General features: G+C 74.0%; 47 protein-coding genes (2 of these 47 running past the window's edge). 17 read left to right on the top strand and 30 right to left on the bottom strand.

Annotated elements, in window-relative coordinates; genetic code table 11:
- The 5 genes from ABZ836_RS21530 to ABZ836_RS21510 all read right to left on the bottom strand — a co-directional run.
- Positions 1–112, bottom strand: partial view of a WXG100 family type VII secretion target gene (locus ABZ836_RS21530; protein WP_356136317.1) — the start only. The gene continues 191 nt to the left of window position 1, outside the view; the window shows 112 of its 303 coding nt (coding positions 1–112); the start codon lies at positions 110–112; the stop codon falls past the left edge of the window.
- Positions 113–184: 72 nt separating this feature from the next.
- Positions 185–523, bottom strand: coding sequence for a WXG100 family type VII secretion target (locus ABZ836_RS21525; protein ID WP_356136315.1), 339 nt, complete (start codon positions 521–523; stop codon positions 185–187).
- Between the two features lie 82 nt (positions 524–605).
- Positions 606–1,868 carry a S8 family serine peptidase gene (locus ABZ836_RS21520; RefSeq protein ID WP_361144441.1) on the bottom strand — a complete coding sequence of 421 codons (1,263 nt, stop codon included), beginning with the start codon at positions 1,866–1,868 and terminating at the stop codon, positions 606–608.
- A gap of 96 nt (positions 1,869–1,964) precedes the next feature.
- A complete protein-coding gene (locus ABZ836_RS21515) occupies positions 1,965–3,800 on the bottom strand; it encodes a hypothetical protein (RefSeq protein ID WP_361144438.1) in 1,836 nt (611 codons plus the stop codon).
- Positions 3,800–4,246 carry a hypothetical protein gene (locus tag ABZ836_RS21510; RefSeq protein ID WP_356136309.1) on the bottom strand — a complete coding sequence of 149 codons (447 nt, stop codon included), beginning with the start codon at positions 4,244–4,246 and terminating at the stop codon, positions 3,800–3,802. Before ABZ836_RS21510 ends, ABZ836_RS21515 begins: the two co-directional genes overlap by 1 nt.
- A 439-nt stretch (positions 4,247–4,685) precedes the next feature.
- Between ABZ836_RS21510 and ABZ836_RS21505 the strand changes: the two genes are divergently transcribed.
- The 3 genes from ABZ836_RS21505 to ABZ836_RS21495 are packed head-to-tail and all read left to right on the top strand — an operon-like array spanning position 4,686 to position 7,657.
- Positions 4,686–5,045, top strand: a complete 360-nt coding sequence (locus tag ABZ836_RS21505; RefSeq protein WP_356136307.1) for a hypothetical protein — start codon at positions 4,686–4,688, stop codon at positions 5,043–5,045.
- A 36-nt stretch (positions 5,046–5,081) separates the two neighbouring features.
- Positions 5,082–7,124, top strand: coding sequence for a DUF6571 family protein (locus ABZ836_RS21500; protein ID WP_361144435.1), 2,043 nt, complete (start codon positions 5,082–5,084; stop codon positions 7,122–7,124).
- The gene (locus tag ABZ836_RS21495) at positions 7,124–7,657 is read left to right on the top strand and encodes a hypothetical protein (RefSeq protein WP_361144432.1); all 534 of its coding nucleotides are present in this window, start codon (positions 7,124–7,126) and stop codon (positions 7,655–7,657) included. The genes ABZ836_RS21500 and ABZ836_RS21495 overlap by 1 nt, the downstream gene beginning before the upstream one ends.
- Here the strand turns inward: ABZ836_RS21495 and mycP are convergent.
- The gene (gene mycP, locus ABZ836_RS21490; RefSeq protein ID WP_361144475.1) at positions 7,629–8,816 is read right to left on the bottom strand and encodes a type VII secretion-associated serine protease mycosin; all 1,188 of its coding nucleotides are present in this window, start codon (positions 8,814–8,816) and stop codon (positions 7,629–7,631) included. The two genes, ABZ836_RS21495 and mycP, sit on opposite strands and share 29 nt — an antisense overlap.
- A 142-nt stretch (positions 8,817–8,958) precedes the next feature.
- Positions 8,959–10,482, bottom strand: a complete 1,524-nt coding sequence (gene eccB, locus ABZ836_RS21485) for a type VII secretion protein EccB (RefSeq protein WP_356136301.1) — start codon at positions 10,480–10,482, stop codon at positions 8,959–8,961.
- A 210-nt stretch (positions 10,483–10,692) separates the two neighbouring features.
- Here eccB and eccE point away from each other — a divergent pair, with 210 nt between their 5' ends.
- From eccE to ABZ836_RS21470, 3 genes are all read left to right on the top strand, one after another.
- Positions 10,693–12,051: a type VII secretion protein EccE gene (eccE, locus tag ABZ836_RS21480; RefSeq protein WP_361144429.1), complete on the top strand. Its 1,359-nt coding sequence runs from the start codon at positions 10,693–10,695 to the stop codon at positions 12,049–12,051.
- The gene (locus ABZ836_RS21475; protein WP_356136297.1) at positions 12,048–12,749 is read left to right on the top strand and encodes a hypothetical protein; all 702 of its coding nucleotides are present in this window, start codon (positions 12,048–12,050) and stop codon (positions 12,747–12,749) included. The genes eccE and ABZ836_RS21475 overlap by 4 nt, the downstream gene beginning before the upstream one ends.
- A 123-nt stretch (positions 12,750–12,872) precedes the next feature.
- On the top strand, positions 12,873–15,869 hold the full coding sequence (locus ABZ836_RS21470) for an SCO5717 family growth-regulating ATPase (RefSeq protein WP_361144426.1): 2,997 nt from the start codon (positions 12,873–12,875) through the stop codon (positions 15,867–15,869).
- Between the two features lie 154 nt (positions 15,870–16,023).
- Here the strand turns inward: ABZ836_RS21470 and ABZ836_RS21465 are convergent, their stop codons facing one another.
- The 9 genes from ABZ836_RS21465 to rimP form a co-directional block, all read right to left on the bottom strand.
- A complete protein-coding gene (locus tag ABZ836_RS21465; RefSeq protein WP_356136293.1) occupies positions 16,024–16,968 on the bottom strand; it encodes a bifunctional riboflavin kinase/FAD synthetase in 945 nt (314 codons plus the stop codon).
- Between the two features lie 199 nt (positions 16,969–17,167).
- Complete coding sequence (locus ABZ836_RS21460; RefSeq protein WP_361144423.1) at positions 17,168–20,488, bottom strand: trypsin-like peptidase domain-containing protein; 3,321 nt, start codon at positions 20,486–20,488, stop codon at positions 17,168–17,170.
- Between the two features lie 781 nt (positions 20,489–21,269).
- Positions 21,270–22,175 (bottom strand): tRNA pseudouridine(55) synthase TruB, encoded by a 906-nt coding sequence (truB, locus tag ABZ836_RS21455; protein WP_361144420.1) that lies wholly within the window; start codon positions 22,173–22,175, stop codon positions 21,270–21,272.
- Complete coding sequence (rbfA, locus tag ABZ836_RS21450; protein ID WP_356136287.1) at positions 22,172–22,642, bottom strand: 30S ribosome-binding factor RbfA; 471 nt, start codon at positions 22,640–22,642, stop codon at positions 22,172–22,174. The genes truB and rbfA overlap by 4 nt, the downstream gene beginning before the upstream one ends.
- A 43-nt stretch (positions 22,643–22,685) precedes the next feature.
- Positions 22,686–22,979 (bottom strand): DUF503 domain-containing protein, encoded by a 294-nt coding sequence (locus ABZ836_RS21445; protein WP_356136285.1) that lies wholly within the window; start codon positions 22,977–22,979, stop codon positions 22,686–22,688.
- A 233-nt stretch (positions 22,980–23,212) separates the two neighbouring features.
- The gene (gene infB / locus ABZ836_RS21440) at positions 23,213–26,257 is read right to left on the bottom strand and encodes a translation initiation factor IF-2 (protein WP_361144417.1); all 3,045 of its coding nucleotides are present in this window, start codon (positions 26,255–26,257) and stop codon (positions 23,213–23,215) included.
- Between the two features lie 149 nt (positions 26,258–26,406).
- Positions 26,407–26,715, bottom strand: coding sequence for a YlxR family protein (locus tag ABZ836_RS21435; protein ID WP_356136281.1), 309 nt, complete (start codon positions 26,713–26,715; stop codon positions 26,407–26,409).
- Positions 26,716–26,860: 145 nt separating this feature from the next.
- Positions 26,861–27,853 carry a transcription termination factor NusA gene (nusA, locus tag ABZ836_RS21430; protein WP_361144414.1) on the bottom strand — a complete coding sequence of 331 codons (993 nt, stop codon included), beginning with the start codon at positions 27,851–27,853 and terminating at the stop codon, positions 26,861–26,863.
- Between the two features lie 2 nt (positions 27,854–27,855).
- Positions 27,856–28,353 carry a ribosome maturation factor RimP gene (rimP, locus tag ABZ836_RS21425; RefSeq protein ID WP_356136277.1) on the bottom strand — a complete coding sequence of 166 codons (498 nt, stop codon included), beginning with the start codon at positions 28,351–28,353 and terminating at the stop codon, positions 27,856–27,858.
- Positions 28,354–28,651: 298 nt separating this feature from the next.
- Here rimP and ABZ836_RS21420 point away from each other — a divergent pair, with 298 nt between their 5' ends.
- Genes ABZ836_RS21420 through ABZ836_RS21410 form a run of 3 tightly spaced genes read left to right on the top strand, consistent with a single transcriptional unit; the run spans position 28,652 to position 30,592 of the window.
- Entirely contained in the window at positions 28,652–29,221 is a 570-nt protein-coding gene (locus tag ABZ836_RS21420; RefSeq protein ID WP_361144411.1) for a hypothetical protein, read from the top strand.
- Positions 29,222–29,239: 18 nt separating this feature from the next.
- Positions 29,240–29,653, top strand: a complete 414-nt coding sequence (locus ABZ836_RS21415) for a ferritin-like domain-containing protein (RefSeq protein WP_356136273.1) — start codon at positions 29,240–29,242, stop codon at positions 29,651–29,653.
- A 33-nt stretch (positions 29,654–29,686) separates the two neighbouring features.
- Positions 29,687–30,592, top strand: a complete 906-nt coding sequence (locus ABZ836_RS21410; RefSeq protein ID WP_356136271.1) for an aminoglycoside phosphotransferase family protein — start codon at positions 29,687–29,689, stop codon at positions 30,590–30,592.
- 126 nt (positions 30,593–30,718) lie between these two features.
- Here the strand turns inward: ABZ836_RS21410 and ABZ836_RS21405 are convergent, their stop codons facing one another.
- The 7 genes from ABZ836_RS21405 to ABZ836_RS21375 form a co-directional block, all read right to left on the bottom strand.
- The gene (locus ABZ836_RS21405; RefSeq protein ID WP_361144407.1) at positions 30,719–32,413 is read right to left on the bottom strand and encodes a proline--tRNA ligase; all 1,695 of its coding nucleotides are present in this window, start codon (positions 32,411–32,413) and stop codon (positions 30,719–30,721) included.
- Between the two features lie 103 nt (positions 32,414–32,516).
- On the bottom strand, positions 32,517–33,065 hold the full coding sequence (locus ABZ836_RS21400; RefSeq protein WP_361144404.1) for a GNAT family N-acetyltransferase: 549 nt from the start codon (positions 33,063–33,065) through the stop codon (positions 32,517–32,519).
- A 263-nt stretch (positions 33,066–33,328) separates the two neighbouring features.
- Positions 33,329–34,177 carry a GNAT family N-acetyltransferase gene (locus ABZ836_RS21395; RefSeq protein WP_361144401.1) on the bottom strand — a complete coding sequence of 283 codons (849 nt, stop codon included), beginning with the start codon at positions 34,175–34,177 and terminating at the stop codon, positions 33,329–33,331.
- A gap of 128 nt (positions 34,178–34,305) precedes the next feature.
- Positions 34,306–35,463, bottom strand: a complete 1,158-nt coding sequence (gene ispG / locus ABZ836_RS21390) for a flavodoxin-dependent (E)-4-hydroxy-3-methylbut-2-enyl-diphosphate synthase (RefSeq protein ID WP_356136263.1) — start codon at positions 35,461–35,463, stop codon at positions 34,306–34,308.
- Positions 35,464–35,637: 174 nt separating this feature from the next.
- Complete coding sequence (locus tag ABZ836_RS21385) at positions 35,638–36,933, bottom strand: site-2 protease family protein (protein ID WP_356136333.1); 1,296 nt, start codon at positions 36,931–36,933, stop codon at positions 35,638–35,640.
- Positions 36,934–36,944: 11 nt separating this feature from the next.
- Positions 36,945–38,186 carry a 1-deoxy-D-xylulose-5-phosphate reductoisomerase gene (gene dxr / locus ABZ836_RS21380; protein WP_356136261.1) on the bottom strand — a complete coding sequence of 414 codons (1,242 nt, stop codon included), beginning with the start codon at positions 38,184–38,186 and terminating at the stop codon, positions 36,945–36,947.
- Between the two features lie 90 nt (positions 38,187–38,276).
- On the bottom strand, positions 38,277–39,719 hold the full coding sequence (locus tag ABZ836_RS21375; RefSeq protein ID WP_361144397.1) for an aldehyde dehydrogenase family protein: 1,443 nt from the start codon (positions 39,717–39,719) through the stop codon (positions 38,277–38,279).
- A gap of 241 nt (positions 39,720–39,960) precedes the next feature.
- Between ABZ836_RS21375 and ABZ836_RS21370 the strand changes: the two genes are divergently transcribed.
- From ABZ836_RS21370 to ABZ836_RS21355, 4 genes are all read left to right on the top strand, one after another.
- Positions 39,961–42,015: an ATP-binding protein gene (locus ABZ836_RS21370; protein WP_356136331.1), complete on the top strand. Its 2,055-nt coding sequence runs from the start codon at positions 39,961–39,963 to the stop codon at positions 42,013–42,015.
- A 133-nt stretch (positions 42,016–42,148) separates the two neighbouring features.
- Positions 42,149–43,846: a PucR family transcriptional regulator gene (locus ABZ836_RS21365; RefSeq protein WP_361144394.1), complete on the top strand. Its 1,698-nt coding sequence runs from the start codon at positions 42,149–42,151 to the stop codon at positions 43,844–43,846.
- A 260-nt stretch (positions 43,847–44,106) separates the two neighbouring features.
- Positions 44,107–45,447 carry a 4-aminobutyrate--2-oxoglutarate transaminase gene (gene gabT / locus ABZ836_RS21360; RefSeq protein ID WP_361144391.1) on the top strand — a complete coding sequence of 447 codons (1,341 nt, stop codon included), beginning with the start codon at positions 44,107–44,109 and terminating at the stop codon, positions 45,445–45,447.
- Positions 45,448–45,835: 388 nt separating this feature from the next.
- A complete protein-coding gene (locus ABZ836_RS21355) occupies positions 45,836–46,510 on the top strand; it encodes a phosphatase PAP2 family protein (protein ID WP_361144388.1) in 675 nt (224 codons plus the stop codon).
- Here ABZ836_RS21355 and ABZ836_RS21350 read toward each other — a convergent pair.
- From ABZ836_RS21350 to ABZ836_RS21325, 6 genes are all read right to left on the bottom strand, one after another.
- Positions 46,497–46,952, bottom strand: coding sequence for a hypothetical protein (locus tag ABZ836_RS21350; protein ID WP_361144385.1), 456 nt, complete (start codon positions 46,950–46,952; stop codon positions 46,497–46,499). The genes ABZ836_RS21355 and ABZ836_RS21350 overlap by 14 nt on opposite strands.
- Before the next feature lie 132 nt (positions 46,953–47,084).
- Complete coding sequence (locus ABZ836_RS21345) at positions 47,085–48,503, bottom strand: FAD-dependent oxidoreductase (RefSeq protein ID WP_356136249.1); 1,419 nt, start codon at positions 48,501–48,503, stop codon at positions 47,085–47,087.
- A 30-nt stretch (positions 48,504–48,533) separates the two neighbouring features.
- Complete coding sequence (locus ABZ836_RS21340; protein ID WP_356136247.1) at positions 48,534–49,334, bottom strand: ABC transporter permease; 801 nt, start codon at positions 49,332–49,334, stop codon at positions 48,534–48,536.
- Positions 49,334–50,281: an ABC transporter permease gene (locus ABZ836_RS21335; protein ID WP_361144381.1), complete on the bottom strand. Its 948-nt coding sequence runs from the start codon at positions 50,279–50,281 to the stop codon at positions 49,334–49,336. The genes ABZ836_RS21340 and ABZ836_RS21335 overlap by 1 nt, the downstream gene beginning before the upstream one ends.
- Positions 50,278–51,474, bottom strand: a complete 1,197-nt coding sequence (locus tag ABZ836_RS21330; protein ID WP_361144472.1) for an ABC transporter ATP-binding protein — start codon at positions 51,472–51,474, stop codon at positions 50,278–50,280. The genes ABZ836_RS21335 and ABZ836_RS21330 overlap by 4 nt, the downstream gene beginning before the upstream one ends.
- Before the next feature lie 5 nt (positions 51,475–51,479).
- Entirely contained in the window at positions 51,480–52,694 is a 1,215-nt protein-coding gene (locus ABZ836_RS21325; RefSeq protein ID WP_361144378.1) for a spermidine/putrescine ABC transporter substrate-binding protein, read from the bottom strand.
- A 298-nt stretch (positions 52,695–52,992) separates the two neighbouring features.
- On the opposite strand from ABZ836_RS21325, the gene ABZ836_RS21320 reads away from it, so the two are divergent.
- Complete coding sequence (locus ABZ836_RS21320; RefSeq protein ID WP_356136242.1) at positions 52,993–53,553, top strand: NADAR family protein; 561 nt, start codon at positions 52,993–52,995, stop codon at positions 53,551–53,553.
- Positions 53,554–53,691: 138 nt separating this feature from the next.
- Here the strand turns inward: ABZ836_RS21320 and ABZ836_RS21315 are convergent, their stop codons facing one another.
- Positions 53,692–54,171: a DUF4190 domain-containing protein gene (locus tag ABZ836_RS21315; RefSeq protein ID WP_356136240.1), complete on the bottom strand. Its 480-nt coding sequence runs from the start codon at positions 54,169–54,171 to the stop codon at positions 53,692–53,694.
- 122 nt (positions 54,172–54,293) lie between these two features.
- On the opposite strand from ABZ836_RS21315, the gene ABZ836_RS21310 reads away from it, so the two are divergent.
- The 3 genes from ABZ836_RS21310 to ABZ836_RS21300 form a co-directional block, all read left to right on the top strand.
- On the top strand, positions 54,294–55,370 hold the full coding sequence (locus ABZ836_RS21310) for an adenosine deaminase (protein WP_356136238.1): 1,077 nt from the start codon (positions 54,294–54,296) through the stop codon (positions 55,368–55,370).
- Positions 55,355–56,062: a glycerophosphodiester phosphodiesterase gene (locus ABZ836_RS21305; RefSeq protein WP_361144373.1), complete on the top strand. Its 708-nt coding sequence runs from the start codon at positions 55,355–55,357 to the stop codon at positions 56,060–56,062. Before ABZ836_RS21310 ends, ABZ836_RS21305 begins: the two co-directional genes overlap by 16 nt.
- Before the next feature lie 153 nt (positions 56,063–56,215).
- Positions 56,216–56,816 carry the 5' portion of a serine hydrolase domain-containing protein gene (locus tag ABZ836_RS21300; RefSeq protein WP_361144370.1) on the top strand. 584 nt of this gene lie beyond the right edge of the window, so the window shows 601 of its 1,185 coding nt (coding positions 1–601); it begins with the start codon at positions 56,216–56,218; its stop codon lies beyond the right edge, outside the window.

Genomic DNA, 56,816 nt, shown 5'->3' with positions numbered 1-56,816 from the left:
ACTTCAGGGCCTGGAGGTCGGTGTCCAGCTTCTTCGCCTGGTTGCCCAGCTCGGTGGTCAGCGCGTCGAGACCGCCGTACTTGACGGCAAGCTCGTCCTGGCTCATGGACATGATGTTCCTCGTCTCTGCTCGTCCTCGTCAGGTGGTTGCGGTGCCGATCTCGTGAGTCGGCGCCGGGTCGGCTCAGTAGCCGTTGAGCGCGGAGGTCTTGCCGCCGTACTGCACGTCGATCGAGTCGATCGTGGCCCGCACCTCGTCCTCGAGGTTGTCCTTGTCCTTGCGGGTCATGTTGATGTTCTCGAGGAACTTGACGAGCAGCTGGCCGATGTCACGCATGTGCTCGTTGATCTCGACCTGCTTGCGGTTGAAGGCGTTGGCGCCGATACCGCGCCAGTGGCCCTCGAGCTGGTCGATGGTGCCCTGCAGCCGGGTCATCTGACCCTTGATCGACTCGAAGCGGTCGACGATGTTCTTCTCGAGCGCGATGACCTCGCTGTCCCGGAGAAGCTGTCCCTCTGACATGACCTGTGATCCCTTCGTCAACGGTCGTGATGTGCCGGTCGGTTGGTCGGTTGGGCTCCGGTGCGGCTCACGGCCGCGCGGATCAGGCGGAGCGTCGCTTCCGCAGGACGACGACGGTGACGCCGCCGATCACCACCACGGCGGCGATCGCACCGGCGATCGGCCACACGAGGCTGCTGCCGTCGCCGGCCTCGGCGGCGGCGGTCTCACCCTCCCCGCCGGCGGCGGGCTTGCCCGCGTCCGCCGGGGCCTCGCCCTCGGCCTCGGCCCCGGAGGAGGCTCCGGCCGAGGTGCTGGGGATGGGCTCGGGGGTGGGCTTGAAGTCGGAGCTGGCCTTGAAGGCGGACTCGTGCTCCTTGATCAGCGGGTCGGCATCGGGGGCACCGGGGTCGAAGCCCGGCTCGGCCAGCACCACTCGGGGGCGGATCAGCCCGTACCCGAGGTAGTTGCTCGGCTGCTCCCGGGGCCAGTCACGGCCGGCGGTCTCCAGCAGGGCGTTCAGTACCTGGTTGTTGGTCCAGTCGGGGTGGGCGGACCAGACGAGGGCGGCCGAGGCGGAGGCGACGGCGGTGGCAGAACTTGTGCCCTCCACAGTGCAGTACCGGGTGAAGTTGCGGTCACACCATGCGGGCAGGTCGAGCCCCGGCGCGGCGAGGTCGACGTCAGCACCGTGCTCGGAGAACTTGCCCACGGTGCCAGTCTTGTCCGCCGCGGACACGCCTACGACGTACGGATAACCGGCTGGATATCCGATGTGCTTGCCACCGAAGGTGTCCTTTTCGGCTTCGTTGCCCACACCGGCGAACAGCAACTTGCCCTTGGAGTAGGCGTAGGCAACGGCCTCTGCCTCCTCGGCGATGATGTAAGGGCTTGTGAACGACATACTGATGATCTTCGCGTCGCTGTCAGCCGCCGCCCTGATCGCCTCAGCGATGCTGGGCGCCTTCTTCCTGTCGGCCTTGTCCTCAAGGCCCTTCAGGTCGATGCGAATGGGCACGATCTTGGCGTCGGGTGCCAGCCCCTTGATGCCACCGCCCGCACCGGTCCCTGCGATGGTTTCCGCCATCGACGTGCCGTGTCCGGTGTAGTCCACGGTGGCCTTGTATGCCGCCGCTCCGGAGATGTCGCCTTCCACGACCTGGCCTTCGAGTGCAGACGTGTCGGCGTTGACCCCTGTGTCGATGACGGCGACGGTCACACCCTCGCCGGTGCTGACCTTCCACATCTGCTCGGCCTTCATGGCATCGAGGTGCCAGGCGTCCAGAGCCTCCGCCGCAGAAGCGGACGGGACCACGCTTACTGACACCATGGCGAACGCGCCAAGCGCCGCTCCGACGACAGCCACCCGCCCGCGCATGCTCCGTCCGATCCCCCTGGGCGCCCGCCCACCGGGTCTGCTGATGACCGACACCATGTCCTTCGCCTGTCCTCGTTCCGTCCGTCAGCCGTTGTTGGGCGGCGTCTCGCGCCGTTCACCATCGGATGCACGCTTTTTGCTGCGACTCCGCCGGGATCCTGTCGGCTTCAGGGCCCCGACCACTCCGCCAGGAGGCGCCTTGGGACTCTGACCCTGCTGCCCGGAGGACCTGCCGGCGCCCGTTGCCCCCACGACCGGTGTCGCCGGGGCCCCGACGACGCCCCTGCGCCCTGGCTGCTCGCCCGCACCACGAACGGCGCCGGTCTCACCGCCGATGACGGTGCCGCGTGGTACGCGGGTGCCGTTCGGCCCGTTGGGCGCGGTGGCGGCGGGACGCCCACCGACCACTCCCCCGGCCGCCGTGGCACCGCTCTGGACGGGGCGAACCCCCTGACGTCCGGACCCGCTGCCGCCGGCACCCGTGCCGTGCGACGCGGGCATGCCTCCGATCACGGGACCGGCGCCACGCCCACCGGTCTGTCGTCCGGTGACCGCCTGACCCGGCCCCATCGGCCCTACGGAACCGCGCGTCCCTGCACCGGTGCGTCCGGCAGCCGTGGGCTGGCCCGTCGGTCCCATGGGACCCGTCACCCCTCGGGCGCCCGCACCCGCTGCGCGACCGGTGGTCGTCGGCTGTCCCGTCGGGCCCATGGGGCTCATGGGCCCCCTGGCACCGGTGGCCCCCGGCGCGCCCGTGCGACCGTGCGCGGGCACCTGCTGGCCCATCGGACCCATCGGGCCGCGCCCGCCCGCCTGACCGACGGGGCCGGTGCCGCTCGTCGTGCCCCGCGGAGCCTGACCCTGTGCGGTGATCGGGGTCTGTCGCGCGTTGACGCCTCCGGTCGTGCCCCCGGCGGGGCGGCCACCGAGGTTGGTCATGACGGGCGGGACGGGCGTAACCGTTGCCGCAGGGCCGGTGGTGGTGGGCGTGGGCGCCGCCGTCACGGGCCGAGTGGTTTCCTGAGGAGGCGGTGCCGTGGCCACGCTGTCGATCTGCATCGACCCGTTGGAGCTCGGAACGATCTCCGGAGCCGTCCCCGCCGAAGTGCCGTCGACACGTCCGGCGACGGCAGTCGTACCAGCACCTCCGGCTTGCGGAGCGACGACGGGGTCACTCCCGTAGCCTGCAGACCCACCACCCCCCGTTACCGGGGTGACCGGGGCGCCCCTTTCGCTCGGCGGCGGCACAGCCACATTCGGCATCGGCTCGAACGTCGGAGGCTCCTGCGCAGCGAGAGTCTCCTCGGACACCGCGTAGAAGGAGGAGAGGCGGATCATCTGGTTGATCGCCTCCTGCCGGTGCTGCTCCGCCTTCAGCGCGGCGGCATACTCCTCGTTGCTCTCCACCCGCTTGGCCGGAGGGATGTCGGAGACGGACTTCGGGTCGTCCCGCGTGTCACGCGGCGGCATCGACTTGCGGACCGAGGCGAGGCCGGAGCCGGCCAGGGTGATCTGCTCGCCGACCGCCTTCGAGTAGGTCGCGAGGGCCTCCGCCTTGGTGACGAGGTTCTTGCTCCAGGTGCGGAAGGCGTCGCCCGAATCGCCCTCCCAGTCGACGGCGTCGATGTCGCCACCGAGCAACTGAGCGGCGGCGTTGATCGCCTCTCCCGCCTTCAGCAGCGACGTGCCGACCTCTTCGACCTGCTCGGGCTTGGTGGGTTCCACCATGTCGATCATGTCGTTGAGGCGGTGGCCCTCGAAGCTGGTACGGCCGAAGAAGCGGGTGCCGCCACCGGGCAGGAACCCGTCGAAGGCCTGCTCGATCGCGTTGACGATGTTGATGACATCGGCGTTCTCCTGGACCTGCTGGAGCTCGTCCGAGATCAGCGCGTCGTAGTTCTTGTCGTCGTTGCTCCCCATCAGAACCCGCCTTCGTACTGCCGCTTGGCGTTGCGCGCCTGCTCCTGCTCGCGCTCCTGCTCAAGCCGAAGATCCGCCTTGATCTCGTAGAACCGCCGCCGCGTCTCTTCCTCGAGGTTGTCGAAGCCGACGTCCGCTCCGTGCACGGCGATCTGGAGCGCCTCTATCTGCAGACCGAGCGTCCGCGACAGGGAGCTCACGCGCTCGTGGGCCCGGGCGTACTGGGAATAGAGGCCGACCGCCTCGCCGAAGGCCCCGCCGCCGGCCAGCGCGTCGCGCGTCAGGGTCAGGCTGGCCACCTGCTGCGCGTTGGCAGGCGACCCGTTCAGGTCGGCGAGCACCGCGTCGACACGCTTCTTGAACGAGCTGAGCGCCTCAACGCCTCGCCTGAGGTCGGCGGTACGCGGCACACCCACGCCCGCGCCGTCGTCCAGTGGCAGCGCCATCGTGTCATCTCCCCGTTGTCGTCGCCCGCTTCAGTGGCCCTGGCCCGACCCGTGAAGCGTTCATGTCGCAACAAGACCACTGTAGTCACTTCCCGTGACACTCCCAACTGCCTTGTGCAACGGCCTTGATACAGCTTGCGATCACCGTGGAGGCGTCAGGCGCTTCCACCGGCAGTGGGGGCTCTACGTCTACACCACCCGCCTCACGCGCGCACCGGAGGCCCGGTGCTCCGGGGCCGCACGGCGTCGTCACGCGCAACACCTGGGGGTGAAGCTCCAGTTCAGCGCGTTGATCACGAAGGGGCCTGGTTCGTGGGGGCGAGGCCGTCGCGCAGCGGGCCCGTGGCCCGAGCGCGTGCGCGCGCCCCTCTCCCGCACTGCTACCTTCCGTCACTGATTGATCACTTGAAGTGCGCATGAGTTGACGGAGGACACATCGGTGTCGTTGGAGGAGTCGGCCGGGACACAGCCGGATCTCGTGTCGTCCCCGGTCCGGAAGAGGGCCGCGGCCCGGGCGCTGGAGCTGCGGCTGGAGCCGGGTACCCGCAAGGCCGGCCGGGCCGCCGAGACGGCCACGGGGCGAGCGGTGAAGGCGCTCGCCGCGGAGGACGGGGACGGCTGGGTGAGCGGCAAGGCGCTGCGCGAGGCCCAGGAGGCGTGGAACGGCCAGGTCGACGCGTTGATGCACCGGCTGGGCGCGGAGCGGACCGCCCTCGGTGGTTCGGCACGCCTCTACACCGGCACGGACCTCGCGGTCGAGCAGGGGCTGCGCCGGCCCTCGCCGCTGGACTCGTTCTAGGAGAGGGGGACCGCGGTGCCGACGTACCACGAGGTCATGAACGCGGAGCTTTCCGCGCTGATGGACGCCGCCGAGCAATGGCGCGACATGGCGGGTGAGTTCGCCACGCAGGAGGGCGACTACCTGAGCGAGGTGCACGCGGTCGCGGCGGGCGCCGGGCAGCCGGGGAGCTGGACGGGGGTGGCGGCCCAGGAGGCGGGGTCCGCGTTCGACGTGACGCTTGCGGAGTACCGGGCGGCGCGGAAGGAGGCCCTGGCCGTCTGCTCGTTGCTCCAGGACGCGTACGCGCAGTTCGCCGGCCTCCGCAAGCGTCTCGAGACGGTGCGGGCGGAGGCGGTGGCGGCGGGGCTGCGGATCTCCGGGCGGGGCGTCGTCACGGTGGACACGGAGGCGCGGCCGCCCGCGCCCGGGGAGACCTGCGGGTCGGCCGAGGAGTGGCAGCGGCGGATCGACGCCGCGGTACGTGCGGTCGACGACGCCGACGCGGGGGTCGCCCTCGCGCTGCGGGCCGCGACGCGGGACGGGCGCCGCGACGACGGCACGGCCGGCGGGTTCAACGCGGAGGCACTGCACGACGTCGAGGGGTACGAGGCGCGGGCCGGCGGCGAGTTGGCGAGGCGGATGGCCGACGGGGCGACGCTGGGCGCGGCGGAGGTCGACGAGTTGCGCCGGTTGTTCCGGGACAACCAGCACGACGCGAACTTCAGCCGGATGTTCCTGAGCGGGCTCGGGGCGGAGGGGCTCCTCACGATCGGCAGCCGGGCGAACGACCTGGTCCACACGGTCGGCGGCGAGCAGGCGCGCGGGATGGCGGACATCGCGTCGGGACTGTCGCGGACGTTGGCGTCGGCGACACGGGACACGGGGTCACCGTGGTACGAGGGGTGGCGGGCCGAGATGCGGGAGGCGGGCATCCGCCAGTACGGCTCGCAGTTCGCGGCGGACCACATGGCCGCGGAGCGCGGCTACCAGTCGCTGGTGACCCTGATGGGGCAGGGCGGGGAGTTCGGTTCCCCGTACCTCGCGGATCTGGGGGACGACCTGATCGCGGCGGAGCGGAAGGATCCCGACCTGTGGGACATGGTCGGCCCGGTGGACGGGAAGGACGGCTGGTTCGCCAACGACCCGGTGGACGGGGTGCTGGGACTGATGAGCCGGGACCCCGAGGGGGCGGCGGCCTATCTGCAGCACGAGGAGCGGATGAAGTACCTCGCCGCGGAGCGTGACTGGAGGAGCACCCTGCTGGAAAGCTCAGGTGGACCACTCCCGGACCACGACACGGACCACATCGACAGAGACGGGTACGCCGGCTTCGCTGCGGCATTGGAGGCGGCCACAACGGGCGTGACGCCTGGCGAGGAGGCTGCTTCATTCGTGGAGCACACGGAGGCGAACGACAGGGCGTTCCAATTCGCGGTCAAACACTTGGCGACCAGCGAAGACGACTTCCCTCACCAATTGCGTGAACCCATGGGGCGCATCCTGGCGAACCACGGGGCAACGGTGCACGAGGTCGCCAGCGCATTCGGGCCCCATTCGACGCCGATCGCCCAGGACGCCTTGTTCGAAGTCGCTAAGCAGACCTCACGCGATGCCCATGGATATGCGGCGCTCAACGTCGGAATGAACACCCCCATCGTGACAGCGCTGCACGAGGTGACGCACGAGTCTCCCGAGGGGTCACTCATCCTTTCGGGTCGCACCATCGGGTTCTTGGAGGAGGCCCGCAATCAGGCGCTGACCATGGACAGCGCGGTGCCCGACGAACCTGACTGGGTGCAATACGCGAAGATGATCGCCGGGCATCTCCCGATCGTGTCGGGCGAGGCTCAGCTTGCCGTGGAGAACTCGACCGAGAGCTGGGTCGAGGACGAAAAGAAGCGGTACCACAATCAGGTGTCGGGCCGGTACGCAGACGAATACCTCGATCGCTCCAGGCAACTCAGCGCGTTCGCCGACACGTGGTGGCGTGTGCACGGTTCGGGAGGCGCCACTCCCCCGGACGTCTATTCGAGCATCACCACAGCCACGGACGGTGGTCGCAACCATTGCAAGGGGTTCACGGGGGTGCCGCGGTGATGCGCCGCACCCTCCCGGTTGCCGCGCTTGTCCTGCTTGCACCTCTCGTCGGCTCATGCGGATGGCACGAGAGCGTCGACCGCCCCCAATCGCTCTGCGGCACTCCGGTCGGTGCCGAACTGTCCGGCCTCCTTCCCGGACCACGCAAGATCTCCGAGCGGACCAGCGCCGGCTTCCGGGAACCCGGGGCGTCGTGGTGCATCGTGTCGGCCGGTGACGAGAAGACGCTGTCGCTCTGGTTCGCTCGCGGCGGAGCGGCCCCCGACCTGATGGAGCTCGCCAGGAACAGCGGTGTCGTCGGACTGGTCGCCCCCCGGCCCGTCCAGGGAATCGGCCAGCAGGCCGCTGTTGGACGTGACGGGGCCCTGGCAACGACAAGGTGCCGGGACGCTGCCGGGGGAACGCACTTCACCCTGGGGATCAAGTTCCACCGTGGTGCCGCGACAACAGCGAACCGCGAACGCGACGTGGAGCGCTTCATGCGGGCCTACATGCCCGCCACCGTCAAGTCGCTGAACTGTCTGCCGCGGTGATCCCCCGCCGTCGGCGGCGGGCGTCGCGGAGGGCGATGGCGGTGCCGGTGAGGGCGGCGGTCGTGGCGGCGGCGGCGAGGGCGACGTAGGTGCCGAGGCGGGCGTCGCGTTCGTCGGGGGCCTCGCCGAGGGTGATCGGCGCGGGCGACGGCGGCTCCGCGCCGGCGAGGCCGCCGTCGGGTTCCGGGGAACGGGTGGGCCGGTCGTCCTCGGTGAGCGCCCGCACCGGGTCGACGACGCCCCACCCGACGAGCCGGTCGTGCCCCGCGACCGTCCGTTCCGCCGTCGCCTGGATCTGCGCGACGACCTCCTCCTGCGTCCAGTCGGGGTGCTTGGCCCGCAGCAGCGCGGCCACGCCGGCGACGTACGGCGCGGAGAAGCTGGTGCCGTTGTCGGCGCAGTGTCCCCCGCCGGGGACGGTGGAGACCATGTCCACGCCCGGCGCGGCGACGTCCACGAAGTCGCCGGACTGGGAGAACGGAGCGCGCTCGCCGTTGCGGTCGGAGGCGGCGACCGCGAGGACGCCCTCGTAGGCGGCGGGGTAGGAGTTCTTGCTGGCGCCGCCCATCCCCTCGTTGCCCGCGGAGGCGACCACCACGATGTCCGCCCGGAGCGCGCGCTCGACGGCCGCCTTGAGCTGCGGCGTGGAGTCGACGGGGGAACCGGTGTCCTGGGAGATGTTGATGACCTCGGCGCCCGCCTGGCGGGCGTGGTCGATGGCCTTCACCATCTCGTCGACCTTGCCGTGGCCCTGGGCGTCGTTGTGCTTGATCGGGATGATCGTCGCCGCGGGGGCGAGTCCGGCGAAGCCCGTCTTGTCGGAGCGGCGGGCGGCGATGATGCCGGCCACCTTGGTGCCGTGGCCGACCTGGTCGTCGGTGCCCTTGGCGCTGCCCCGGTCCAGGGGCTTGCCGTCCGCCTTGGCGGGCAGGAAGTTGGCGCCGCTGCCCGCGTCGACGGCGTCGCGGAGCTGGGGGTGCTTGATGTCCACGCCGGTGTCGATCACCGCGACCCGGACGCCCTTGCCGGTGGACTGCTCCCACAGTTCGTCGAGGAGCACCCGCTGCAGCGCCCAGGGGCGCCCGGAGTAGTTCTGGGCGGGGAACGTGCACTGGCCTGTGGCGTCGTCCGCGACGGCCGGGGTGGCGGCCCCGGTCAGGCCGACGACCGGGAGTGCGATCGCCACCGTGGCCAGCGCCGCGGCCGGCCTGCGCCTGGGGGTCACTGCCCCTCCCTTTCTTCCTTCGCCGGCATCCGGCGTGCGTCCGGCATCCGGCGTGTGTCCGTCACGGTCGGGTCCGTCACGATCCCTGCGGCTGCCGGGCGTCGGCGGTCGACAGGCGGGGCCCGGTGGGCAGGTAGACGGACCACTCGGCCGGGACCGGGGTGGGCCTGATGTCCTCGTAGCCGAGGAGCTTCCGCGCCTCCAGCTCGGCCTGCTGGTCCTCCTGGGAACGGCCGATCTCGGCGTCCTCGCCGGTGCTGTCGCCGTTGGACTGCAGCACGTAGCGCAGGCCCGTGTCGGTGACCAGGAAGATGGGGCCGACCTCGGTCGCGCTGCCCTTGTACTGCTGGTACACCTGCCCGGAGCCGGGGGTGACGTAGGCGCTGGTGGAGCCGGTGGCGAGGACGGCGGGGAACGTGTCGCCCGCCCAGGTCCGCAGCTGGGTGCGTCCGGAGTCGCGGTCGACGCCCATCAGGGTGTTGCAGACGGTGTCCCGCGCCTTGCCCACGCCCGAGGGGTCGTTGACGCCGACCGGGGTGGCGGCGGGCCACGTCCGGTCGTCGGCGAAGGCGCCTTCCGGCTGCAGCGCGCCGGGGCTGACCGCGAGGGCCTTGCCGTCCTGGCCGACGGACACCAGCGCGCTGTTGGCGAGCAGCAGGGTGGCCACGAAGTCGGAGACCGGGGTGACGCGCCCCGGCAGCACCACGTAGTGGCGGTCGCGGTCGCCGTCGCGCGCCTTGAGCACCATGCCGACGCGGTTGGCCGTGTCGTCCAGCCGGCCGGGGGCGTTCGCGGGCCGGCCGGGGTCCCCCTCGATGTCGGGGAAGGACAGCGGGTCGCCCTGGTGCAGGGTCGCCAGCCATTCGCGGGAGACGCGCTGCGGCTCGCGCTCGGAGCCGACGACGACGCGGATGAGGTTCGCGAGCTCGGTCTCCTCCTTCTCCACCTCGTCGATCCGGTAGGCGGTGCCGGTGGCGTCGACGACGTAGCGGGCCTCGTCCGGCCCCTGGACGTAGAGGAGTTGTCCGCCGCCGAGCCGCTGGGAGCCTTCGGTGCGCTTGAGCTCGCGCTCGGCGAAGACGAACGCGGCCTTCTGCACGGAACCGCCCTGTCCCGCCCGCTCGCAGACCATCCAGCGCTTCTTCGCCGCGGCCTCGTCCCGGTCGGGAAGCCGGTCGGGGGCGTAGGGGATGCCCACGGTGACGCCGTGCTGGATCTTGGTGTCCAGGATCTTCTCGTCGACCGTGATCACCTCGCCCTTGCCGTCCTTCAGCAGCAGCTTGGCCGAGGCCATGTTGAGCACGGGGTGCAGCTGGGCCTTGCCCTTGGTCCGCAGGACGACGTACCGGGTGGTCGACTTGTCGGCGACGATCACCTTCTCGTAGGGCGTGTCCCAGCCCTTGGGCGCGGTGGGCTTGAACATGCCCCACGCCCCGAAGACGGCCATCACGACGACGCCGGTGATCACGCCGGGCAGGACGCCCCGCAACGGCCTGGGCGCGCTCTCCTCGGAGCCTCCGGAGGCCGAGTGCGTGAAGGACGCGAGCATGCGGCGCTTCGCGAACGTGTAGGCGTTGAGCTGGTCTCTCCGGGATGCCATCGGTGCCCTGCTTCTCCCCGTGTTCCGCCGCGTTGTCGGACGGCCCCCTACTATGCCTGGTACGTGAGAGGCCTGGTACCCGAGGGGCCTGGTCGAGCGGGTAGGGTACCGAAGCCTTCAAGGTACCTATGCGGCACAGGATTTGCGGAACCGGCCGGTCGGATCGGTCCGGCCGGGCGCACGACGGCGAGCACTGCGGGGGTGTGGGTGATGGCTTCCGGGACACGGGCGAGGTCCCGTGACCGGTCACGGTCACGATCGGCGCGGGGCTCCTCGGCGACGCCTCCCCCGGCGGCCCCGGCCCGCGCGTCGGCCGCGCGCGGCCCGGCTGCCGGCTCGGGTTCGGGCTCGGGCTCGGTGCAGCTCAGGTCCCGTGCGGGGCGCGGCAGTTCGGAAGGGCTGCGCCGGGCGGTGCTGGTCGAGCTGGCCGCGGCGGCGCTGGTCGTCGGCTGGGTGATCAACACGGTGGCCCTGGTGGCCGCCGCGGTGGTCGCGGTGCTGCTGCTGGCTCTGGCCGTGGTGCGGCGGCGTGGCCGTTCGCTCCCCGAGTGGATCGCCACGGCGCGCGAGCTGCGGGCCCGGCAGAAGCGCGCCGCCGGCCTGACGGTGCCGCCCGGCACGGAGCCGGGTCTGGCCCCGGCGGTGGAGTGCGAGCCGGCGCTGCGGACCTACGCCTACGGCGGCCGGGACCGGCGGCCGGTGGGCCTGGTCGGTGACGGCACCTTCCTGACGGCGGTGCTCCAGATCGAGGCCGACGCCACCGCGCTGCGCGCCGAGCGGAGCCGCCGTCCGCTGCCGCTGGCCCTGGTCGGGGACGCGCTCGCGGTGGACGACATCCGGCTGGAGTCCGCGCAGATCGTGCTGCACACCCAGCCCGCCCCGGCACTGCACCTGCCGCAGCAGTCGGTGGCGGTCACCAACTACGCGCCGCTGCAGGCGAGCACGGGCGCTCCGGCGGTCCGGATCACCTGGATCGCGCTGAAGCTGGACCCGGAGCTCTGCGCGGAGGCGGTGGCCGCGCGCGGCGGTGGTGCCGAGGGCGCCCAGAAGTGCGTGGTGCGGGTGGCGGACCATCTCGCCAGCCGGCTGACCGGCGCCGGGTTCCGGGTGAACATCCTGGACGAGGAGGAGCTGGTCGCGGCGATCGCGACGTCGGCCTGCGCCAACCCCCTGGTGACGGCGGAGGCGGGCCGGACGGAGGCCCGGGAGCGCCGGACCGAGGAGTCGACCCGCAACTGGCGCTGCGACAACCGCCGTCACACCGTCTACTGGGTGCGCCGCTGGCCGTCGTTCGGCGGCAGCGGTGCCGCCCTGCCGCAGCTGGTCGCCCAGTTGACGGCCGTGCCCGCGCTGGCCACCACGTTCAGCCTCACGGTGGGCCGGGCCGAGGGCCAGGCCGCGGCGCTGACCGGGCACCTGCGGGTCACCGGCCGCAGCGCCGAGGAACTCACGTCCGCCCGGCGGGCGTTGCAGGACGCCGCCCGCCGCGCCGGTGTCGGCCTGGCCCGGCTGGACCGGGAACAGCTGCCCGGCGTGCTCGCCACGCTGCCGCTGGGAGGAGCGCGATGATCACCCGTGGTTCGGGTCTGCTCGGCCCCCGGCACGGACGGCACAGCGTGCCCCTGGAGCAGTTGGGGTCGCTGACCCTGCCGATCGGCGACGACGGCGTGGTGATCGGCGTGGACGCCGAGGGCCAGCCCGCCGTCCTCGGCCTCAACCGGCCGACGCCGTACGACATCGTGCTGATCGGCAGCCTCTGGACGACGCAGGTGCTGGCGCTGCGGGCCGCGGCGACCGGTGCGCGGGTGGCCGTGGAGACGGGCCGTCCGCAGGCGTGGATGCAGATGGTGCACGCCATGGGCGGCGGGCAGAACGGGCTGTCGGTGTACGACGTGGGCCGGGTGCCCCCGCTGGGCGCCTCGGCCGGCAATCCGGTGCTGGTGGTGCGGGACTGCGGCATGCGGCCGCCGCGCGGCCGGGTGGTGGCCGGTCCCTGGCAGGCGGTGCTCACCCTGCTGCCGTACCTGTCGCCGGTCGCGCCGCGGCTGATGCGCCAGGCCCGGCTGGTCGGCGTGCAGCGGCTGTCGCCCGACGAAGCGACCGAGACGGGGCGGGCGTTGGCGCTGCCGCGCGGGGACGTCGACTCGCTGCCGACGCTGGCCGACGGCGTCACCCTGTGGTGCGCGGACCGGGACCGGCAGTACGTGATGACCCAACCCACGGACGCCGAGGTCGGATTGCTGGGCACTCCCCGGCGCATGGACTGAGGGCCGTCCGCGCTCCGGGGCGACCAGGTCCCCCCACTGTCCGCCGCTCGACGGGCCTGCCGCTCGGGCGACCGGGGTGATTAGGGTGGGGGTGCGCCTGCGCTCGACCAACCAGGAGGAATTGTGAACAGCGATCGGGATGGTATCCACGGGGGTTGGACCACACCGGGCGATGACCAGTCCGACGCGGAGTCCGCCGTCGAGACGACGGGCGAGTTCACCATCGACTACGACACGCCTGCCTGGTACCGGGAGAACGCCGCCCCGCCCGCCGACTCCGGCATCGCGTCGGTTCCTTCGACGCCGTCCACCCCGGTGTCCCCGCCGGTTCCTCCGGCGCCCGCCGCCTCCACCGGGCCCGAGGAGCAGGGGGACGGACAGGGCGGCGGCCTGCCGTTCGGCGGCGGGGACGTGGAGACCGGCGCGACGATGCGGATCTCGGCAGCCGCGCTGCGGCGGGAGATCGAGGAACGCGCCGCGGCGGCGGCGCAGGCGGTGTCCCCGGACAGCGGCGGGACGACCGGCGGCGCCGGGGCGGAGGGGGCGGGGGCGGACCACGCCTCCACCGAGGGCGCCGCGGCCACCGAGGGCGCCGCGGCCACCGGTGACGCGGCGGGCGACGGGTCCGGGGCGGAGGCCGGTGCCGGTGCCGGTGCCGGTGGGCCGTCCGTTCCGGCCGGGGAGAGTGCCGACGCCGGATCGGCCCCCGAGCCCGCCACCGCTGCCGGGGCCTCGGACGTCGTGTCGGTGCCGTCCGGTGCGACGCCGGCACCGGGGCACGGCGAGGACCGGGCGGAGACGGGCGACTCCGTGACGGGCGAGGACGGTACGGGCGGCGCGGGCGCCGAGCGGCCGGACGAGGACGGCGCAGGTCGGACGGACGGACGGCCGGACAGCCGGGCGGACAACCGGACGGACGACCGGACGGACGGTGAGGCCGCCGAGGCGGCTCCGGAACTGCCGGGCGGTGAGCCGCAGGCCGCCGCCGCGCCCGAGGGCACCGGGGGCGACTTCCCCCGGGCGGCCCCCGTGCCGCAGGCGCAGCCCCCGCGGACGCCCGACAGCCACGGCCCGGACCCCCAGGCCGCCGCCGGGCAGCCGGCCGCTCCGCAGGGCTGGGGTCCGCAGGTTCCGCCGCAGCAGCCGGGGACGCTTCCGCCGCTGCCCCCGCAGTACCAGCCGGCCGCCCCGCAGGCGGCGGGCCAGTGGCCGGGGCAGCCTCCGCAGGCGCCCGCGCAGCCGCCGGCACCGCCTCAGGCGCCGTTCCAGCCGCAGGCGCCGCAGGCTCCCGCGCCGTGGGCCCAGCAGCCCCAGGTCCCGCCGGCGGCACAGCCGCAGCCGCCGGTGCCGCCGCAGCAGGCTCCGGGTGTGCCGGGCCCGCCGCAGGTCCCCGGTGTGCCGCCGCAGGCCCAGCCGCAGCCGCAGCCGCAGGGCTACGGATTCCCGCCTGCCCAGCCGCAGCAGCCGCAGCAGCCCCAGCCGCAGCAGCCCCAGCCGGAGCAGCCGCAGCAGGGTTACGGCTTCCCGCAGCAGCCCCCGGCGCAGCCGCAGCCCCCGCAGGGCTACGGCTTCCCCGCCACCCCGCAGCCCCAGCCGCAGGGTTACGGCTTCCCGCAGCCCCCGGCCCAGCCCGGTCAGGCCCCGCAGCACCAGCCGGAACAAGCCCCGCAGGCCCCGCAGGCGCCGCAGGCCCCGCAACCGCAGCCCCCGGCCGACCCGAACGCCCAGCCGCAGCAGGCCGGTTACGGGTTCCCGCAGCAGGGGCCGGCCGCCCCGCAGCCGCCGGCCGCTCCGGCGGACCCCCGCACGCCCGCCGCCGCGTGGCCGCAGCCCGTGCAGCACGACCAGCGGCAGCCGGTCAACCCCGGTGCCGCGCCGCTGGGTTACCAGGCCGCGGTGGAACTGTCGTCCGACCGGCTGCTCAACTCCAAGCGGCAGCGGCCGAGGAGCGGCCGTCCGGCGGCCGCCGGCCCGCGGTTCCGGATCGGCGGCAAGAAGGAGGAGGCCGAGCGGCAGCGCAAGCTGGAGCTGATCCGCACGCCGGTGCTCTCCTGCTACCGGATCGCGGTGATCAGCCTCAAGGGCGGCGTCGGCAAGACGACCACCACCACCGCGCTCGGTTCGACGCTCGCCAGCGAGCGGCAGGACAAGATCCTCGCGATCGACGCCAACCCGGACGCCGGCACGCTCGGCCGCCGGGTCCGCCGGGAGACCGGGGCGACCATCCGCGACCTGGTGCAGGCGATCCCGTACCTCAACTCCTACATGGACATCCGCCGCTTCACGTCGCAGGCGTCCTCCGGTCTGGAGATCATCGCCAACGACGTGGACCCCGCGGTCTCCACGACCTTCAACGACGAGGACTACCGGCGGGCCATCGACGTCCTGGGCCGCCAGTACCCGATCATCCTCACCGACTCCGGCACGGGCCTGCTCTACAGCGCCATGCGCGGCGTGCTGGACCTCGCCGACCAGCTGATCATCATCTCGACGCCGTCGGTGGACGGCGCGAGCAGCGCGAGCACCACGCTGGACTGGCTCTCCGCGCACGGGTACGCGGAGCTGGTGTCACGGTCCCTCACGGTGATCTCCGGGGTCCGCGAGACCGGCAAGATGATCAAGGTGGAGGACATCGTCAGCCACTTCGAGACGCGCTGCCGCGGCGTGGTGGTGGTGCCGTTCGACGAGCACCTGGCCGCGGGCGCGGAGGTCGACCTCGACATGATGCGGCCCAAGGTGCGGGAGGCGTACTTCAACCTGGCGGCGCTGGTGGCCGAGGACTTCGTGCGGCACCAGCAGTCGCAGGGGCTGTGGACCTCCGACGGGAATCCGCCGCCGGTGGCGGCGCCGCCGATGCCGGGGCAGTACGGTGCTCCGGCCGCGCCGGGACCGTACGGTCAGCCCCCGCAGCAGCCGCAGCAGCCGTACGGGCAGGTGCCGCCGCAGCAGCCGTACCCGGGGTACCCGCAGCAGCCCCCGGCACCGCAGGGCTACCCGCAACAGCCGCCCCAGCGGCCCCAGCAGCCGCAGCAGCCGCAGCAGGGCTACCCCGAGCAGCCGCACCAGCAGCCGCACCACCAGCAGTACCCGCAGCAGCCCCCGGCGCCGCCCGCGCCGTGACCGCGGGGGCTCGCCCCGCGCCTGCCGGAAAAGGCCTGCGCCCACCCTCCCCGGACAAGCTCCCCGGGAGGGTGGGCGCGGGCCTCCGCGCGTGGACGCACCGCAGCCGTGCCCGCGCGGCCTTGCGGACGTGCGGGCACGGCCGGGTGGTGGGTCAGGCGGCGGCGACGAGTTCGCGGCAGCGCTGGACGTCGCGCCCCATCGCCTCGAGGAGTTCGTCGAGCGTCGCGAACTTCGCCTGGCCGCGGACGAACGCGAGGAAGTCCACGGAGGCCCGCATCCCGTACAGGTCCAGCCCCACGCGGTCGATCGCGTACGCCTCGACCGTGCGGGCCGTGCCGTCGAACTGGGGGTTGGTGCCGACGGAGATGGCGGCGGGCATGGTCTCCCCGGCGACGTTCAGCCAGCCCGCGTACACCCCGTCCGCCGGGACGGCGCTGAACGGCACGGTGTCGATGTTCGCCGTGGGGTAGCCGAGCTCACGGCCGCGCTGGGCGCCGCGGACGACGACGCCCTCGACGCGGTGCGGGCGGCCCAGGATCTCCGCGGCCCCCTCGACGTCGCCCGCGGCGACCAGCCGCCGCGTGAGGGTGGAGGAGAACGGCTCGCCCCCGCCGGCCTCACCGCTGACGTGCAGGTCGATGACGTCGACCTCGAAGTCGTAGGTGCGCCCCTGTTCGGTCAGGAAGGCCACGTCGCCGGCGGCCTTGTGGCCGAACCGGAAGTTGGGGCCCTCGACGACCGCGCGGGCGTGCAGCTTGTCGACCAGGACCTTCACCACGAACTCGGCGGGCGAGAGCTTGGAGAACTCCTTGGTGAACGGCAGCACCAGCACCGCGTCGATGCCCAGCGCGGCGGCGAGCTCGGCCCGCCGGGCGTGCGGGGCGAGCAGCGGCGGGTGGCTGCCGGGGCGGACGACCTCGCTGGGGTGCGGGTCGAAGGTGACCAGCACGGAGGGGACGCCGAGGGCCCGGGCGCGCTCCACGGCGTGGCGGATGATCAGCTGATGCCCGCGGTGCACCCCGTCGTAGGAGCCGATGGTGACGACGCTGCGCCCCCAGTCCTGGGGGATGTCCTCCAAGCCACGCCAGCGCTGCACTGTGACCGCTCCTCGTCGAACCCGTGTCCGTGTGTGCCTGTGATGCAGCTCCAAGAGTGCCATGCCGCCGCCGGGCGACCGGCATCGGCATGGGCGATCGACGGCCGATCGACCACGTATCGACAGCTGATCGGGACAGGAAAGTGACCTCCCCGGTCCCGCCCGGCACCACCGGACGGCCTCGGCGGGCGTTCCGCGCTCAGCCGGCGGAGGCTCCCGCCGCCGGGCGGGGGCCCGGTGCGGGGGGCGCGGCGGCAGGCACCACCGCGGCCACCACCGGCTCGCCCTCGCTCTCCAGCAGCCGGGCCAGCAGCTCCTGCCGCAGTGGGCGGGAGGCGGGCGTGCCGGGCCGTGCCAGCACCGCGGCCAGCGCGGCCCGCACCGGTGGCGGGCCGTCCGCGATCAGCCCGGTGACCAGCGGAAGCAGGACCGCCCGCACGGTCGGACCGTGGTCGAGGCGGCGGTCGACGTACCCGGCGACGGCGGCGGCGACGGAGGGCGTGCCGCGGGGGGAGCCGCAGTTCTCGACCGCCTCGCGGACCAGGACGGCGATCCGCCGGGCCAGGGCGGGCACGGTCACCTCGGCGAGGGCGTCCAGCGCCTCGCCGCCGCCGGGCTGCCGGAGCCGGTCGCGGAAGGCGTCGAGCACCGGCTCGGGGTGGGTGGCCAGGGCGGGCACCAGTGCCTCGGCGGGCAGTTGCGGGTCGCCGGCCACGAAGCGCCGCAGGGCGTCGGGGAGGTGGCGGGCGCGGGTGCGGGGGTCGCGGACCAGGACGGCGAGCGCCCCGCCGTGCAGCGCGGCGTCCTCGGGGCGGGACAGCAGGGCGAGGGCGGCGTGGCGCAGCAGGTCGCGGTCGGCGTCGGTGCGGGCGTGCCGGGCGGCGAGGCGGCCGTGGGTGACGGCGGCGACGCGGCGGCCGGTCCTCGGGTCGTGCGCCCAGCGGTCGACGGCGCGGCAGAGCGCGGCGGGTTCCTCCTCGGCGAGGACGGCGAGCAGTTCGGCGGCCTTGGGGTGGGCACGGTCGGCCAGTGCCTCGGTGAGGTCGTCCAGGCCGCGGTGCCGGTGGGTGTAGAGCAGGGCCTGGGCGGCGGAGGCGACCGTGGCGTGGGGGGCGGCGGGCAGCGGGCGTGCGTCGTCGAACCAGTGGGTGAGCTGCCGCTGGGCGGGGCCGGGGTCCTCCGCGAGCAGCCGGGCCGTCGCGTCCAGCCAGCGGCTGCCGGTGCCGGCCGGGGCGGTGACCAGCAGGCGGTGGAGCAGTCCGAGGCGTTCCCCGGTGTCCAGCGGGAGGGCGGTCCAGAAGGCGGGGCCGAACTCCTCGGGCGCGGGCCGGCCGTCGCGCTGGCGGGCGGCGGTCCGGTCGGCGAGGCCGCGCAGCAGCAGGGTGTGCGGGGCGGCGTCGGGCAGGCCGAGCAGGGCGCCGGAGAGGAGCCGGGCGGCCCACCAGGGGTCACCGGCGGTCTCCATGGCGGCGGCCAGCGCGCTCAGGCGGCGGCCGAGCTCCACGGGGCCGTGGTCACGGCCCAGGTGGAGCAGCGCCTGGACGACGGGGCCGATGCGGTGCCGGGGCACCGGGAGGGGGTGTCCGGCGGCCTCGCCGGCGCGGCGGCGCAGCACCAGGGCGCGCAGCGCCTCGTCGACGTCGAGGTGGACGCCCTGGAGCCAGTCGGCGAACTCCTCGTCGGCGAAACGGTATCCGGCGCCGGCCGGGACCAGCAGGCCCTCGGTGAGCACGGCGCGGGCCCAGCCGGTGCCGCCGCCGAGGCGCGCGGGGGCGGGCCCCCAGGGGAAGACCGCCTCGAAGGAGTCCCGGTCGAGTTCGCCCTGCCCCGGGCCGAGGCTGCGGCGGGCCGCCTCGTGGACCTGTCCGGCCACCTTGGCGGCGAGGCGGCGGATGGCGGTGCCGCGCCGGCCCCCGGTGGCGGCCAGCCGGACGGCGACGCGCAGGCAGACGAGGTCCAGGTGGGCGGCGAACACCTCGTGCCGGGTGAGCGGGCGGTCCTCGGCGTCGGGCAGGGCGGCGCGCACGGCGGCGAGCAGCCGGAGGGTGAGCGGGTGCCGGGCGTCGCTCCCGGTGAGCACGCCGTCGGGGATGCGGTACCGGCTGCGGGCGAGGCGGGCCTCCTCGACGGTGAGGTCGCCGAGGCGCAGGCAGGGCGGGAGGGTTCCGGTGCCGGCGTGGTCGCCCGCGGGGACGTGGAGGAGTTCGGGCGGGAACTCGGCGCCGGCCCGTTCCCAGTACTCGGCGCGGCAGCCGACGGCCATCCGGGCGCCGGCGGCGAGGAGCCAGTCGGCGGTGCCCTCGGTCCAGGCGGGCAGCCGGTGGGCGAGGAGGGGCGACATCTCCTCGGGCCCGTCCAGCACGATCAGCAGGGGCCGTCCGGCGTCCCGGGCGATGCGGGCGATCCGCTCGGGCGAGAGGTCCCCGAGCCAGGCCGCGTCAGGGGGTGCCTCGTGGGTCGCGTCGGCCGTGGGCGGGAAGCGGGCGGCCGCGGCGATCCGGGCGGCCCGGTCCAGGGCGCGGCGGGCGGCGTCGGCCACCGAGGTGTCGGTGTCCTGGAGGTCGGCCCCCCGCAGCCAGAGGGTGGGGGCGGCGGCGTCGGCGGCGCGGTGCCGGCGGGAGGCCAGCTCGGCCAGGGCGGTGGTCCGGCCGCTGCCGGGCGGGCCGACCAGTCCCAGCACGGGGGCGGAGCCCTGCTCGAACGCGGTGAACTTGCGTTCCACCGCAGCCCGCGGCACGGGCTCGACCGGTCCGCGGGCGGGTCCGTCGGAGGCCACCGAGGTGGCGGTGAGCTCGACCAGGGCGGCGAGGTTGAGGTCGGGGCCGTAGGCGGGGACGGTGGCGGCGTTGCGGGCCAGCAGTTCGGCGAGCGGGCCGGGAGCGGCCGTCAGCGGCAGGGCGTACCCGGCGGCGCGGTGCCCGCCGAGCAGGTCCGGGCCCGTGGCGAGGTCCTGGGCGGAGCCGGGCGGGCCGGAGCGCAGGTCGGTGGCGACGACGCCGAGCACCGCGCCGGTGACCGGGTCGAGCACGGGTCCCCCGGCGGCGCCTCCGCCGGGCCGAAGCGCCTCGCGTCCGGCCGTGCCGATGGCGAGTTCGAGGACGCCGCGCACGGTGCGGGACCGGTGGACGGCGTCGGTCACCCCGAGCACCCGGGCCTCGCGGAGCCCGGCGGCGACGATCCGGACGTAGGCGCCGGGGCCGACGGCGGCGCGCGGGGAGACGGGCAGCGGGGCGGCTTCGAGCCCGTCGGCGCGCACCAGGGCGAGGCCGAGGCCGGGCAGCGGGGTGACGGCGCCCTCGGGCACGGTCACGAGCTGTTCACCGGCCCGGACCAGCGGCCGGGGCAGGCCCTCCACCACCTCGTGGGCGGTGATCACGGTGCCGTGGTGGTCGGCGACGAAGCCGGTTCCGCGGGGGCGTCCGGCGGGGTCGCAGAGGGTGACCAGTGCCGCCCCGGGGACGGCGCGAGTGTCGTCCGGCCGCCGCCGGACGCCCTCCGTCCCCGCGTTCGCTCCCGCCATGCCCGTCCTCCCGCTGCCGTGCCGCTCGGCTCCGACGGTAGGCCGACGAAGATCAGCGGCGCGGGGGTGCGGGGAAACGCGCCCCCTTCCGCTCCCTCCGTTCACTCCGAGCGCCCGTCCGGACGGGTGAATATCACGGAGCGGATGGAAAGAGCTTCCACCGGGGGAACCGAGGGGGAAACCCGTGGAGCGGCGGAGCGTCCCCGTGACGCCGCCGCTCCACGGTCCCACCGGGACGACAGCCCGTCCGAGGACGCCGACGCCGAACCGCCGGAAGCCCCGCAGCGGAAGCGGACGCGACCAACTCCCCCGCGGCCGGAGCCGACGGTCCGGCAACCGGAACCCGCCGAACCCGGTCCCCGCCACCGATGCCGACCGAACCGGAAGCCCCACAGCCGGCCCCAGCGGAACCGAAGGGGGCCCCGCGGCCGGAGCGGACCGAACCCTCCCCCCACACACAACCGGATCCGATGAAACCGGGCGCCCGGCAACCGGAACCACCGATCCGGGTCTCCCACAGCCGAAACCGGCCGAACCGGAAGCCGCGCGGCGGGCCCCGACGGAACCAGAGGCTCCCGCGACCGGAGCTCACCGAACCGGGTCCCCCGCAACCGGAGCCGGCCGAACCGGAAGAAGCCCCGCGCCCGGCCCCGGCGGAGCCGGGGGTCCCGCAGCGGTAGGCGTTGCGGGGCCGGGGGGCGGGACCGGAGGGCCGGGCCGGAGGGCGGGACCGGTCAGGCGGTCCCGCCGGGCGCGGTCCCGTCCGCGCGGGCGACGGAGCTCAGGCGAAGACGGCCAGGCTCTTGGCCTTGCCCTTCAGCGCCTCGACGAGCGCCAGGAGGACGCCGTCCGGCCCGAAGACGGCGACCGGCCCGCGGTCGGCGTACTCGTCGGGCATCTCCAGGCGGACGCCGTTCAGCAGCAGCCGGGCGCGCCGGGCGTCGACGTCCCAGCGCGGGAACGCGGCGGCCGCGGCCTCGGCCACCGGCATCACGGTCAGCTCCTGCTGGAGCTGGTCGAGCGTTCGGGCGGCGTCGATGCGGTAGGGACCCACGCGGGTGCGCCGCAGCGCGGTCAGGTGACCGCCCACGCCGAGTCCGGCGCCGAGGTCGCGGGCGAGCGCCCGGATGTAGGTGCCGGAGGAGCAGACCACGGAGACGACCAGGTCGGTCACCGCGGTGCCGTCCTCGGCGGTCGCGCCGCGGACGTCGTGCACCTGGAAGGAGGAGACCGTCACCGGGCGGGCCGGAATGTCGAACTCCTCGCCCTCGCGGGCCCGCTTGTAGGACCGCACGCCGTTGATCTTGATGGCGCTGACCTTGGACGGCACCTGCATGATGCGGCCGGTCAGTTCGGCGACGCCCTCGGCGATCGCCTCACGGGTGATCCCGGTGGTGTCGGCGGACGCGGTGATCTCGCCCTCGGCGTCGTCGGTGACCGTGGTCTGGCCGAGCCGGACGGTGCCGAGGTACTCCTTCTCGGTGAGCGCCAGGTGCCCGAGGAGCTTGGTGGCCCGCTCGACGCCGAGCACCAGCACGCCGGTGGCCATCGGGTCGAGCGTGCCGGCGTGGCCGACGCGGCGGGTCTTCGCGATCCCCCGCATCTTGGCGACCACGTCGTGCGAGGTGAAGCCCGACGGCTTGTCGACGATGACAAGGCCGTCGGGCGTGGGGGTGTGCTGCGTCATGCGGTGGTGTCGTCCGTCCCGGCCGCGGTCTCGTCGTCGGCGTCGTCCTCCGGCCTGCGGTAGGGGTCCGCGCCGCCCGCGTAGCTGGCGCCCGCGGACGCCTCGCGCACCTTGGCGTCGGACTGCCGGGCCTTGTCGAGGAGGTCCTCGATGGTCCGGGCGGTGTCCGGCAGTGCGTCGGCGACGAAGGTGAGGGTGGGCGTGAACTTCGTCCCGGCGGCCCGGCCGACCTCGGAGCGCAGGATGCCCTTGGCGCTCTCCAGTCCGGCCGCGGCGGCCTTGCGCTCCTCGTCGTCGCCGTAGACCGTGTAGAAGACGGTCGCCTCCCGAAGGTCCCCGGTCACCCGGGTGTCCGTGATGGTGACGTGTGAGCCGAGCCGCGGGTCCTTGATCCCACGCTGCAGCTTCTGGGCCACCACCTCTCGGATGAGGTCCGCCAGCCTCTTCGCCCGCGCGTTGTCGGCCACTGGTCCGTCTCCCGTTCCTGTTCCTGTTCGTAATCCGTGTGCATCAGTCGTCGTCGCCGTGGAACCGCCGTCTCGCGGACAGCAGCTCCACCTCCGGGCGGCCGGCGACCATCCGCTCGCAGCGGTCCAGTATGTCGGTCACGTGCGACGCGTCCCCGGAGACCACCGCCAGGCCGATGCCGGCCCTGCGGTGGAGATCCAGGTGGTCCACCTCGGCGGCGCTGACCGCGAACTTGCGTTGCAGGTCGGCGACGATGGGGCGGACGATGGAGCGCTTCTCCTTCAGCGAGCGTATGTCGCCGAGGAGGATGTCGAAGGACAGAGTCCCCACGTACATGGTGTGTCCGGATGACCCGCCGGTCCGGGATCGGTGGCTCCTTGAACCGTACCCCGCATCGCGGCTCCGCCGACGATTAATTACGGCGCCCCGGGCGGCCTCCGGGCAGCCCCCGCGGCGGCCCGGAGACTGTCCGAAGACCGCCCGGAAACCGCACGGGAGCCACCCGGAGGCCGCCCACACGCCGGTGGCCGGCGGTACCGAGGTACCGCCGGCCACCGTGAGCCGCTCCCTTACGAGCGCGGCTTCTCGCGCATCTCGTACGTCGCGATGACGTCGTCGACCTTGATGTCGTTGAAGTTTCCGAGGTTGATACCACCCTCGTAGCCTTCGCGGATCTCGGTGACGTCGTCCTTGAAGCGACGCAGGCCCTCGATGTTGAGGTTCTCCGCGACGACCTTGCCGTCGCGCAGCAGGCGGGCCTTGGTGTTCCGCTTGACCTCGCCGGAGCGGATGAGCACACCGGCGATGTTGCCGAGCTTGGACGAGCGGAAGACCTCGCGGATCTCCGCGGTGCCGAGCTCGACCTCCTCGTACTCCGGCTTGAGCATGCCCTTGAGGGCCGCCTCGATCTCCTCGATCGCCTGGTAGATGACCGAGTAGTACCGGACGTCCACACCCTCGCGCTCGGCCATCTGCGCGGCACGCCCGGCGGCGCGCACGTTGAAGCCGATCACGATGGCGTCGGAGCCCATCGCCAGGTCGATGTCGGACTCCGTGACCGCACCGACGCCGCGGTGCAGGACGCGGATGTCGACCTCCTCGCCGACGTCCAGCTGGAGCAGCGAGGACTCGAGGGCCTCGACCGAACCGGAAGCGTCACCCTTGATGATGAGGTTGAGCTGCTGGACCTCGCCGGCCTTGAGCACCTTGTCCAGGTCCTCGAGGGAGACGCGGCGCGTGCGCTTGGCGAACGCGGCGTTCCGCTCGCGGGCGGCGCGCTTCTCCGCGATCTGACGGGCCGTACGGTCCTCGTCCACCACGATGAAGTTGTCGCCGGCGCCCGGGACGTTGGTCAGACCCAGCACCTGCACCGGGGTGGACGGACCCGCCTCGGCGACGTTGGCGCCGCTGTCGTCGAGCATCGCCCGCACGCGGCCGTAGGCGTCGCCCACCACCATCGTGTCGCCGACGCGGAGGGTACCGCGCTGGACGAGGACGGTGGCCACGGCACCGCGGCCGCGGTCCAGACGGGACTCGATCGCGATGCCCTGCGCGTCCTGGTGCGGGTTGGCACGCAGGTCGAGCGAGGCGTCGGCGGTCAGGACGACCGCCTCGAGCAGGCTGTCGATGTTCAGGCCCTGCTTGGCGGAGATGTCGACGAACATGGTGTCGCCGCCGTACTCCTCGGCCACCAGGCCGTACTCGGTCAGCTGACCGCGCACCTTGGTCGGGTCCGCGCCCTCGACGTCGATCTTGTTGACCGCGACCACGATCGGCACGTCGGCCGCCTTGGCGTGGTTCAGCGCCTCGACCGTCTGCGGCATGACGCCGTCGTTGGCCGCGACGACCAGGATCGCGATGTCGGTGGAGCGGGCACCACGGGCACGCATGGCGGTGAACGCCTCGTGACCCGGGGTGTCGATGAAGGTGATCCGGCGCTCTTCGTCGTTGACCTCGGTCGCGACCTGGTAGGCACCGATGTGCTGGGTGATGCCGCCGGCCTCGCCCGCGATGACGTTGGTCTTGCGGATCGCGTCGAGCAGTCGGGTCTTTCCGTGGTCGACGTGACCCATGACCGTGACGACCGGCGGACGGACGACCAGGTCCTCCTCGTCGCCCTCGTCCTCGCCCCACTCGAGGTCGAAGGACTCGAGCAGCTCGCGGTCCTCCTCCTCGGGGGAGACGATCTGAACGGTGTAGTTCATCTCGTCGGCGAGGAGCTGCAGCGTCTCGTCGGAGACGGACTGCGTCGCGGTGACCATCTCGCCGAGGTTCAGCATGACCGCGACGAGCGACGCCGGGTTGGCGTTGATCTTCTCCGCGAAGTCGGTGAGCGACGCACCGCGCGACAGGCGAATGGTCTCGCCCTTGCCGCGAGGCAGCATCACGCCGCCGACCGACGGGGCCTGCATGGCCTCGTACTCCTGACGGCGCTGCCGCTTCGACTTGCGGCCACGACGCGCCGGACCGCCGGGACGGCCGAAGGCGCCCTGCGTGCCGCCACGGCCACCGGGGCCGCCGGGACGACCGCCGAAGCCGGGACGACCGCCGAAGCCGCCGCCACCGCCACCGGGACCGCCGCCACCGGGGCGACCGGCGAAGCCGCCGCCGCCACCGGGACGACCGCCGCCACCGGGACCGGCCGGACGGCCGGCGAAGCCGCCGCCGCCCGGACGACCGCCGCCGCCGGGACGGCCGGCGCCGGCCGGACCACGGCCGCCGGGGCCGCCGCCGGGACGCGGGCCCGCAGCGGGACGCTGCGGCATCATGCCGGGGTTCGGACGCGGGCCGCCGGGGCCGCCGCCGGGACGGGGACCGCCCTGCGGACGGGGCATGCCGCCCGGGGTCGGACGCGCGCCGCCCGGAGCCTGGGGACGGGGACCGCCGCCCTGGCCGGGGGCCTGCGGACGCGGACCGGCGCCGGGAGCGCCGCCGGGGCCCGGACGGGCGCCCTGCGGGCGGGGAGCCTGCGGACGCGCCATGCCGGCGTTGCCGCCGGAGGTGAAGGGGTTGTTGCCCGGACGGGGACCGGCCGGACGGGCGCCCGGACGCGGAGCCTGACCCGGACGGGGTGCCTGGCCGGGACGGCCGCCACCCTGGCCACCCTGACCGCCCTGACCCTGACCCGGGCCGGCCGGACGGCCGCCGGGCTTCGGGGCGCCCTGGCCCGGACGCGCGGCGGGGCGCGGCGCGGGGGCGGCGGGGGCGGGCGGAGCGGTGAACTCCGGCTGGGCCGGAGCAGCCGGCGCGGCCGGCGGCTTCGGGCCGGGCTTGGGGCCCGGGGTGGGGCGCGGACCGGGGGTCGGCGCACCGCCCGCGGGCTTCTCCGCCGCGGGCTTGGGGGCGGCCGGCGGCTTCGGGGCAGCCGGACGTGCCGCCTGCGCCGGGGACGGCGCGGGGGCGGGCTTGGGGGCGGCCTTCTTCGCGCCGGGCTTCGGGGCGGCCTTGCCGCCACCACCCTGCTGGAAGGCGTCAGTCAGTTTGCGCACAACGGGCGCCTCGATCGTCGAGGACGCCGATCGGACGAATTCACCGAGTTCCTGGAGCTTGGCCACGACGACCTTGCTCTCAACTCCGAACTCCTTCGCGAGTTCGTATACCCGGACCTTAGCCACTTCGCTCCTTTGAGGTCCGGGTTGGAAGCCGGACCGTCGCTACTTCATGGGCGTACTCATCGCGTACTCATCGAGTGCTCATCGCAATCTCGACCTGCTTTCAGACTCGCGAGGTACCTGGGCCGCGCGGCTTCTCCGCGCGACGCTTCTTACGTTGCCGCCGAATCGGCGACGGTCGTCCGCTCGACATGTCGGCGCAGTGCCGCCGTGTCGAGCACTCCCTGGGCGCGGAACGCCCGGGGGAACGCCTTGCGGCGGACCGCCTGGTCGAGACAGACCACGGCGGGGTGCAGATACGCACCCCGGCCCGGCAGCGTACCGCGATGATCGGGGACGCACTCGCCCTCGACCGCCACGATCCGCAGCAGCTCGTCCTTGGCCGCCCGCTCCCTGCACCCCACGCACGTGCGTTCAGGGCCGTGTTCAGGGCGCGCCTGGGTAAGCGTCCGGCCAGACACAGCTCAGTCTACCTCCCCGTACCGACACCGGCCCGAGCGGGCAGGCATCGCACGGTCGTCTCTGTCCTGATGTCAACCGTTGACACGGCTCAAACATTCCGTGCCGCAGGTCACACCCTGATTCCCGGTGGGGCCGGGCCCCGGTTCAGGCGCCCTGGCCGTCCTGCTCGGTGTCCGGACGGATGTCGATCCGCCAGCCGGTCAGGCGGGCGGCGAGGCGGGCGTTCTGGCCCTCCTTGCCGATCGCCAGCGAGAGCTGGTAGTCCGGCACCGTCACCCGGGCGGACCGGGCGGCGAGGTCCACGACCTCCACCTTGTTCACCCGGGCGGGGGACAGCGCGTTGGCCACCATCTCGGCCGGGTCGTCCGACCAGTCGACGATGTCGATCTTCTCGCCGTTGAGCTCGTTCATCACGTTGCGGACCCGGGCGCCCATGGGGCCGATGCAGGCGCCCTTGGCGTTGAGGCCGCTGCGCGTGGAACGCACGGCGATCTTGGTGCGGTGGCCGGCCTCGCGGGCGATCGCGGAGATCTCGACGCTGCCGTCGGCGATCTCCGGGACCTCCAGGGCGAAGAGCTTCTTCACCAGGTTCGGGTGGGTGCGCGACAGCGTCACCGAGGGGCCGCGGACACCGCGGGCCACCCGGACGACGTACGACCGCAGTCGCGTGCCGTGCTTGTAGTCCTCGCCGGGGACCTGCTCCTGCACCGGCAGGATGGCCTCCAGCTTGCCGATGTCCACGAGCACGTTCTTGGGGTCGCGGCCCTGCTGGACGACACCGGTCACGATGTCGCCCTCACGGCCGGCGTACTCGCCCAACGTCGCGTCGTCCTCGGCGTCGCGCAGCCGCTGCAGGATGACCTGCTTGGCGGTGGTCGCGGCGATCCGGCCGAAGTCGGACGGGGTGTGGTCGAACTCGCGGGGCTCCTGCCCCTCCTCGAGCTCGTCCGGGTCCTCCTTCGCCCACACGGTCACGTGACCGCTCTCCCGGTCGAGCACGACGCGCGCGCGGCGGCGGCTTCCCTCGGTCCGGTGGTAGGCGATGAGGAGGGCCGACTCGATCGCCTCGACCAGCAGGTCGAAGGAGATCTCCTTCTCCCGCACCAGGCCCCGCAGGGCGCTCATGTCGATGTCCACGGCTACGCCTCCTCGTCATTCGTGTTCTTGCGGCCGAACTCGACCTGGACCCGCGCCTTCGCGACGTCCGGGAAGGCGAGCCTGCGTGTGGTGGCCTTGCGGCCCTTGACACCCGGGACCTCCAGATCGAGGCCCTCGTCGTCGACGCCGAGGATCCGGGCGACCAGTTCGCCGCCCTCGGCGAGCTGGAACCTGACCAGCCGGCCGGTGGCGCGCACGTAGTGCCGGTGCTCGGTGAGGGCCCGCTCGGCGCCCGGGGTGCCGACCTCGAGGGTGTACTCCGCCTCGCCCATCGCGTTCGTGGTGTCCAGCTCCGCCGAGAGCGCGCGGCTCACATCGGCGATCCGGTCCAGGTCGGCGCCCGTGTCGGAGTCCACGGTGACGCGCAGCACCCGCTTGCGGCCGACGGTCTCCACCTCGATCTCCTCGAGGTCGAGCCCCTGGGAGGCGACGAGCGGCTCCAGCAGCTCTCGCAGCCTCTCGCTCTGGGTGGTGCTCATCCGGGTGACTCCTCGGCCGCGTGTGCTGTTGTGGGATGGGTCGCGTGTCAGGTCAAAGGGTATCCGGTCGCGGGGGGTGTTGCCGCCCACCGGGTGTCCCGCCCGCCGTGCCGCAGCACCGGTCGTCGGCGCGGGACTCGGACGCGGGTACGGTGATCACACATCTGTCGGCGGGAGTTGACGGGGTGACGGAACGTCACTTCGACCGGGCGGAGCCGTGGAGGTCCCGGCGAACCCGGCGGGAGCAGGTCCACGCCGACAGCACCAGGCACCCGCCACTCGACCGAGGACGCCCGCCGTGTCGTTGACTCCCCCGCGCCCGCGCTCCGGGCCGCGCCGAAGAACCCTGCTCGCCGCGGCGTCGGGAGCGGCGGCGGCGCTGCTCGCCGCCTGCTCCGCCGGCTCCTCCCCCGGCCGTCCCGACGCCGCGCGCACCGCGACCGCCGACGAGCGGGCCCTGCTCCGCGCCGCGGCGGACAGCGCCGAGCTCGCGGCCTCGTACGACGCGGTCCTGGCGGTCCATCCCGGGCTGGCCGCCCGGCTGACGCCCCTGCGGGACGCGGCGCTGCGGCACGCCGAGGCGTGCCGCGGCCAGGCCGGGCCGACGGCCTCGCCGGCGCCGTCCGGCCCGTCCTCCGCGTCGCCCGTCCCGTCCGGCCCTCCGTCGGGCTCGGCGTCCGGCTCCCCGTCGGGGACCGCGGTGCCCGGCGACGAGAAGGAGGCGCTGGGCTCGCTGGCGGGGGCCGAGCAGGAGCTGTCCGCGCGCCGCACCAAGGAGCTGGACGTCCTGGGCGGTGACGCCGCCCGGCTGCTGGCCTCGGTCGCCGCGGCCGGGGCGGCCCACGTGTACCTGCTGAGGAACGACTGACCGATGGAGGGGAACGGGATGAGTCTGGAGGCGGTTCAGGCGGCGCTGCGGGCGGAGCACGCGGCGGTCTACGGCTACGGGGTGGTCGGCGGCCGGGTCGGCGACGGGCGGCGGTCGGAGGCCCGTGATGCCTTCGAGGCCCACCGGGCCCGCCGGGACGACCTGGTCCGCGCGGTGCGGGACCTGGGCGGCGAACCGGCGGCCGCGGAGGCGGCGTACGCGCTGCCGTTCGAGGTGCCGGACGGCGACGCGGCGGTGCGCCTGGCCGCCGAGCTGGAGGACCGGCTGGCCGTGGTCTACGCCGAACTGGTGCGGTCCGGGCGGGGAGAGCGGCGCCGGGCCGCGGCCGACGCGCTGCGGGACGCGGCGGTCCGGGCGGCCCGCTGGCGGGGCGGCGGCGTAGCCTTCCCTGGGCTCGCCGAACGGGCGTGACCGCCGGCACAGCAGAAGGGGAACGACTCGCGCATGGCTTTCGAACCGCCGCCGCGCCTGGTCAGGGCACTGGCGGAGACCACCGGGGGCGAGGAATGGCTGCGCGGGCTGCCCGAGGCCCTGGACAGGGCCGTGGCCGCGCTCGGCCTGACGGTGGAGCGGGTGCAGGTGCCGGGCGGGCGGAGCTCGCTCGTCGTGCTGGTACGGCGCGCCGACGGCTCCCCCGCCGTGCTCAAGCTGATCCCGCCGCGCTCGCGGCCGGCGAGCGAACGGGCTGCGCTGGCGCACTGGCACGGGCTCGGCGCGGCGCAGTTGCTGGACGCGGGGACCGGGCCGGTCGAGGGCGCGCTGCTGCTGGAGCGGCTGAAACCGGACGTCTCGGTGCGGACGCTGCCGGAGGCCAAGGCGCTGCTGGAGGGGGCGGCGACGCTGCGGCGGCTGTGGGTCGAGCCGCCGTCCGACCACGTCTTCGAGACGGTGGAGGAGCGCACGGGGCGGCAGGCCGAGGCCATGCGGGCCGGTGTGCGGGGTCCCGACGACGAGGCGGCGGGGCTGCTGGACACCGCGCTGGGGCTGCGGGCCGAGCTGCTGGCCGACCCGCCGGAGCGGCGGCTGCTGCACGGCACGTTCCGGCAGAGCAAGGTGCTGGCCGGGGAGCGGATGCCGTGGCTGGCGGTGGGGCCGGACCCGGTGGTCGGTGAGTGCGCCTTCGACCTGGCACGGCTGGTGCGCGACCGGGTGGAGGACCTGGTCGCGATGCCGTCGGGGGCGGCGACGACGCGGCGGCGGGTGAAGAAGCTGGCGGAGTCGCTGGAGGTGGACCGGGAGCGGCTGCGGGGGTGGACCGTCTTCCGCGCCGTCGAGTCCGGGCTCCGGGCCCGCCGCGTCGGCCGCCTCCGCGACGCCGACTGGCTGCTCGACTTCGCCACCTGGCTCTGACCCCACGCGTCCGGGTCCGTCTTCGCCGCCGCATTCGGGCGCGCGTACGGCGCGAACGCGCGGCCCCGGGCCCCTGGCCGACGCGGTGCGGTCGGTCGGCGGGAGCCCGGGGCCGTGGGGGCGTGACTACGCGGTGAGGCGGGCGACGGCCTCGGCGACGGGGAGTTCCTCGCGCTCGCCCGTGCGGCGGTCCTTCAGCTCGACGACGCCCTCGGCCGTGCGGCGCCCGGCGACCAGGATCTTCGGTACGCCGATCAGTTCGGCGTCGGTGAACTTCACGCCCGGCGAGACCCCGGCGCGGTCGTCCACCAGCACCCGGACGCCCCGGGCGGCCAGCTGCTCGGAGACCTCCAGGGCCAGCTCCGTCTGGGCGGCCTTGCCCGCGGCGACCACGTGGACGTCGGCGGGCGCGACCTCGGCCGGCCAGCACAGGCCCTTGTCGTCGGCCGTCTGCTCCGCCAGCGCCGCCACCGCGCGGGTGACGCCGATGCCGTACGAGCCCATGGTGACCCGGACCGGCTTGCCGTTCTGGCCGAGCACGTCCAGCTTCATCGCGTCGGTGTACTTGCGGCCCAGCTGGAAGATGTGGCCGATCTCGATGGCGCGGTCCAGCTTCAGGCCGGTGCCGCAGTTGGGGCAGGGGTCGCCCTCCTCGACGACCACGACGTCCACGTAGGCGTCGACCTCGAAGTCGCGGCCGGCGACGACGTTCTTCGCGTGGGTGTGCTCCTTGTTGGCGCCGGTGATCCACGCGGTGCCGGGGGCGACGCGGGGGTCGGCGATGTAGGTGACCTTCTCCAGGCCCTGCGGGCCGACGTAGCCGCGGACCAGGTCCGCGCGGCCGGTGAAGTCCTCGGCGGTGACCAGTTCGACCGCGGCCGGCGCGAAGTGGGCCTCGACCTTGCCCAGGTCGACCTCGCGGTCGCCCGGCACGCCCACCGCGACGATCTCGCCGTCGACCTTGACCAGCAGGTTCTTCAGGGTGGCGGAGGCCGGCACGCCCAGCGAGGCGGCCAGCGTCTCGATGGTGGGGGTGTCCGGGGTGGGGATCTCCTCCAGGGCCGGCAGACCGGCGGCGTCCACCGGCCGGAGCGCGAAGGAGACGGCCTCGGTGTTGGCGGCGAACTCGCAGTTCGGGCAGTCGGCGAAGGTGTCCTCGCCGGCCTCGGCGGGGGCCAGGAACTCCTCGGACTTGGAGCCGCCCATGGCGCCGGCGGTGGCGGCGCAGATGCGGTAGTCGAGGCCGAGGCGCGCGAAGACCTTCTGGTAGGCCTCGCGGTGCAGCGCGTACGACTGGGCCAGGCCCTCGTCCTCGGTGTCGAAGGAGTAGGAGTCCTTCATCAGGAACTCGCGGCCGCGCAGCACGCCGGCCCGGGGGCGGGCCTCGTCCCGGAACTTGTTCTGGATCTGGTACAGGATGACCGGCAGGTCCTTGTAGGAGGACGCCTGGTCCTTCACCAGCAGGGTGAAGATCTCCTCGTGGGTGGGGCCGAGGAGGTAGTCGGCGCCCTTGCGGTCCTTGAGGCGGAACAGTTCCTGGCCGTACTCGTCCCAGCGGCCGGTGGCGTCGTAGGGCTCCCGCGGCAGGAGGGCGGGGAGCAGCACCTCCTGGGCGCCGATGGCGTCCATCTCCTCGCGGACGATCCGCTCGACGTTGGCGAGGACCTTCTTGCCGAGCGGCAGCCAGGACCAGACGCCCGCGGCGGTGCGGCGGACGAAGCCGGCGCGGACGAGCAGCTTGTGGCTGAGGACCTCGGCGTCGGCCGGGTCGTCGCGCAGGGTCTTCGCCATCAACCGGGACATGCGCTGGACCTGGGCCATGTTTGTTACTCCTGCTGCGTAAGGGTGATGGCCCCGAGGTTAGCCGGGCGGCGGGCGGCGGCGGAAATCGGTTTGCCCCCCGACGGGTGTCCGGGGCGCCCGCTCAGCGGTGCAGCGGCAGCGGCGCGCCCATCACCGCGTAGGGGACGGTGGCGCTGGGGAAGTGCACGCGGCGGGCGAGGTCGGCGTAGCCCAGGGCGCGGTAGAGGCGGCGCGCGGGGCTCTCGTGGTCGATGGCGGAGAGGATCGACCGGGGCTCGTCCGCGGTGTCGGTGATCGCGGTGATCAGGGCCCGTCCGATGCCCTGCTTCTGGTGGCGGGGGTGGACGTGCAGCTCGGTGATGACGAAGGAGTCGTCCAGCCAGTGGTCGTTGCCCAGGGCCCTCAGGTAGGGCTCGACGACGGTGGACCACCAGTGGGAGCGGTCGTTGGGCATGCCGTAGACGAACCCGGCGAGCCGTCCGTCGGGGGTGGTGGCGCCGAGGGCCCGGGCGCCGCGGAGGGTCATGTGGCGCTGGACGATCTGCCGGCGGACCGCGATCTCGTCCTCGCCGAGCCCGAACGCCTCCGCCTGCACGGCGAGCGCCTCGTCGACCCGCGACGACAGGTCGATGGGGGCGATGACCACGGGGCCGGAGGGGGTGTTCGGCATGTCGGGAGACTACCCGCTGACCGCCGGATGACATCCACCGGAACCGTCCCCGAAGCGGCCCCCGGAGCCGGAGCCGTCTAGCAATCCGGAGCACGAGCCGCCCCCGGACCCGGGCGGAGCCGTCTCCGAAGCCGGGGCGAGCCGTTCCCGAAGCCGGAGCGGAAGCCATCCCCGAGGCCGGGGGGAAGCCGTCCCCGAGGCCGGAGCGCGTACTGTCCCCGGGGCCGGGGGTCACGCGTCGGCGCGGGCGGCCGGGCGCCGGGTCAGAACAGCACGCTCATGAAGGTGCCGACCTCCTGGAAGCCGACGCGTCGGTAGGTGGCCCGGGCCGCGGTGTTGAAGTCGTTGACGTAGAGGCTGGCCACCGGCGCCACGTCGCGCAGCGCGTACCGCAGGACGGCGGCCATCCCGGGCGCCGCGTGGCCCTGGCCGCGGTACTCGGGGGCGACCCAGACGCCCTGGATCTGGCAGGCGTGGGGGGTGGCGGCGCCGATCTCGGCCTTGAAGACGACCTTGCCCTCGTCGTCGAGGCGGGCGAAGGACCGCCCGGTGGAGACGAGTTCGGCGACCCGCGCCTGGTAGAGGAGTCCGCCGTCGCCGGCCAGCGGGGAGACGCCGACCTCCTCGGTGAACATGGCGACGCAGGCGGGGAGGATGGTCTCCATCTCGTCCTTGCGGATCCGCCGCACCCGCGGGTCGGGGGCCAGATCCTCGGGCATCCGGTCGGTGACCATCAGCGGCTGCCGGGCGCGGACGTCGCGGGCCGGGCCCCAGTGGGGCTCGAGCAGCCGCCAGAGCTCGGACGTCGGTCCGGCGGGGCCCACGATGGAGGAGCAGCGCCGCCCGGCCCTGCGGGCCCGGTCGGCGAAGGCGCGCACGGCGCGGGGGGTGGCGCAGATGGGGACCAGGTTGGCGCCCGCGTAGCAGAGGGAGGTGAGGACGCCGTCCTCGTACCAGCCCCACATCTCGCCGCCGAGGCGCCACGGGTCCAGCCCGGCGACCCGGACGCGCGCGGCCACGAAGGCGTTCGTGACCGGCTCGCGGTCGAGGACCGCGAGCGCCGCGTCCAGGTCGTCGGGTTCCAGGACCCTGGTGGTCGTCTGCGTCAACACGGGGAGGGCCTCGCCATACGGATCTGCCGGTTTCCGCCACTGTACTTGCCGCCCGGCGGACGCGCCGCCGGGTCGTGCGGGGCTGCGGATCCCTCCCTGGTGCCCCGTGACGGGGCGGGGTATCCCGGTCAGCCGGCGACGGAGACGGTGGGCTCGCCGGAGGCGGCGCCGTCGGCCTCCATCTGCTCGGCCAGCTTCATGGCCTCCTCGATCAGGGTCTCCACGATCTTGGACTCCGGCACGGTCTTGATGACCTCGCCCTTGACGAAGATCTGGCCCTTGCCGTTGCCGGAGGCGACGCCGAGGTCGGCCTCGCGGGCCTCGCCCGGACCGTTCACCACGCAGCCCATGACGGCGACCCGGAGCGGGACCTCCATGCCGGTGAGGCCGGCGGTGACCTCCTCGGCCAGCTTGTAGACGTCGACCTGGGCGCGTCCGCAGGAGGGGCAGGAGACGATCTCCAGGGTCCGCTGGCGCAGGTTCAGCGACTCGAGGATCTTGATGCCGACCTTGACCTCCTCGACCGGAGGCGCGGACAGCGAGACGCGGATGGTGTCGCCGATGCCCTGGGAGAGCAGGGCGCCGAAGGCCACGGCGGACTTGATGGTGCCCTGGAACGCCGGGCCGGCCTCGGTGACGCCGAGGTGCAGGGGGTAGTCGCACTGCTCGGCCAGCTGACGGTAGGCCTCGATCATCACGACCGGGTCGTTGTGCTTGACCGAGATCTTGATGTCGCGGAAGTCGTGCTCCTCGAAGAGGGACGCCTCCCACAGGGCGGACTCGACCAGCGCCTCGGGGGTGGCCTTGCCGTACTTCTGGAGCAGGCGGCGGTCGAGGGAGCCGGCGTTGACGCCGATGCGGATCGGCGTGCCGTGCTCCTTGGCGGCCTGCGCGATCTCCTTGACCTTGTCGTCGAACTGCTTGATGTTGCCGGGGTTGACCCGGACGGCCGCGCAGCCCGCCTCGATGGCGGCGAAGACGTACTTCGGCTGGAAGTGGATGTCGGCGATGACCGGGATCTGCGACTTCCTCGCGATCACCGGCAGGGCCTCGGCGTCGTCCTGCGTCGGGCAGGCCACGCGCACGATCTGGCAGCCGGAGGCGGTGAGCTCGGCGATCTGCTGGAGCGTGGCGCCGATGTCGGAGGTCCGGGTCGTCGTCATGGACTGCACCGAGACGGGAGCGTCACCGCCCACCGCCACCGTTCCGACCTGGATCTGCCGGCTCTTCCGGCGCTCGGCGACCTTGGTCGGAACGGACGGCATGCCGAGTGAAATCGCAGTCATCTGCTGTGCAACCCCATGGTGTGATCAAGCTCGAGGTGTGTCGACACGCTCGAGGCCCCGGTCGGGCTCCGGGATCCGAGATTACGGCACTGCGCGAGGGCCCGGCACGCCCGCTCCGAGCAAATACCCCCAAGGGGGACCTCGCGGAGGAAACGGACGGCCGGGCCGCGGCGGTCAGGAGATGCGGACCGGGTTGACCACGTCGGCCACGCCCACCAGCAGCGTGAAGCCGACGAACACGGCGGCCACGACGTACGCGACCGGCATCAGTTTGGCCACGTCGAACGGGCCGGGATCGGGCCGCCGCAGAACCCGGGCGACGTTACGCCGGACGGATTCCCACAGGGCTCCGGCGATGTGCCCGCCGTCGAGCGGGAGCAGCGGCAGCATGTTGAACAGGAACAGGGACAGGTTGAACCCGGCGACCAGGGAGACGAAGAAGCCGACCTGCTGGCTGGCGGGGATGTCCAGGGTGAAGACCTCGCCGCCCACCCGGGCGGCGCCGATCACGCCCATCGGGGAGTCGTCCTCGCGGGGTCCGTCGCCGAAGGCGGCGTCCCACAGGGCGGGGACCTTGGACGGCAGGGCGATCAGCCCGTTGACGCCGTCCTCGACCCGGTCGCCCATCCAGACGACGGAGTCGCCGAAGTCCTGGCGGAAGATGCCGCTGGCGGGGGCGAAGCCGAGGAAGCCGGCGTTCACGTACTCGCCGCGGACCGGCAGGCCCCGGTCGTCCTTCTTGGCGACCTTGTTGGTGGTGATGTCGGCGCGCAGGGTGATCCGCTCGCCCTTGCGCTCGACCACCACCGGGACGTCCTGCTCCCCGGCACGGGTGCGGATGGCGTCGGAGAGGGCGTTCCACTCGCCGGTGGCCACCCCGCCGACCGAGAGGATGCGGTCGCCCGCCCGCAGGCCCGCGGCGGCCGCGGGGGCCGCCGGGTCGCCGTCCCGGCACTCGTCGCGGTTCTCGCTGGCCGCGATCACGCACTTCTGCACCGAGCTGACGACGTTGGTCTCCTCGCGGATGCCGAAGCCCATGAGGTAGACGAAGAACAGCGCGACGGCCAGGATCAGGTTCATGAACGGCCCGGCGAACATCACGATCACGCGCTTCCACGGCTTGCGCGTGTAGAACATGCGGTTCTCGTCGCCGGGCCTGATCTCCTCGTAGGCCGCCGAGCGGGCGTCCTCGATCATGACCCGCCAGGGCGAGGTGGACCGGGCCTCGACCCGGCCGTCCTTGCCGGGCGGGAACATGCCGATCATCCGGATGTAGCCGCCGAGCGGGATCGCCTTGATCCCGTACTCGGTCTCGCCCTTCTTCCGCGACCAGATGGTGGGGCCGAAGCCGACCATGTACTGCGGCACGCGGACGCCGAACAGCTTGGCCGTCGACAGGTGTCCCAGCTCGTGCCAGGCGATCGAGATCAGCAGGCCGACGAAGAAGACGACCATGCCGAGCACGAACATCAGGGTGGTGGTCATCCACGCGCCTCCGCGCTCGTCAGTTCCCGGGCCCGGGCCCGTGCCCAGGTCTCCGCCTCGAGGACGTCGGGCAGGGTCGGGGAAGTTCCCGCGGCCGGCGTGCCGTGCTCCTCGACCACCCGGACGACCGTCTCCATGATGGCGGGGAACGGCAGCCGGCCGGCCAGGAACGCCTCCACGCACTCCTCGTTGGCGGCATTGAACACGGCCGGGGCGGTTCCCGCGAGCTCGCCGACGTGCCGGGCGAGGTTCACGGCCGGGAAGGCGTCGTTGTCCAGGGGGAGGAACTCCCAGGTGGAGGCCCGGGACCAGTCGAAGGCGGGGGCGGCGTCCGGGACGCGCTCCGGCCAGGCGAGGCCGACGGCGATCGGCCCCCGCATGTCCGGCGGGGTGGCCTGGGCCAGCGTGGAGCCGTCGGTGAACTCGACCATGGAGTGCACGTACGACTGGGGGTGGACCACGACCTCGATGCGGTCGAAGGGGATGTCGTAGAGGAGGTGGGCCTCGATGACCTCCAGGCCCTTGTTGACCAGGGTCGCCGAGTTCACGGTGATCACCGGGCCCATCGCCCAGGTGGGGTGCGCCAGCGCGTCCTCGACGGTGACGTGCGCCAGCTCGGCCTTGCCGCGGCCCCGGAACGGACCGCCGGAGGCGGTCACCACCAGCTTGCGGACGTCGGCGCGGGTGCCGGCGGCGAGCGCCTGGAAGAGTGCCGCGTGCTCGGAGTCGACCGGGATGATCTGGCCCGGCTTGGCGACCGCCTTCACCAGCGGGCCGCCCACGATCAGCGACTCCTTGTTGGCGAGCGCCAGCGTCCGCCCCGCCTCGAGCGCGGCCAGCGTGGGGGCCAGGCCGATGGAGCCGGTGATGCCGTTGAGCACCGTGTGGCACGGCGAGGCGGCGACGTCCGCGGCGGCGTCGGGGCCCGCGAGGATCTCCGGCAGCGGCTCGGACCCGTACCGCGCGGCGAGCGCCTCGCGCAGCTCGGCGGCCTTGTCCGCCCTGGCCACCGCCACGGTCCGCACCCGCAGCCGGTGGGCCTGCTCGGCGAGCAGGTCGACCCGCCCGCCGGCGGCGGACAGCGCGGTCACCCGGAAGCGGTCCGGGTTGCGGAGCACGAGGTCGATGGCCTGGGTGCCGATCGACCCGGTGGAGCCGAGGATCACCACGTCCCTCGGCCCGTCGGACGGATCGAAGACGAGATGAGGGTCGGCGAGCGGGGCAGGGCTGTCAGTCATCCCCCCATTGTGGCCCCCGGCCACCCCGCCCGGAGGCCGCCCCGGTGTGATTCGGGGCGGCCGGCCGGACGGTCCGGGGCCGCCGGGTCCTCAGAGGGCGAGCCCGGTGAGCACCATGACGCGCTCGTAGGTGTAGTCGTCCATGGCGTAGCGCACGCCCTCGCGGCCCACGCCGGACTGCTTGGCCCCGCCGTACGGCATCTGGTCCGCGCGGTAGGACGGCACGTCGCCGATGATCACGCCGCCGACCTCAAGGGTGCGGTGGGCGCGGAAGGCGGTCTGCAGGTCGTGCGTGAAGACGCCCGCCTGGAGGCCGTACGGCGAGTCGTTGACGGCGGCGAACGCCTCCGCCTCGCCCTCGACCCGCTGCACGGTCAGCACCGGGCCGAAGACCTCCTCGCAGGAGAGGGTGACGCCGTCGGGCACGCCGGCCAGCACGGTCGGCGCGTAGGTGGCGCCGTCCCGGACGCCGCCGGTGAGCAGCTCGGCGCCGGCCTTCACGGCCTCGTCGACCCAGGACTCGACGCGCTTGGCGGCGTCCTCGCTCACCAGCGGGCCGACGTCGGTGGCGTCGTCGGCGGGGTCGCCGGTGACCTGGGCCTCGACCTTCTCCACGATCAGCGGCAGGAGGCGGTCGTACACGGCGGCGTCGGCGATCACCCGCTGCACCGAGATGCAGGACTGGCCGCCCTGGTAGTTGGAGAAGGTGGCGATGCGGGTGGCCGCCCACTCCAGGTCCGCCTCGCTCGCCCAGTCCGCGAGGACGACGGCGGCGGCGTTGCCGCCGAGCTCCAGGGTGCAGTGCTTGCGGGGCACGCTGTCGCGGATGGACCAGCCGACCGGGCCGGAGCCGGTGAAGGAGATGACCGGGAGGCGCTCGTCCTGGACCAGCGCCGGCATCCGGTCGTTGGGCACGGTCAGGACGGACCAGGAGCCGGCCGGGAGGTCGGTCTCGGCGAGGATCTCGCCGAGGACCAGCGAGGAGATCGGCGTCGCCGGGGCGGGCTTGAGGATGATGGGCGCGCCGACCGCGATGGCCGGGGCCACCTTGTGGGCGCTCAGGTTGAGCGGGAAGTTGAACGGGGCGATGCCCAGCACGACGCCGCGCGGGATGCGGCGGGTGAGGGCGAGGCGGCCGGTGCCGCCCTGGTCGGTGTCGAGCCGCTGCGCCTCGCCGGCGTTCCAGCGGCGGGCCTCCTCGGCGGCGAGCCGGAAGACGGAGATCGCCCGGCCCACCTCGCCGCGGGCCCACTTGACCGGCTTGCCGTTCTCGGCGGAGATCAGCTGCGCGATCTCCTCGGTGCGCTCGGTGAGGCGGCGCGCCACGTGGTCGAGGGCGGCGGCGCGGACGTGCGCCGGGGTGGCGGCGAACTCGTCCCGCACGGCGTGCGCGGCGGCGACGGCCTCCTCCACCTGGGCCTCGGTGGGGACGCTGACGGTGCCGACGGTCCGGCCGTCGTAGGGATTCGTGACGTCGAACGTCTCGTCGCCGGTGGCCTCGCGGCCGGCGACCCAGAAGGCGTGGGTGGTCATGCCCACCACGGTATGACGGGGTCCGCGAACGCCGACCTGGCCCGGTTGGAGCGATGGTCGCCGGTTTTACGCCACTTCGGCGGGGCGGGACCGTGAAGGAACCGCGGGACGCGGCCGCCGGGCCACTACATTGAGCCCCGGTACATGTGAACACGCGCCGCACTGGGGGCCCCACTTGGACACCGACGGTACGCAGGACACGCATCCGACCCACCCGCCGCGTCCCCGGCACGCCCCGTCGGTGGAGGCCGCCGGCACGGCGTCGTCCCCGGCCGCCGGCGGCGCCTTCCTGTCCTGGCTGCGCACCCCCCGCCCCGAGGCGTCGCCGGGCGTCTGGCGGTTCGGGCACCGGCCGCGCCCGGAGCAGGAGCCGGACGCCACGCCGACCCGGCAGCTGGTGACCGGTGCGGCGATCGCGTTCCTGGTCGGATGGCTGGTCTGGTCGCTGCTCTACAACGGCTACCTGGGCAACTGGTGGCTGTGGCCCTACTACGCCATGGCCCCGCAGAGCCTCACCCAGCCGCAGCCGGGTCACTACGGCGACCAGGTGTGGGCCTCGCGGCTGGCGAACGTGTACTACCTGCTGGTCGCCGGGCTCATCCTGGCCTTCGTCGCCCGGATGGGCCGCTGGCCCGAGCTGTGGCGCCGCGTCGGGCCGGCGGCCTGGCGGGCGAGGAAGCCGGCCGCCGCCCCGGCCGTCCAGGAGGACCCGGCGCTCTGGGCGGAGCTGCGGGGCGCGGGGTCCCCCGAGGCGGTGGCCGCCGCCGACCGGCTCGCCGCGGACGCCCGGGCCGGGCTGATGCGGGACATCGACCACGTCCGGCTCACCCGCGCCTGGCAGAGCGTGCGCGCCGGACGGCTGCCGCTGGGCACGTTCACCGACGCCGTGCTGCGGGACGGCGCCGCCGCCTGCCCGCACCCGTCCGGCGCCCGCGACCTCCCGGTGCGCACCGCCCGGCACGACCTGCTCACCGGTCAGGTGCGGGTGGGCGCCGCCGCCGACGACCCGCGCAACCCGTACGCCTACCGCGAGGCCGGGGTGGCGCTCGCCCCCGACCTGCTGGCCACCTCGCTGGTGGCGGTCGGCCCGGCCGGCGCGGGCAAGACCTCGTCCCTGATCCGTCCGGTGGCCGAGTCGCTCACCCTGCACGCCCTGGCGGGCCGCGCCGCGGTGGTGGTGGTCGGCACCGACGGGGCGGGGCTGGGCGCCACCGACGCCTACGACGTCGTGATCCGGATCGGCGACCCCGACTCCCCGCACGACCTGGACCTGTACGGCGGCGCCACCGACCCCGACGAGGCGGCGGCGGTGCTCGCCGAGGGGCTGGCCGGTGACCTCGCCGATCCGCAGGGCCCCGCGGAGGGCGGGCGGCGGGCGGCGACGGTGCTGGCCCAGTTGCTCGGCCCGTTCCGCGCCGTCCACGACCGGTTCCCGTCGGTGCCGGAGCTGCGGGCCCTGCTGGACGGCGACCCGGTCCCGCTGGCCGCGTTGCGCGAGGCGCTGGAGCGGGAGCCCGCGCACGGCTCGCTGGTGCGGGAGCTCGACGCGCGGGAGCGGCAGGCGGGGCGGCACGGGGACGCGGCGCCGCTGCTGGCCGACCGGATCGCGCTGCTGGACCGGCCGGCCTTCGCGGGCTTCTTCGACACCACCGGGCGGACCCGGCCGTTCTCGCCGCGGGCCCTGGACCATCCGGTGCGGGTCCGCGTCGACCTGCCGCGGCACGGCCACGCGGAGGCGTCGCGGATCCTGGCGCGGCTGGTCCTCGCCCAGTTCGCGGCGAGCGTGGCGGTCCGGCAGGACCGGTCGCTCTTCGCCTGCCTGGTGCTGGACGAGGCGGCCGGCGTGGTCACCGGGGAGGCGGTGCGGGCGGTGCAGCGGCTGCGGTCGGTCAACGCCGGCGTGGTCCTGGCGCTGCGCACGCTGGACGACGTGCCGCGGGCGCTGCGCGGGCCGCTGCTGGGGTCGGTGGGGTGCCGGGTGGCGCTCTCCGGGCTCACCCCGTGGGACGGGCAGGACTTCGCCGAGGTCTGGGGCAAGGAGTGGACCGAGGCGCGGGACGTCACCGACCGGCAGATCGTCGCCGAGACGCCGGCCGGGAAGGCGGTGCACGCCCTGCGGCGGATGATCACGGGTCACGCGCCCACCGCGCGGGCGGTCACCGTGCGGCAGGTCGAGCGCGAACGCTGGTCCGCCTCCGACCTGGCCCACGGCGTGCCCCCGGGCCACGCCGTCATCTCCTTCACCACCCCGACGGGGGACCACACCCCGCCACTGCTGACCGACCTCCGCGGGTGACGGGGAGTCGCCCGGCCGTCCCCGCCACTCCGACCGGGCCGGAACGGGCCGAGAAGGCCCGGTCGAGCCGGACAGTGCGGCAGAATCGAGGTGGGGACTGCTCCAGTCCGGCCAAACGTACGTCAGGATCATCATGCCGCCCACCCTCGCCTCACTCCTGCACCACTCCGCCCTCCGTCTCACCCTCCGGGCGGGCGAGGGGACCCGGCTGGACGTCCCCGTGCGGTGGGCGCACGTGAGCGAGCTGCCGGACCCCGTGCCCTACATGGAGGGCGGCGAACTCCTGCTGACCACCGCGCTCAAGGTGGACGCCGAGGACCCGGCGGAGGCCGACCGGTACGTGCGCCGCCTCGCCGGCGCCGGCGTCGTCGCCCTCGGCTTCGGGGTGGGGGTCAACTACGAGAAGACCCCGCAGCCCTTGGTGGACGCCGCCGCCGAGCACGGTCTCCCGCTGCTCGAGGTGCCGCGGGCCACACCGTTCCTGGCCATCAGCAAGGCCGTCTCCGCGGCCATCGCCGCCGACCAGTACCGCGCGGTGACCGCCGGATTCGCCGCCCAGCGGGAGCTGACCCGCCGGGCGCTGGGCGACGGCCCGGAGGGGCTGCTGGCCGCCCTGGCCTCCCAGGTCGACGGCTGGGCCGCGCTCTACGACGCGTCCGGCGCCGTGGTGGCCGCGGCCCCCGACTGGGCCGTGCGCCGCGCCGCCCGCCTCACCCCCGACGTGCAGCGGCTGCGCGACCGGCAGACCCCGGCCACCGCGGTGATCGCCGGGCAGGTGGCGGAGGACGAGCGGGGCGAGGCGGGCGGCCCGGGCGACGGCCGGGACGGCGGCCAGGGCGAGGACCGCGTGGAACTGCACACCCTCGGCACCGGCCGCCGGCCGCGCTCGGCCCTCGCCGTCGGCACCGCGGCCCCGCTCGGCACCGCCGAGCGCTACGCGGTGCACTCCGCCATCGCGCTGCTCACCCTCACCACCGAGCGCTCCCACTCCCTGCACGAGGCGGAGCAGCGGATCGGCGCCGCCGTGCTGCACATGCTGCTCTCCGGCGAGGCCCAGCACGCCCGGACGGTCGCCGGCGACCTGTACGGCGGGCTGCTGGACGCCCCGTTCCGTGTGGTCGTCGTCGACGGGCGCGGGGAGGAACTGCCCGCCGCGCTCGAGGCGGCCGCCGCGTGGGCCGGCGAGCCGGTGCTGGTGGTGCCGGAGGCCGAGCAGGGCCGGCTGGTGGTGCTGGCGGCGGACGGCGGCGCCGCGCTGGCCGCCTGTTCGGAGCAGGCGGCTGCCCTGGAGTCCGCCGCGGAGCGCGGCGCCGCCGCCCCGGCCTTCGGCGTCTCCGCCCCGGCCGGACCGACCAGTGTGGCCGCGGCGTACAAGCAGGCCGTGCAGGCCCTGGCGGTGGCCCGGCGTCGGGGCCGGGTGCTGGTCGAGCACGAGCACCTGGCGGCCGGCTCGGTCCTCCCGCTGCTCGCCGACGACGCCGTGCGCGCCTTCGCGGAGGGCCAGTTGCGGGCGCTGCGCGACCACGACGCCACCGGACGCGGCGACCTGGTGGCGTCGTTGCGCGCCTGGCTCTCCCGGCACGGGCAGTGGGACGCGGCCGCCGCCGACCTCGGCGTCCACCGGCACACGCTGCGGTACCGGATGCGCCGGGTGGAGGAGATCCTGGGCCGCTCCCTGGACGACCCGGACGTGCGGATGGAGCTCTGGCTGGCCCTCAAGGCCACCGGCAACGGCAACGGCAACGGCAACGGGACCACGACCGGGACCGGCAAGGGCAGCAGGACCGGCCACCCCGCGGGACAGGGCGGCAGGAACGGCCACGGCGGCTGAGCCCTCGCGGCCCCCCGCCCCGCCCCCCGCCCCGCCCCGCCCCGCCCCCGCACTGTGCCGCGGCGGACAAGGCGCCGCGCCGAACGCTCCCCCGTGGAGCATGCTCACCCCGCTCCGTGGGCCCTAGCCTGCGAGCAAGGAGGGAAGCGTCCGCCTGGCGGCAGAGCCGGCAGCGACACGACGGCAGAGCCGCCGGCGACACGGCGGCGAGCCGCAGGGCGACGACCCCCGACCGTCCGCACGACCCCAGGGAGTCCCCCATGACCGCATCCTCGCTGCCGCAGGAGCGTCGCCTCGTCACCGCCGTCCCCGGCCCGAAGTCGATCGAGCTGCAGTCCCGGCGGGCCGCCGCGGTGGCCCAGGGCGTGGGCTCCACCCTCCCGGTGTTCGCCTCCCGCGCGGACGGCGGCGTGATCGAGGACGTCGACGGCAACCGCTTCATCGACTTCGGTTCCGGCATCGCCGTCACCACGGTCGGCGCCTCCGCCGAGGCCGTGGTCCGCCGCGCCTCCGCCCAGCTCGCCGACTTCACCCACACCTGCTTCATGGTGACCCCGTACGAGGGCTACGTGGCGGTCGCCGAGGCGCTGGCCGAGCTGACCCCCGGCGACCACGCCAAGAAGTCCGCGCTCTTCAACTCGGGCGCCGAGGCCGTGGAGAACGCCGTCAAGATCGCCCGCGCGTACACCAAGCGCCAGGCGGTCGTGGTGTTCGACCACGGCTACCACGGCCGCACCAACCTCACCATGGCGCTGACGGCGAAGAACATGCCGTACAAGCACGGCTTCGGCCCGTTCGCCCCCGAGGTGTACCGGGTGCCGGTGGCCTACGGCTACCGCTGGCCCACGGGCGCCGAGAACGCCGGCCCGGAGGCCGCCGCCCAGGCGATCGACCAGATCGTCAAGCAGGTCGGCGCCGAGAACGTGGCCGCGATCATCATCGAGCCGGTGCTCGGCGAGGGCGGCTTCATCGAGCCGGCCAAGGGCTTCCTGCCCGCGATCCGCGAGTTCGCCACCGACAACGGCATCGTCTTCGTGGCGGACGAGATCCAGTCCGGCTTCTGCCGCACCGGCCAGTGGTTCGCCTGCGAGGACGAGGGCGTCGTCCCGGACCTGATCACCACCGCCAAGGGCATCGCCGGCGGTCTGCCGCTGGCCGCCGTCACCGGCCGCGCCGAGATCATGGACGCCGCGCACGCGGGCGGCCTGGGCGGCACCTACGGCGGCAACCCGGTGGCCTGCGCCGCCGCGCTGGGCGCCATCGAGACCATGAAGGAGCTCGACCTCAACGCCCGCGCCCGGCACATCGAGGAGCTCATGAAGGGCCGCCTGCGGGCGATGGCGGAGAAGTTCGACGTCATCGGCGACATCCGCGGGCGCGGCGGCATGATCGCCATCGAGCTGGTCAAGGACCGCGCGACCAAGGAGCCGGCCGCGGACGTCGCCGGCGCCGTCGCCAATGCCTGCCACCAGGAGGGCGTGCTCGTCCTCACCTGCGGCACCTACGGCAACGTGCTGCGCTTCCTGCCGCCGCTGGTGATCGGCGACGCCCTGCTGAACGAGGGCCTCGACGTCCTGGAGCAGGCGTTCGCCGCGCTCTGAGCACCGGCGGGCCCTCGGGGAGCGGTGGGACCCGCGCGCCGGGAGAGCCTGTGAAGAAGGTGTGCGGGGTGGATGTCGGGACGGGCGGGCGTCTGTCCCGCCCCCCGGTCGTGCCGTAAGTTCGGCAGGGATGAGAGACACCCTGCATCCGTGGTTCGCCGCGGATCGTCCGGGTCGGGGTTTCCCCAGCCTCGGCCCGACCGTGCCTCGCGCACGCCCGGAGACCTGACGCCTCCGGGTTCTCCTCACCGATCGGACGGCCGTCCGCCCCAAACCCCCCGGGGCGCACGGCACCCGGTCCGGACCGTCACTTCACGGCGGCCCTCCGAAGGGCCGGCACACATCCCCCCTTGTGCCGGCCCTTCGGCATGTCCGGCACCCTGGTGGCGTGCCGACCACTCCCCCGCGCCCCCGTCCGCGCCGCGCCGCGCCGCGGTGGCTGCCGTCCTCGCTGCTGCTGGTGCTGTTCGCCCTGGTGACCTGGCAGGTCGCCGTTGAGGGGCCGTTGGCGCGGGCCGACGAGCGGCTGGGGCGCGCGGTGATCGAGCGCTCCGGCTTCTCCGGGTTCCTCGCGGACCTCGGCAACGTGGAGGTGGCGCTGCCGGTGCTGGCGGCCGCCGCCGGAGTCGCGGCGCTGCGGGCCCGTCGGGCGGGGCGGGCGCGGTGGTGGGCCGCCCTCGCGGTGGCCGGCGGGGCGGCGGTGGCGGTACCGCTGGTGGTGGGACCGCTGCAGGCGCTGTTCGCCCGGCCGGGGCCGCCGCCGATGGCGCCGGACACGGGCTTCTACCCGTCCGGCCACGCGGCCACGGCCGTGGTCTTCTACGGGGTGGCGGCGGTCCTGCTCTCCCCCTGGCTCCGCCGGCGCGGCGCCCGGCTCGCCGCGCGCGGGACCGCCGCGGCCCTGGTCACCGGCACGGCGGTGGGGCTGGTCGTGCACGGGTACCACTGGCCCCTCGACGTCGTCGGCAGCCTCACCGCCGGCCTCGCCGCCCTCACCGCCCCCCGCGGACGCGGCGGGGGCCGGGGCGGGGCGGCGTCCGCCGCGGGGGTCAGTCCTCGGTGAGGTTCGCGGCGGCCTCGTGCATGGCGATCTCGAGGAGCGCGGGGTCGGTGAGCAGCCCCGTGCCGTCGGGCGTGACGAGCCACCGCACGCGGCCGGCGCCCCGCCGCCCGGGGTGCGGGACGACGATCCAGGTGCCCCGTCCCGCCGCCCGGACCCCCGTGCCGAGCCACCGCCCGGCCGTCCCCGGCGGGACGAGGAACCCGACCCGGTCCTCGTCGAACCCCTCCAGGACCGGCCCCGGCCGGTCGAGGCAGCGCCGCAGCACGTCCAGCGTGGCGCGGCCCAGAACGCCCGGCAGTATCAGCACGTCCCAGGCCCTGCCGGCCGGCAGCAGCGCCACGCCGTCGGCGCGCCGCTCCCACTCCCGCCGGCAGGCGGCCGGGTCGGGGGCGACCGCCACCAGCCATTCGACCGCCCGCCGCGCCGCAGCCGTCCCGTTCATCCGCGGACCTCCTCGTCTCCCGGCGTGCCGCCGGCCTGCGGCACCGTCCGGTGGGAGAGAGGAGGTCGCGCGCCGGTCATTACGCGACTTCGCCGCAGTCACCCTTTCGGGCGACCGCGCGGGCGACCGCCGTCAGCTGTCGAAGCCGAGTCCGACCCGGTCGAGCGCCCGGAGCCAGACGTTGCGTCTGCCTCCGTTGACGTCCGCCCGCGCCAGCGACCAGCGGGTGAGCGCGATGCCGGTCCAGGCGAACGGCTCCGGCGGGAACGGCAGCGGCTTGGACCGCACCATCTCCAGCGCGGTCCGCTCGGTGGCCTCGCCGTCCAGCAGGTCCAGCACCACCTCCGCGCCGAACCGCGTGGCGCCGACGCCCAGCCCCGTGTAGCCGACGGAGTAGCCGACCCGGCCCCGGTGCGCCGTGCCGAAGAACGGCGCGAAGCGGGAGCAGGTGTCGATGGCCCCGCCCCAGGCGTGGGTGAAGCGCAGCCCCTCCAGCTGCGGGAAGCAGGTGAAGAACTGCTCGGCGAGCGCGGCGAAGGTCTCGGGCCGGTTGTCGTACTCGGCCCGCACCCGCCCGCCGTAGCGGTAGACCGCGTCGTAGCCGCCCCACAGGATCCGGTTGTCGGCGGTGAGCCGGAAGTAGTGGAACTGGTTGGCGAGGTCGGCCAGGCCCTCCCTGCCGCGCCAGCCGATCGAGGCCCGCCGTTCCTCGGACAGCGGCTCGGTGACCAGGGCGTAGTCGTAGACCGGCACGGTGTAGGGCCGCACCCGGCGCAGCAGGCTCGGGAAGACGTTGGTGGCCAGGGCCACCTTGCCGGCCCGCACCGACCCGTAGGGCGTGGTCACGGTCATGCCCGCCCCCTGCTGCCGCAGGGACAGGCCGGGGCTGTGCTCGTGGATCCTGACGCCGAGCCGCAGGCAGGCCTCCTTCAGCCCCCAGGCCAGCTTGGCGGGATGGACCAGGGCGACGCCCCGGCGGTCGTACAGGCCGGCGAGGAAGGCCGGGGAGTCGACCCGGGAGCGCACCGCGTCGGCGTCGAGGAGTTCGACGTCGTCGGCGAGGCCGTGCTCCTCCATCGTGCGGTACAGCTCCCGCAGTTCGCCGACCTGGTGGGGCTCGGTGGCCAGGTCGATCTCCCCGGTGCGCTCGAACTCGCAGTCCAGGCCGTAGCGGGTGACGGTGTCCTCGATGGCGTCGAGGTTGCGGGCGCCGAGCTCTTCGAGGGTGCGGATCTCGCCGGGCCACCGGGAGAGCCCGTTGGCGAGTCCGTGGGTCAGGGAGGCCGCGCAGAAGCCCCCGTTGCGTCCGGAGGCGGCCCAGCCGATCTCCTTGCCCTCCAGCAGCAGGACGTCGCGGCCCGGGTCGCGTTCCTTGGCGACCAGGGCGGTCCACAGGCCGCTGTAGCCGCCGCCGACCACCAGCAGGTCGCAGGTGGTGGCGGCGGTGAGCGCGGGCTCGGCGCGGGGCCTGCCGGGGTCCTCCAGCCAGTAGGCGGCCGGTCGGGCCTCGGCGAGAGACTTGGTCCAGCGGTTCATGGCTCCAGGGGCCATGAATCTCAACTCCCCACAGGGTGTGTCGGATTACGCCTTCATGCGTTTTCGGCCGTTGCCCACGGCCATGGAGATCACGACGACGAGCACGGCTATCAGGAACATGGCCGTGCCGACGACGTTGATCTGCACGGGGGTTCCGCGTTGCGCCGATCCCCAGACGTACATGGGGAAGGTGACCGTGGAACCCGCCGTGAAGTTGGTGATGATGAAGTCGTCGAAGGAGAGCGCGAACGCGAGGAGGGCGCCGGCCGCGATGCCGGGCCAGGCGATGGGCAGGGTGACGCGGAGGAAGGTCTGCACCGGTCCGGCGTAGAGGTCCTGCGCGGCCTGTTCCAGGCGCGGGTCCATCGACATCACGCGCGCCTTGACGGCGGTGACGACGAAGCTGAGGCAGAACATGATGTGGGCGATGAGCACCGTCCAGAACCCCAGCCGCGCGCCCATGTTGAGGAACAGGGTGAGCAGCGAGGCGGCCATCACGACCTCGGGCATCGCCATCGGGAGGAAGATCAGCGAGTTGACCGCGCCGCGCCCCCGGAACCGGTGGCGGGCCAGGGCGAAGGCGATCAGGGTGCCGAGCACGGTCGCGGCCAGCGTCGCCCAGAGGGCGAGCTGGAGGCTGAGCGCCAGCGCGTCGCAGAGCCCGGAGACGCCGCAGGGGTTGGTCCAGGCGTCGGCGGAGAACTCGTTCCAGGCGTAGTTGAAGCGTCCCGCCGGGTCGTTGAAGGAGAACACCGTCACGACGACGTTGGGCAGCAGCAGGTAGGCGAGGGTCAGCAGGCCGAAGATCACGACCAGGTGCCGCCGGAGCCACGTGAGAAGGCCCATCAGACGAGATCCTCCGTCCCGGAGCGGCGGATGTGGACGCTGACGACCACCAGGATCACGGCCATCAGGATGAAGGAGAGCGCCGCGGCGGTCGGGTAGTCCAGGACGCGCAGGAACTGCGTCTGGATGACGTTGCCGATCATGCGGGTGTCGGTGGAGCCCAGCAGGTCGGCGTTGACGTAGTCGCCGCCGGCCGGGATGAACGTCAGCAGCGTTCCGGCCACCACGCCCGGCATGGACAGCGGCAGGGTGACCTTGCGGAAGACGGTCGCGGGGCGGGCGTACAGGTCCGAGGCGGCCTCGTGCAGGCGCGGGTCGATGCGCTCCAGCGAGGTGTAGAGCGGCAGGACCATGAACGGCAGGAAGTTGTAGGTGAGGCCGCAGACCACGGCCAGCGGGGTGGCCAGGACGCGCTCGCCCTCGGTGAGGCCGAGCATGCTGGTCACGTCGAGGACGTGCAGCGTGTTGAGGGTGTCGACCAGCACGCCGCCGTCGGCCAGGATCGTCTTCCAGGCCAGGGTGCGGACCAGGAAGCTGGTGAAGAACGGCGCGATCACCAGGATCATGATCAGGTTGCGCCAGCGTCCGGCCCGGAAGGCGATCAGGTAGGCCAGCGGGTAGCCGAGCAGCAGGCAGAGCAGGGTGGCCGTGCCGGCGTAGGCCACCGAGCGCAGGAACTGCGGCCAGTACTCGGCCAGCGCCTCGGCGTAGGTGGCGAACCGCCAGGTCACCTCGTAGCCGGCCTCGAGGGAGCCGGTCTGGAGCGAGGTGGAGGCCTGGTAGATCACCGGCAGGGCGAAGAAGACCAGCAGCCAGAGCAGGCCGGGCAGGAGCAGCAGGTAGGGGACGCTCCGGCCGCGGCGGCGCGGCGGCCGCGCCTTCGCCCCGGCGGCGGGGGCGGTGGGCGCCGGTGGCGGTGGGGCCTCGGTGAGGGTGGTGGGGCTCATCCGCTCGCGGCCTCCTTCCCGGTGGTCGCCGCGCCCGCGTCGGGCGTGCCGGTGACGGCCGGCCCGGTGCCGGCGTCGATGTCCTGGGCGGCGTCCAGGGCGAAGGTGTGGGCGCGGTTCCAGTGCAGGACCACCTCGGCGCCGGGGGCCAGGCCGGGGTCGCGGTCGACGTTCTGGGCGTACACCGAGAGGCCCTTCCCGGCGGGGCCGTCGACCAGGTACTGGGTGGAGACGCCGAGGAAGCTCGCCTCGGTGATCACGCCGGTGACCCGGTTGCGGCCCTCGGGTATCTCCCCGGCCCGGTCCGCGGGGGTCAGGGTGGCCTTCTCCGGCCGGACACCGAGCAGCAGCCGGGCGCCGGTGGCGGTGGGGCCGGTGCAGCGCGCGGCGGGGACGCCCAGTTTGGCGCCGCCGGCGTGGACCAGGATCTCGTCGCCGGACGCCGAGGCGACCTCCGCCTCGATCAGGTTGGACGTGCCGAGGAAGTTGGCGACGAAGGTGGTGGCCGGGTTCTCGTAGAGGTCGGCGGGGGCGCCGAGCTGCTCGACGCGGCCGCCGTTCATCACGGCGACCGTGTCGGCCATGGTCATGGCCTCCTCCTGGTCGTGCGTGACGTGGACGAAGGTGATGCCGACCTCCGTCTGGATCCGCTTGAGCTCGAGCTGCATCTGCCGGCGCAGCTTGAGGTCGAGGGCGCCGAGCGGCTCGTCGAGCAGCAGCACCTTGGGGTGGTTGATGAGCGCGCGGGCCACGGCGACGCGCTGCTGCTGGCCGCCGGAGAGCTGGTGCGGCTTGCGGCGGGCGTGCTCGCCGAGCTGGACCAGGTCGAGCATCTCGCCGACCTGCTTCTTCACCGACCGGATGCCGCGGCGGCGCAGGCCGAAGGCGACGTTCTCGAAGACGTCGAGGTGCGGGAAGAGCGCGTAGGACTGGAAGACGGTGTTCACCGGCCGCTTGTAGGGGGGCAGCCGGGTGACGTCCTGGTCGCCGAGGTGGACGGTGCCGGTGCTGGGCTCCTCCAGTCCGGCGATCATGCGGAGGGTGGTGGTCTTGCCGCAGCCGGAGGCGCCGAGGAGGGCGAAGAAGGAGCCCTCCGGGACGGTCAGGTCGAGCGGGTGGACGGCGGTGAAGGCGCCGTAGGTCCGGCTGATGCCGGTGAGGCGGACGTCGCCGCCGGAGGTGGTCCCGTTCATCGTGGTCACGCCCCTGTCAGCTTCGCGAACGCGGCTTCGTAGGCCGTCTCTTCCTTATCGTCCAGCGAGCGGAAGGCCCGGGACTTCTCGGCCATCTCCCGGTCGGGGAGGATCAGCGGGTTCTCCGCCGCCTCGGGGTCCAGCTTGGCGAGCTCCTCCTTGACCCCGTCCACCGGACACACGTAGTTGATGTACGCGGCCAGCCGGGCCGCGTTGGCCGGCTGGTAGTAGTGGTCGATGAGGCGTTCGGCGTTGGTCTTGTGCCGCGCCTTGGCCGGGACCAGCAGGTTGTCGGTGGAGGTCATGTAGCCGCTGTCCGGCACCACGAAGTCGATCTCGGGGCTGTCGGCCTTCAGCTGGACGACGTCGCCGGCCCAGGCGAGGCAGGCGGCGAAGTCGCCGCTGGTGAGGTCGGCGGTGTAGTCGTTGCCGGTGAAGCGGCGGACCTGGCCCTTGTCGACGGCCTTCTGGAGGCGGGCGACGGCCGCGTCGAAGTCGTCGTCGGTGAAGTCGCCGGGGTCCTTGCCCATGTCCAGCAGCGTCATGCCCATCGTGTCGCGCATCTCGGTGAGCAGGCCGACGCGTCCCTTGAGCCGGGGGTTGTCCAGCAGGTCGGCCATGGACCGCACCTCGACGCCGTCCAGCGCCTTCCTGTTGTAGGCGATGACGGTGGAGATGCCCGTCCACGGGTACGAGTAGGCGCGGCCCGGGTCCCAGTCCGGGCTGCGGAACTGCGGGGACAGGTTGGCGTAGGCGGTGGGCAGGTTGGCGGGGTCCAGCTTCTGCACCCAGCCGAGGCGGATCAGGCGGGCGGCGAGCCAGTCGGTGACGCAGATCAGGTCGCGGCCGGTGTCCTGGCCCGCGGCCAGCTGCGGCTTGATCTTGGCGAAGAACTCGTTGTTGTCGTTGATGTCCTCGCTGTAGGTGACCTTGACGCCGGTCCGCCGGGTGAACGTCTCCAGGGTGGGGTGGCGGGTCTCGCTCTCGTCGACGTCCATGTACTCGGTCCAGTTGGAGAAGCTGACGCTCTTCTCCTCGGCCGAGTGGTCGTCGGCGACGGCCGCTCCCTGCGCGTTGCCGGCCGGCGGGATGCCGCAGGCGCCGAGCGCGCCGATGCCGCCCGCCGCGAGCGCGCCGCCCGCGGAGGCGCGCAGCAGTGAGCGTCGGGTGAGGGCGGCCCTCCGGGCCGGGGAGGAACGGTCGGGCGAGTACTGCTCCATGCGCGTGGTGCCCTTTCGGGTGTGCCCTTTCGGGAGGAACCGACGGGAGGCTCGGCCGCCGCGGCGGCGGTCCTGACTTCCCCCCTGGCCGCGTGGGGGCGGCGGCCGGGGGGACGCGGCGTGATGCACGGATGCCGACGAGGCCGGGGCTGGGTGCCGATCCTGACAGAGCGACGGGTGACCAACAAGGGATTCCGTTGTTGCCTTTTGGTTAATCGACGGAATCTGTCGGACGGTGACGTCCCGGGCACGGAAACCCGGAAGCGCCGCGTCGGTGGCGCGTGCCAGAGTGGCGGGCATGCGAACGACCGAGGTACGCAGCCGTGAGGACCTGGCCCGTCTGCTGCGCGCGGGCACGCCCGTCAAGTACCTGCACTTCTGGGGGCACCGCCCGCAGCGGGACGGCGGCGTCGGCGCGGGCTGCCTGAGCCAGTGGTGGCCGGCCCCGTTCACCGTGGACGGCGAGAGCTACGCGACGGCGGAGCACTGGATGATGGCCGCCAAGGCCCGGCTCTTCGGCGACGCGGAGGCGGAGCGGCGCGTACGCGAGGCCGACGGCCCGGCCCGGGCGAAGAAGCTGGGGCGGCTGGTGCGCGGCTTCGACGAGGCGGTGTGGGAGCGCGAGCGCTTCGGCATCGTCGTCGAGGGGAGCGTGCACAAGTTCGCCGCCCACGAGGAGCTGCGGGCCTTCCTGCTGGGCACCCGGCAGCGTGTCCTGGTGGAGGCCAGCCCGCTCGACCGGGTGTGGGGCATCGGCCTGGCCGCCACCGACGACGGCGCCCTCGATCCCGACCGCTGGCGGGGCCTCAACCTGCTCGGTTTCGCGCTGATGGAGGCCCGGGAGCGGCTCGGCGGCTGACCGGCCCTCGCCCCCGCCCCTCCCTGCCGCACCACCGGGGCCCGCGGACGGGGAGAACCGTCGCGGCGGCGGCCGGAAGGGCGCTGCCCGTTCCCGGCCGCCGGTGCCGCCGTCGCGCCCCCCGGCCGGCCGAGGCCGTCAGAGGCCGCCGGCGCCCATCAGGCCGACCGAAGCCCCCACCACGACGATCAGCGTGACCGGCAGCGCGATGCCGCAGATGCCGCAGATCAGACCGGCCATGGCCATGCCCTTGTTGGTGGCCTCGCCGCGCTTCACCTTCTGCAGGCCGACCGCCCCGAAGATGATCGCCAGCACGCCCAGGACGACGCCCAGCACCCAGAAGCAGATGAAGACCAGCGAGCAGATGCCGAGCACCAGGGCCGTCACGCCCATGCCGTTGGACGGCTGCGGCGGCATCCCGGCCCACTGCGGGGTGACCTGGGGCGGGACCACGGGGCCGAAGCCCTGCGGCGCGTGCGGCGGCGGGCCGAACGGGTTCGGCGCGGCGGCCGGGGGCGGCGGCACCGCCCCCGGCTGCGGCGGCATGCCCTCCGCGGGCTTCGCCCACGGGTCGGGCGTGCCCCCGGCGTACGGGTTGTCGGCGGTGTTGTCGGCCATGCGGTGGCTGTCCCCTCCTGCTGAGCCGCGCACGCCGGCCGTACGCGGACGCGCCATCCTATGGCCCCGGCTCCTCCTCGCAGTGCCCCGCCCTACGATGATGCGGACCCCAGGGAGGACCCATGACCGACCAGCCCGACGTCCGCCGCACCCTCGACGCCGGAGTCACCCGCGACCTGCACGCCTTCATCGCGGGCATGCCCAAGGCCGAGCTCCACGTCCACCACGTCGGCTCGGCCTCTCCCCGGATCGTCGCCGAACTGGCCGCCCGCCACCCGGACTCCGGCGTGCCCACCGATCCCGAGGCGCTGGCGGACTACTTCACGTTCACGGACTTCGCGCACTTCATCCAGGTGTACCTGTCGGTGGTGGACCTGGTCCGCACGCCCGAGGACGTCCGGCTGCTGACCTACGAGGTCGCCCGGGACATGGCCCGCCAGCAGGTGCGCTACGCGGAGCTGACGGTCACCCCGTACTCCTCGGTCCGCCGCGGCATGGACGAGAAGGCATTCATGGACGCCATCGAGGACGCCCGCCGGTCCGCCGAGGCGGAGTTCGGCACGGTGCTGCGCTGGTGCTTCGACATCCCCGGCGAGGCCGGCCTGGTCTCCGCGGAGGAGACGGTCCGGCTCGCGACGGACGACGCGATCCGTCCCGAGGGCCTGATCTCGTTCGGCCTGGGCGGCCCGGAGATCGGGGTGCCCCGCCCGCAGTTCAAGCCCTACTTCGACCGCGCCCGCGCGGCCGGGCTGCGCTCCGTCCCGCACGCGGGCGAGACCACGGGCCCGGAGACGGTGTGGGACGCGCTGCGCGAACTGGGCGCGGAGCGCATCGGCCACGGCACGAGCTCCGCCCGCGACCCGCGCCTGCTGGAGCACCTGGCGGAGCACCGGATCGCCCTGGAGGTCTGCCCGACCTCCAACATCGCCACCCGCGCGGTGCGCACCCTGGACGAGCACCCGATCCGGGACTTCGTGAAGGCGGGCGTGCTGGTGACGGTCAACTCCGACGACCCGCCGATGTTCGGCACCGACCTGAACAACGAGTACGCGGTCGCCGCCCGGCTGCTGGACCTGGACGAGCGGGGCGTGGCCGAGCTGGCGAAGAACGCCGTGGAGGCGTCCTTCCTCGACCCGGCCGGCAAGGCGAGGATCGCCGCGGAGATCGACGCCCACACCGCCGCATGGCTCGCCCCCTGATCGCGGTCGCCCACCGCGGCGACCCGTACCGCCACCGCGAGAACACCGTGCCCTCGCTCCGTTCGGCGCTGGAGCGGGGGGCGGACGCGGTGGAGGTGGACGTCCGCCTCACCCGTGACGGGGTCCCGGTGCTGCTGCACGACCGGACCCTGGAGCGGCTGTGGGGCCTCGACCGCCCCGTCGCCTCGCTGACCGCGGCGGAGCTGCGCGACCTCACCGGCGAGCGGGTGCCGACGCTGGCCCGCGCCCTGGAGGCCACCGCCGGGCGCCGCGTGCTGCTCGACCTGCCGGGTGACGTCGCCGGCCGGCCGGGCGGGCCGGACCGGGTGCTGGAGACGGTGCGGCTCGCGCGGGCGGAGGAGCGCGTGTACTGGTCGGGTGCGGCGGCGACGCTGCTCGCCGTGCGGGCCGCCTCCCCGTCGGCCGAACTCGCCCTGACCTGGACGACCTCCGCCCCGCCGCGCCCGGCGCTGCTGGCGGCGGTGCGGCCCCGGTGGCTCAACTACCGGTTCGGGCTGCTGACCGGCGACCTGGTCGCGCGCCTGCACGCCGACGGGTACCTGGTCTCGGCGTGGACCGCGGACACCCGGCGCTCCATGCGACGGCTCGCCGCCGCGGGCGTGGACGCGGTCACCACCAACCGGATCGACGTCCTCACCGCCCTGCGGGACGCGGGGCGGCACACCCCCTAGGGGCCGACCCGCCCCTCACCCCCGGCCTCAAGTCCCTTATCAGTCAGGGCGGTTACGGGGTCGCCGCCCTCCTCGGCGATGATCCGTGCGGGGCCGCGCCGCGAGCAGGATGACCCGTGCCCGATGCGCACCCGTCGTCCAGAGGAGAACCGCATGTCCCGCACCGCACGCACCGCCCCCACCGCCCTCACCGCACGCACCGCCGCGGTGGCCGTCGCCGCCGCCCTCGGCCTGGGCCTCGTGCTCCCCTCGGCCGGGGCGGCCGCCGCCGCGCCCCACCCGCGCGCCTCCTGCGTCACCCTGGCCCCCGGCCCGGACGCCGCGGCGCTCTGCGATGCCGTCTCCGGCCTGCCCGACGACGGGGCCACGGCGGCGCAGGTCCGGGTGGGCGGCCACGGCGCCTGGCTCGGCACGTCCGGGGTGCAGGACCTGCGCAGCCAGGCCCCCGCGTCGGCGCACGGCCGGTTCCGCGCCGGCTCCACGAGCAAGGTCGTCACCGCCTCGCTGGTGCTCCAGCTCGCCGCCGAGGGACGGATCGGTCTCGACCGGCCCGTGCAGGAGTACCTTCCGGGGCTCTTCCCGGCCTCGTTCGCGCCGATGACCGTGCGCCAGCTGCTGAACCACACCAGCGGCCTCAGGCCGGGCGCCTCCTTCGGCGACACCACCGAGGAGATGTGGGAGCACCGCTTCGACACCCTCACCCCGCGGGAGGTGGTCGCCGGGTCGGTCGCGGCCGGACCGGGCCCCGCCCCCG

Origin of the sequence: Streptomyces sp. NPDC047130 (assembly GCF_040643475.1) — a bacterium.
GTDB lineage: Bacteria > Actinomycetota > Actinomycetes > Streptomycetales > Streptomycetaceae > Streptomyces.
Note: the sequence above shows the minus strand (reverse complement) of the source record. Positions and strands in the feature narration are given on the sequence as shown.

What these genes read in the sequence shown, in the direction of transcription:
- ABZ836_RS21335 (WP_361144381.1), bottom strand. Translation starts at nt 50,281, where the DNA reads ATGAGCCCCACCACCCTCACCGAGGCCCCACCGCCACCGGCGCCCACC.
- ABZ836_RS21325 (WP_361144378.1), bottom strand. Translation starts at nt 52,694, where the DNA reads ATGGAGCAGTACTCGCCCGACCGTTCCTCCCCGGCCCGGAGGGCCGCC.
- ABZ836_RS21475 (WP_356136297.1), top strand. Translation starts at nt 12,048, where the DNA reads ATGATCACCCGTGGTTCGGGTCTGCTCGGCCCCCGGCACGGACGGCAC.
- ABZ836_RS21350 (WP_361144385.1), bottom strand. Translation starts at nt 46,952, where the DNA reads ATGAACGGGACGGCTGCGGCGCGGCGGGCGGTCGAATGGCTGGTGGCG.
- ABZ836_RS21365 (WP_361144394.1), top strand. Translation starts at nt 42,149, where the DNA reads ATGCCGCCCACCCTCGCCTCACTCCTGCACCACTCCGCCCTCCGTCTC.
- ABZ836_RS21525 (WP_356136315.1), bottom strand. Translation starts at nt 523, where the DNA reads ATGTCAGAGGGACAGCTTCTCCGGGACAGCGAGGTCATCGCGCTCGAG.
- eccE (WP_361144429.1), top strand. Translation starts at nt 10,693, where the DNA reads ATGGCTTCCGGGACACGGGCGAGGTCCCGTGACCGGTCACGGTCACGA.
- ispG (WP_356136263.1), bottom strand. Translation starts at nt 35,463, where the DNA reads ATGACTGCGATTTCACTCGGCATGCCGTCCGTTCCGACCAAGGTCGCC.
- ABZ836_RS21400 (WP_361144404.1), bottom strand. Translation starts at nt 33,065, where the DNA reads ATGCCGAACACCCCCTCCGGCCCCGTGGTCATCGCCCCCATCGACCTG.
- ABZ836_RS21305 (WP_361144373.1), top strand. Translation starts at nt 55,355, where the DNA reads ATGGCTCGCCCCCTGATCGCGGTCGCCCACCGCGGCGACCCGTACCGC.
- ABZ836_RS21375 (WP_361144397.1), bottom strand. Translation starts at nt 39,719, where the DNA reads ATGACCACCCACGCCTTCTGGGTCGCCGGCCGCGAGGCCACCGGCGAC.
- ABZ836_RS21405 (WP_361144407.1), bottom strand. Translation starts at nt 32,413, where the DNA reads ATGGCCCAGGTCCAGCGCATGTCCCGGTTGATGGCGAAGACCCTGCGC.
- ABZ836_RS21500 (WP_361144435.1), top strand. Translation starts at nt 5,082, where the DNA reads ATGAACGCGGAGCTTTCCGCGCTGATGGACGCCGCCGAGCAATGGCGC.
- ABZ836_RS21340 (WP_356136247.1), bottom strand. Translation starts at nt 49,334, where the DNA reads ATGGGCCTTCTCACGTGGCTCCGGCGGCACCTGGTCGTGATCTTCGGC.
- ABZ836_RS21460 (WP_361144423.1), bottom strand. Translation starts at nt 20,488, where the DNA reads ATGGCGGGAGCGAACGCGGGGACGGAGGGCGTCCGGCGGCGGCCGGAC.
- ABZ836_RS21510 (WP_356136309.1), bottom strand. Translation starts at nt 4,246, where the DNA reads ATGGCGCTGCCACTGGACGACGGCGCGGGCGTGGGTGTGCCGCGTACC.
- truB (WP_361144420.1), bottom strand. Translation starts at nt 22,175, where the DNA reads ATGACGCAGCACACCCCCACGCCCGACGGCCTTGTCATCGTCGACAAG.
- ABZ836_RS21415 (WP_356136273.1), top strand. Translation starts at nt 29,240, where the DNA reads ATGAGTCTGGAGGCGGTTCAGGCGGCGCTGCGGGCGGAGCACGCGGCG.
- gabT (WP_361144391.1), top strand. Translation starts at nt 44,107, where the DNA reads ATGACCGCATCCTCGCTGCCGCAGGAGCGTCGCCTCGTCACCGCCGTC.
- ABZ836_RS21385 (WP_356136333.1), bottom strand. Translation starts at nt 36,933, where the DNA reads ATGTTCGTGCTCGGCATGGTCGTCTTCTTCGTCGGCCTGCTGATCTCG.
- ABZ836_RS21410 (WP_356136271.1), top strand. Translation starts at nt 29,687, where the DNA reads ATGGCTTTCGAACCGCCGCCGCGCCTGGTCAGGGCACTGGCGGAGACC.
- ABZ836_RS21315 (WP_356136240.1), bottom strand. Translation starts at nt 54,171, where the DNA reads ATGGCCGACAACACCGCCGACAACCCGTACGCCGGGGGCACGCCCGAC.
- ABZ836_RS21345 (WP_356136249.1), bottom strand. Translation starts at nt 48,503, where the DNA reads ATGGCCCCTGGAGCCATGAACCGCTGGACCAAGTCTCTCGCCGAGGCC.
- ABZ836_RS21330 (WP_361144472.1), bottom strand. Translation starts at nt 51,474, where the DNA reads ATGAACGGGACCACCTCCGGCGGCGACGTCCGCCTCACCGGCATCAGC.
- ABZ836_RS21310 (WP_356136238.1), top strand. Translation starts at nt 54,294, where the DNA reads ATGACCGACCAGCCCGACGTCCGCCGCACCCTCGACGCCGGAGTCACC.
- ABZ836_RS21445 (WP_356136285.1), bottom strand. Translation starts at nt 22,979, where the DNA reads ATGTACGTGGGGACTCTGTCCTTCGACATCCTCCTCGGCGACATACGC.
- rimP (WP_356136277.1), bottom strand. Translation starts at nt 28,353, where the DNA reads ATGAGCACCACCCAGAGCGAGAGGCTGCGAGAGCTGCTGGAGCCGCTC.
- ABZ836_RS21320 (WP_356136242.1), top strand. Translation starts at nt 52,993, where the DNA reads ATGCGAACGACCGAGGTACGCAGCCGTGAGGACCTGGCCCGTCTGCTG.
- ABZ836_RS21495 (WP_361144432.1), top strand. Translation starts at nt 7,124, where the DNA reads ATGCGCCGCACCCTCCCGGTTGCCGCGCTTGTCCTGCTTGCACCTCTC.
- ABZ836_RS21515 (WP_361144438.1), bottom strand. Translation starts at nt 3,800, where the DNA reads ATGGGGAGCAACGACGACAAGAACTACGACGCGCTGATCTCGGACGAG.
- eccB (WP_356136301.1), bottom strand. Translation starts at nt 10,482, where the DNA reads ATGGCATCCCGGAGAGACCAGCTCAACGCCTACACGTTCGCGAAGCGC.
- dxr (WP_356136261.1), bottom strand. Translation starts at nt 38,186, where the DNA reads ATGACTGACAGCCCTGCCCCGCTCGCCGACCCTCATCTCGTCTTCGAT.